General features: G+C 70.8%; 42 protein-coding genes and 2 tRNA genes (1 of these 44 running past the window's edge). 31 read left to right on the top strand and 13 right to left on the bottom strand.

Features of this window, described 5'->3' with window-relative positions; translation table 11 throughout:
* The 4 genes in view from ABZ484_RS11960 to ABZ484_RS11945 are tightly spaced (at most 5 nt apart) and all read right to left on the bottom strand, a layout consistent with a single transcriptional unit that may run on beyond the window.
* Positions 1-649, bottom strand: the 5' end (the start) of a protein-coding gene (locus ABZ484_RS11960; RefSeq protein ID WP_358865762.1) for an LLM class flavin-dependent oxidoreductase. The gene continues 704 nt to the left of window position 1, outside the view; only the first 649 of its 1,353 coding nucleotides appear in the window; the start codon lies at positions 647-649; the stop codon falls past the left edge of the window.
* Complete coding sequence (locus tag ABZ484_RS11955; RefSeq protein WP_358865761.1) at positions 646-1,380, bottom strand: ABC transporter ATP-binding protein; 735 nt, start codon at positions 1,378-1,380, stop codon at positions 646-648. Before ABZ484_RS11955 ends, ABZ484_RS11960 begins: the two co-directional genes overlap by 4 nt.
* The gene (locus ABZ484_RS11950; RefSeq protein WP_358865760.1) at positions 1,356-2,261 is read right to left on the bottom strand and encodes an ABC transporter permease; all 906 of its coding nucleotides are present in this window, start codon (positions 2,259-2,261) and stop codon (positions 1,356-1,358) included. The genes ABZ484_RS11955 and ABZ484_RS11950 overlap by 25 nt, the downstream gene beginning before the upstream one ends.
* Before the next feature lie 5 nt (positions 2,262-2,266).
* A complete protein-coding gene (locus tag ABZ484_RS11945) occupies positions 2,267-3,337 on the bottom strand; it encodes an ABC transporter substrate-binding protein (RefSeq protein WP_358865759.1) in 1,071 nt (356 codons plus the stop codon).
* Positions 3,338-3,837: 500 nt separating this feature from the next.
* Here ABZ484_RS11945 and ABZ484_RS11940 point away from each other — a divergent pair, with 500 nt between their 5' ends.
* Positions 3,838-4,419 carry a biotin transporter BioY gene (locus tag ABZ484_RS11940; RefSeq protein ID WP_358865758.1) on the top strand — a complete coding sequence of 194 codons (582 nt, stop codon included), beginning with the start codon at positions 3,838-3,840 and terminating at the stop codon, positions 4,417-4,419.
* A 106-nt stretch (positions 4,420-4,525) separates the two neighbouring features.
* Here the strand turns inward: ABZ484_RS11940 and ABZ484_RS11935 are convergent, their stop codons facing one another.
* A complete protein-coding gene (locus tag ABZ484_RS11935; protein ID WP_358865757.1) occupies positions 4,526-5,947 on the bottom strand; it encodes an amino acid permease in 1,422 nt (473 codons plus the stop codon).
* Positions 5,948-6,172: 225 nt separating this feature from the next.
* Between ABZ484_RS11935 and ABZ484_RS11930 the strand changes: the two genes are divergently transcribed.
* Complete coding sequence (locus ABZ484_RS11930; RefSeq protein ID WP_358865756.1) at positions 6,173-6,658, top strand: ribose-5-phosphate isomerase; 486 nt, start codon at positions 6,173-6,175, stop codon at positions 6,656-6,658.
* A gap of 400 nt (positions 6,659-7,058) precedes the next feature.
* Entirely contained in the window at positions 7,059-7,868 is an 810-nt protein-coding gene (locus ABZ484_RS11925) for a DNA-formamidopyrimidine glycosylase family protein (protein WP_358865755.1), read from the top strand.
* Between the two features lie 75 nt (positions 7,869-7,943).
* On the opposite strand, the gene ABZ484_RS11920 is transcribed toward ABZ484_RS11925, so the two are convergent.
* The gene (locus tag ABZ484_RS11920) at positions 7,944-9,185 is read right to left on the bottom strand and encodes a GNAT family N-acetyltransferase (protein ID WP_358865754.1); all 1,242 of its coding nucleotides are present in this window, start codon (positions 9,183-9,185) and stop codon (positions 7,944-7,946) included.
* Between the two features lie 162 nt (positions 9,186-9,347).
* Between ABZ484_RS11920 and ABZ484_RS11915 the strand changes: the two genes are divergently transcribed.
* Both ABZ484_RS11915 and ABZ484_RS11910 read left to right on the top strand, forming a co-directional pair.
* Positions 9,348-10,526 (top strand): PP2C family protein-serine/threonine phosphatase, encoded by a 1,179-nt coding sequence (locus ABZ484_RS11915; RefSeq protein ID WP_358865753.1) that lies wholly within the window; start codon positions 9,348-9,350, stop codon positions 10,524-10,526.
* Positions 10,527-10,548: 22 nt separating this feature from the next.
* Positions 10,549-11,070, top strand: coding sequence for an HD domain-containing protein (locus tag ABZ484_RS11910; RefSeq protein WP_358865752.1), 522 nt, complete (start codon positions 10,549-10,551; stop codon positions 11,068-11,070).
* Positions 11,071-11,088: 18 nt separating this feature from the next.
* On the opposite strand, the gene ABZ484_RS11905 is transcribed toward ABZ484_RS11910, so the two are convergent.
* Positions 11,089-12,321, bottom strand: a complete 1,233-nt coding sequence (locus tag ABZ484_RS11905) for an acyltransferase family protein (protein WP_358865751.1) — start codon at positions 12,319-12,321, stop codon at positions 11,089-11,091.
* A gap of 490 nt (positions 12,322-12,811) precedes the next feature.
* Between ABZ484_RS11905 and ABZ484_RS11900 the strand changes: the two genes are divergently transcribed.
* Positions 12,812-13,006 (top strand): hypothetical protein, encoded by a 195-nt coding sequence (locus tag ABZ484_RS11900; protein ID WP_030171279.1) that lies wholly within the window; start codon positions 12,812-12,814, stop codon positions 13,004-13,006.
* A gap of 145 nt (positions 13,007-13,151) precedes the next feature.
* Here the strand turns inward: ABZ484_RS11900 and ABZ484_RS11895 are convergent.
* A tRNA-Gly gene (locus tag ABZ484_RS11895) sits at positions 13,152-13,222 on the bottom strand.
* Between the two features lie 342 nt (positions 13,223-13,564).
* Here ABZ484_RS11895 and ABZ484_RS11890 point away from each other — a divergent pair.
* The 5 genes from ABZ484_RS11890 (at position 13,565) to clpX (ending at position 18,539) form a co-directional block, all read left to right on the top strand.
* A tRNA-Pro gene (locus ABZ484_RS11890) sits at positions 13,565-13,641 on the top strand.
* A gap of 293 nt (positions 13,642-13,934) precedes the next feature.
* Complete coding sequence (gene tig / locus ABZ484_RS11885; RefSeq protein ID WP_358865750.1) at positions 13,935-15,326, top strand: trigger factor; 1,392 nt, start codon at positions 13,935-13,937, stop codon at positions 15,324-15,326.
* A gap of 297 nt (positions 15,327-15,623) precedes the next feature.
* Positions 15,624-16,229: an ATP-dependent Clp protease proteolytic subunit gene (locus ABZ484_RS11880; protein ID WP_030171301.1), complete on the top strand. Its 606-nt coding sequence runs from the start codon at positions 15,624-15,626 to the stop codon at positions 16,227-16,229.
* Positions 16,230-16,371: 142 nt separating this feature from the next.
* A complete protein-coding gene (locus tag ABZ484_RS11875; protein WP_358865749.1) occupies positions 16,372-17,082 on the top strand; it encodes an ATP-dependent Clp protease proteolytic subunit in 711 nt (236 codons plus the stop codon).
* Positions 17,083-17,252: 170 nt separating this feature from the next.
* Positions 17,253-18,539 carry an ATP-dependent Clp protease ATP-binding subunit ClpX gene (gene clpX / locus ABZ484_RS11870; protein WP_086724555.1) on the top strand — a complete coding sequence of 429 codons (1,287 nt, stop codon included), beginning with the start codon at positions 17,253-17,255 and terminating at the stop codon, positions 18,537-18,539.
* 84 nt (positions 18,540-18,623) lie between these two features.
* On the opposite strand, the gene ABZ484_RS11865 is transcribed toward clpX, so the two are convergent.
* Positions 18,624-19,583: a hypothetical protein gene (locus tag ABZ484_RS11865; protein ID WP_358865748.1), complete on the bottom strand. Its 960-nt coding sequence runs from the start codon at positions 19,581-19,583 to the stop codon at positions 18,624-18,626.
* Between the two features lie 136 nt (positions 19,584-19,719).
* Between ABZ484_RS11865 and ABZ484_RS11860 the strand changes: the two genes are divergently transcribed.
* The 11 genes from ABZ484_RS11860 (at position 19,720) to ABZ484_RS11810 (ending at position 35,424) form a co-directional block, all read left to right on the top strand.
* Positions 19,720-22,344: a valine--tRNA ligase gene (locus ABZ484_RS11860; RefSeq protein WP_358865747.1), complete on the top strand. Its 2,625-nt coding sequence runs from the start codon at positions 19,720-19,722 to the stop codon at positions 22,342-22,344.
* Between the two features lie 208 nt (positions 22,345-22,552).
* On the top strand, positions 22,553-24,094 hold the full coding sequence (locus ABZ484_RS11855) for a folylpolyglutamate synthase/dihydrofolate synthase family protein (RefSeq protein ID WP_358865746.1): 1,542 nt from the start codon (positions 22,553-22,555) through the stop codon (positions 24,092-24,094).
* A 6-nt stretch (positions 24,095-24,100) separates the two neighbouring features.
* The gene (locus ABZ484_RS11850; RefSeq protein WP_358865745.1) at positions 24,101-24,472 is read left to right on the top strand and encodes a DUF4233 domain-containing protein; all 372 of its coding nucleotides are present in this window, start codon (positions 24,101-24,103) and stop codon (positions 24,470-24,472) included.
* 54 nt (positions 24,473-24,526) lie between these two features.
* Entirely contained in the window at positions 24,527-24,940 is a 414-nt protein-coding gene (gene ndk, locus ABZ484_RS11845; protein WP_030171330.1) for a nucleoside-diphosphate kinase, read from the top strand.
* 293 nt (positions 24,941-25,233) lie between these two features.
* Positions 25,234-26,253, top strand: a complete 1,020-nt coding sequence (locus ABZ484_RS11840) for a rod shape-determining protein (RefSeq protein ID WP_030381728.1) — start codon at positions 25,234-25,236, stop codon at positions 26,251-26,253.
* 163 nt (positions 26,254-26,416) lie between these two features.
* Complete coding sequence (gene mreC / locus ABZ484_RS11835; protein ID WP_358865744.1) at positions 26,417-27,400, top strand: rod shape-determining protein MreC; 984 nt, start codon at positions 26,417-26,419, stop codon at positions 27,398-27,400.
* A 15-nt stretch (positions 27,401-27,415) separates the two neighbouring features.
* Entirely contained in the window at positions 27,416-28,093 is a 678-nt protein-coding gene (mreD, locus tag ABZ484_RS11830) for a rod shape-determining protein MreD (RefSeq protein WP_358865743.1), read from the top strand.
* 152 nt (positions 28,094-28,245) lie between these two features.
* On the top strand, positions 28,246-30,510 hold the full coding sequence (gene mrdA / locus ABZ484_RS11825; protein WP_358865742.1) for a penicillin-binding protein 2: 2,265 nt from the start codon (positions 28,246-28,248) through the stop codon (positions 30,508-30,510).
* A complete protein-coding gene (gene rodA / locus ABZ484_RS11820) occupies positions 30,507-31,706 on the top strand; it encodes a rod shape-determining protein RodA (RefSeq protein WP_358865741.1) in 1,200 nt (399 codons plus the stop codon). The genes mrdA and rodA overlap by 4 nt, the downstream gene beginning before the upstream one ends.
* An 80-nt stretch (positions 31,707-31,786) precedes the next feature.
* Positions 31,787-33,427 (top strand): CYTH and CHAD domain-containing protein, encoded by a 1,641-nt coding sequence (locus ABZ484_RS11815; protein ID WP_358865740.1) that lies wholly within the window; start codon positions 31,787-31,789, stop codon positions 33,425-33,427.
* 71 nt (positions 33,428-33,498) lie between these two features.
* Positions 33,499-35,424: a TIGR03960 family B12-binding radical SAM protein gene (locus ABZ484_RS11810; protein ID WP_358865739.1), complete on the top strand. Its 1,926-nt coding sequence runs from the start codon at positions 33,499-33,501 to the stop codon at positions 35,422-35,424.
* A gap of 72 nt (positions 35,425-35,496) precedes the next feature.
* Here ABZ484_RS11810 and ABZ484_RS11805 read toward each other — a convergent pair whose 3' ends face one another.
* Both ABZ484_RS11805 and ABZ484_RS11800 read right to left on the bottom strand, forming a co-directional pair.
* A complete protein-coding gene (locus tag ABZ484_RS11805) occupies positions 35,497-36,102 on the bottom strand; it encodes a CE1759 family FMN reductase (RefSeq protein WP_358865738.1) in 606 nt (201 codons plus the stop codon).
* Complete coding sequence (locus ABZ484_RS11800) at positions 36,099-37,226, bottom strand: LLM class flavin-dependent oxidoreductase (protein WP_358865788.1); 1,128 nt, start codon at positions 37,224-37,226, stop codon at positions 36,099-36,101. Before ABZ484_RS11800 ends, ABZ484_RS11805 begins: the two co-directional genes overlap by 4 nt.
* Before the next feature lie 401 nt (positions 37,227-37,627).
* Between ABZ484_RS11800 and ABZ484_RS11795 the strand changes: the two genes are divergently transcribed.
* The 8 genes from ABZ484_RS11795 to ABZ484_RS11760 all read left to right on the top strand — a co-directional run bounded on the left by ABZ484_RS11795 (position 37,628) and on the right by ABZ484_RS11760 (position 50,418).
* Positions 37,628-38,584 carry a DUF5996 family protein gene (locus ABZ484_RS11795; RefSeq protein WP_358865737.1) on the top strand — a complete coding sequence of 319 codons (957 nt, stop codon included), beginning with the start codon at positions 37,628-37,630 and terminating at the stop codon, positions 38,582-38,584.
* A 224-nt stretch (positions 38,585-38,808) separates the two neighbouring features.
* The gene (locus tag ABZ484_RS11790; protein WP_358865736.1) at positions 38,809-39,840 is read left to right on the top strand and encodes a hypothetical protein; all 1,032 of its coding nucleotides are present in this window, start codon (positions 38,809-38,811) and stop codon (positions 39,838-39,840) included.
* A 233-nt stretch (positions 39,841-40,073) separates the two neighbouring features.
* A complete protein-coding gene (locus ABZ484_RS11785) occupies positions 40,074-40,859 on the top strand; it encodes a TIGR03936 family radical SAM-associated protein (RefSeq protein ID WP_358865735.1) in 786 nt (261 codons plus the stop codon).
* A gap of 275 nt (positions 40,860-41,134) precedes the next feature.
* Positions 41,135-45,715, top strand: a complete 4,581-nt coding sequence (locus ABZ484_RS11780; RefSeq protein ID WP_358865734.1) for an Rne/Rng family ribonuclease — start codon at positions 41,135-41,137, stop codon at positions 45,713-45,715.
* A gap of 267 nt (positions 45,716-45,982) precedes the next feature.
* On the top strand, positions 45,983-46,303 hold the full coding sequence (gene rplU, locus ABZ484_RS11775) for a 50S ribosomal protein L21 (protein ID WP_009188585.1): 321 nt from the start codon (positions 45,983-45,985) through the stop codon (positions 46,301-46,303).
* A 14-nt stretch (positions 46,304-46,317) separates the two neighbouring features.
* Positions 46,318-46,572, top strand: a complete 255-nt coding sequence (gene rpmA / locus ABZ484_RS11770; protein ID WP_030605064.1) for a 50S ribosomal protein L27 — start codon at positions 46,318-46,320, stop codon at positions 46,570-46,572.
* A gap of 104 nt (positions 46,573-46,676) precedes the next feature.
* Positions 46,677-48,122, top strand: coding sequence for a GTPase ObgE (gene obgE / locus ABZ484_RS11765; RefSeq protein WP_358865733.1), 1,446 nt, complete (start codon positions 46,677-46,679; stop codon positions 48,120-48,122).
* Between the two features lie 265 nt (positions 48,123-48,387).
* On the top strand, positions 48,388-50,418 hold the full coding sequence (locus tag ABZ484_RS11760; RefSeq protein WP_358865732.1) for a glycosyltransferase family 4 protein: 2,031 nt from the start codon (positions 48,388-48,390) through the stop codon (positions 50,416-50,418).
* Between the two features lie 147 nt (positions 50,419-50,565).
* On the opposite strand, the gene ABZ484_RS11755 is transcribed toward ABZ484_RS11760, so the two are convergent.
* Together ABZ484_RS11755 and ABZ484_RS11750 are read right to left on the bottom strand one after the other, a co-directional pair.
* Positions 50,566-54,129, bottom strand: coding sequence for a CDP-glycerol glycerophosphotransferase family protein (locus ABZ484_RS11755; protein WP_358865731.1), 3,564 nt, complete (start codon positions 54,127-54,129; stop codon positions 50,566-50,568).
* Positions 54,130-54,155: 26 nt separating this feature from the next.
* Positions 54,156-56,387: a CDP-glycerol glycerophosphotransferase family protein gene (locus ABZ484_RS11750; RefSeq protein ID WP_358865730.1), complete on the bottom strand. Its 2,232-nt coding sequence runs from the start codon at positions 56,385-56,387 to the stop codon at positions 54,156-54,158.
* Between the two features lie 339 nt (positions 56,388-56,726).
* Here ABZ484_RS11750 and galE point away from each other — a divergent pair.
* A partial coding sequence (gene galE, locus ABZ484_RS11745) for a UDP-glucose 4-epimerase GalE (RefSeq protein WP_358865729.1) occupies positions 56,727-57,671 on the top strand: 945 nt, incomplete at its 3' end.

Below are 57,671 nucleotides of genomic sequence, written 5' to 3'. Positions count from 1 at the left end.
AGCCCGCCTGCACCAGCAGCGGATATCCCTGGGGCGAGCGGGGCACGTTGAGCGCCCCCGCCACGCTGAAGTACGTCCCCTGGTGCCGCGCGGGGTGGATCTTGGCGTCGTCGCCCCACACGCCGGCCGCCTTGTCGGCGACGATCGCGTCGTCCTCCCAGCTGTCCCAGAGCTTCAGCGCCACGTCCAGGAACTCGGCGGCGCGGGCGTACCGCTCGGCGTGCGCGGGCTCGGCGTCCAGGCCGAAGTTGCGGGCCGCCTCCGCGCCGGCCGTGGTGACGATGTTCCAGCCCGCCCGGCCGCCGCTGATGATGTCCAGCGAGGCGAACTTGCGGGCCAGGTTGTAGGGGGAGTTGTAGGAGGTGGAGGCGGTGGCGATCAGGCCTATGTGCTCGGTGGCGGTCGCCAGCGCGGTGAGCAGGGTGAGCGGCTCCAGCGCGCCGGCGGGCCGCTGGGCGAGGTTGCTCCACAGCTGGGGGCCGTCGGCAAGGAACAGGGAGTCGAAGGTGCCGCGTTCCGCGATCCGCGCGAGGTTCACGTAGTGCGCGAGGTCGACGTGCGCGTACGGGTCGCTCTCCGGCAGCCGCCACGACGCCTCGTGGTGGCCGGTGTTCATCAGGAACGCGTTGAGGTGCAGCGTGCGGGTCATGCGAGGTCCTCCGTGACGCCCAGCGCGGCGAGCAGCCGCTCCCGGTACTCGCCGAGCAGCGGGTCCCGGTGGGAGCGCGGGTGCGGGCGGTCGATGGTCAGGTCGAGGCCGATACGGCCGTTGTCGAGGACGAGGACCCGGTCGGCGAGCACGATCGCCTCGTCCACGTCGTGGGTGACGAGCAGCACGGACGGGCGGTGGTGCTGCCACAGCCGGCGCAGCAGGCCGTGCATCCTGATGCGGGTGAGCGCGTCCAGGGCCCCGAACGGCTCGTCGGCCAGCAGCAGTTCGGGCTCGCCGACGAGGGAGCGGGCGAGCGCGGCGCGCTGGGCCTCACCCCCGGACAGCTCGCTCGGCCAGGCCCGCTCGCGGCCCTTCAGACCGACCTCGGCGAGCGCGGCGCGGCCACGATCCGCGGCGTCCTTGCCGTCCGTGCCGAGGAGCACGTTGTCCAGCACCCGGCGCCAGGGCAGCAGCCGGGAGTCCTGGAAGACCACCGACACCCGCTGCGGGGCGCTCAGCTCGCCGCTGCCCGCCACCTTGTGATCCAGGCCCGCGACGGCCCGCAGCAGGGTGCTCTTGCCGGAGCCGCTGTGCCCGAGCAGGGCCGTGAACTGGCCGGCCGGCAGTTCGAGGTCGATGCCGTCGAGGACCGTACGGCCCTCGAACGACCGGGTCAGGCCGCGCAGGGTTACCGCGGGCCGGGTCAGCTGCTCAGTGTGCGGCGCCATGACAGCACCCTCCGTTCGACGAGACGGACCACGCTGTCGGAGACCAGGCCGAAGACGCCGTAGATCAGCAGGCCGACGAGGATGACGTCCGTCTGGCCGTAGTTCTGCGCCTGGAACATCATGTAGCCGAGGCCGCTGGTGGCGTTGATCTGCTCCAGCACCACCAGGCCCAGCCAGGACCCGGTCACGCCGAGCCGGAGGCCGACGAAGAAGCCGGGCAGCGCGCCGGGGACGACGATCTGCCGGATGAACGCCCACCGGGACAGGCCCTGGACCTCGGCCAGTTCGACGAACCGGCTGTCGATGCCGGACAGCGCGGCATGCGTGTTCAGATAGATGGGGATGTAGACGACGATCGCGATGATCGCGATCTTGAAGGTCTCGCCGATGCCCAGCCAGAGGATGAACAGCGGGATCAGACCGAGGGTCGGGATCGCCCGGTTGAGGTTCACGGTCCCGTCGATCAGCGCCTCGCCGGTCCGGCTGAGCCCGGCGGCAAGCGCCAGCAGCACACCGCCGGCCAGCCCCAGGGAGAAGCCGTACGCGGCCCGGCGCAGCGAGGTCGCCACATCGGTGGGCAGGGTGCCGTCGGTCCACAGGTGACCGGCGGTGCGCAGCACCGTCCAGGGGGCCGGGATCGCGCCGGGGTCGAGCTGCCCGGCGGCGGAGGCGGCGGCCCACAGGGCGAGCAGGAGGACGGGACCGGTCAGGCGGGCGGCGGGCAGGCGCCTGCCCGGGGTCAGCGCGCGACGCGGCCGGCGGGCGCGCGGGGCGGCCTCGGCGGCCACCGTGGCAGCGGCGGACGCGGTGGTGGCCGGGGTGTCGGCCGGGGCGGTTGGCGTGGTGTCGGCCGGGGCGGTTGTCGTGGTGTTCGTCGTCATGGTGCTCACCTCCGGTACTGGGCCGGTACGGACTTGGCCGCGATGGACTCGAAGCGCCGGTCGAACAGCGAGCGGACGTCGAACTTCTTCACGAAGCCGCCCTCGGCGAGCAGATCCGCGGTCTCCTGCTCCCACCGGATCGCCTCGTCCCAGCTCGGCGGGAACAGCGGCTTGTTGGCGAGCTCCGTGATGGACTCGGCCTGGGCGAGGGTCAGGTTCTGCGTCTTGACGTAGAACTCCCGGTTCCAGACGTCGGGGTGCTCCCACTGCCACACCTGGCCCTTGGCCCACTGCGGGATGTACGCGGCGATGGCGGCGGCCTTGGCCCGGTCGGCCAGCACGGAGGCCGGCGCCCACAGCAGGTTGAGCAGGTCGACGACATCGGTGGGAATGGTGTGGGCGCCCTTGGACCCGTACTGCTTCAGATACGCCGGCGCCTGGCTGTTTCCGAGCGGGGCCACGTCCACCTGACCCGACTGGAGGGCGGTGAGGAACTGGTTGCTGGTCAGCGGGACGAGTCGCACGTCGTCGTACGCCAGGCCCGCCTCCTTGAGCGCCCGCAGCAGCACGACACCCTGCGCCTGCCCCTGCGAGAAGGCGAGTTTCCTCCCTTTGAAGTCCTCCGTCGTACGGATGTCGCTGCCCGGCTTGGTGGCGAAGAGGTAATTGGGTTTCCGGGTCAGGCCGATGGCGACGATCCTCGCGTCGAAACCCTGGTAGTGCGCCTGGATCGGCGGAATGCCCGCGTTGGTGGAGACGTCCAGGGACTTGGCCCGGAAGGCGTTGATGACATCGGGACCCGCGCCTATGTTGAGCCAACTCGACACGGTGAACGGCAACTCGGGAAGTCCTGCCAGCCTGAACTGCAACTGCTGGACGTCCTGGTAGGAGGCGATCTTCAGGCTGGTGCCCGCGGGCACCTTGTCGGCGAGCGGGGCGGACAGGTCGGCGGGCGACTTGGAGGCGGCCGCGCTCGAACCGGCGCAGCCGCTCAGCCCCGCGGCCGCGGCGGCGGCACCGAGCAGGGAGGAGAGGAAAAGGCGCCGGTCTACACCGGACGCTGGTGCGGAAGGCATGGGCGAACTCCGTGGGTTCACAGGGCAGAAGAAGGCAGGCATGCGGAATTCCGGGCAGCGGATTCGGGGGAGGATGCTTCCGCGAAACAAGTGCGGTGACGGGAATTCACACAGGGAGAGAACAACCGGAGAAGGGCGCTCCGGGGCGCTTCAACGGGTCAGCTACAAAGAGTGCGACAGCTCGTGAGCGGGTTCATGGGAAAGATGCTCCCGGTTGCCCGCAACCCCTGTCAACGTTCGAAGTTTTTCAAATTCATGAAGTCCGGACACGGGAGCGCTCTTTGGCGGGTCCCTACAGAAGCGGCCGACGCGCTTCCCGTCGCCCACACCACTCCACCTCAGTGACCGGCATCACGCGACCCCCGGTGTGACCGGCATGCTTTGTACGGAGCCCACCAAGCGCACGATCAAGCCTTTGTCGAGCGCTGACGGTGATCGGCACGAGGGCGCCGGTATAGCGTCACGGTGTTCCCACCTGCCCACACACCCGCGGAGTCCCCATGAGCACCGCCACCGCCACCGCTCGCCCCGGCGCAGTCCTCGCCGATCTGCTGCCCGCCACGCGCGTCCGAGACGCCGCCCTCGTGGTCGGCGGTGCCGCGCTCACCGGCCTCGCGGCCCAGCTGTCGGTCCCGATCCCCCACTCCCCGGTGCCGGTGACCGGCCAGACCTTCGCCGCCCTGCTCGTCGGCACCGCGCTCGGCGCCCGTCGCGGCTTCCTCTCCCTCGCCCTGTACGCGCTCGCCGGTGTGGCCGGCGTGCCGTGGTTCGCGGACGGCGCCTCCGGCTCGGGCGCCGTCTCCTTCGGCTACGTCCTCGGCATGCTGCTCGCCTCGGCGGTCGTGGGCGCCCTGGCCCGCCGGGGCGCCGACCGCTCCCCGCTGCGCATGGCGGGCACCATGATCCTCGGCGAGGCGGTCATCTACGCCGTCGGCGTGCCCTACCTGGCCCTGGCGGCCCACCTCTCCGCGTCCCAGGCGATCGCGGCCGGCCTCACCCCGTTCCTGATCGGCGACGCCCTGAAGGCCGCCCTGGCGATGGGCGCGGTGCCGGCCGCCTGGAAGCTCGCGGACAAGCGCTGACGCCGTAGCCGTCCACCGGCGACGCACATACAAAGAAGAGGACGCACATACAAAGAAGAGGAGGGAGCCCTCGGGGCTCCCTCCTCTTCTTTGCGTACGGACTGCGTCAGCCGACGGAGACCTTCTCGGTCTCGCCCTGCTCCGTGACCGCCGTCCGGTGGCCGCCGCCGAGCTTCTGCTTGATGACGGCGATGGCCAGCACGACCGCCGCGACCAGCAGCGACAGCAGCACGGTCTCGCGCCCGTCGTGCTCGGTGTCGGTGAGCATGTAGCCGAGGACGAAGACGATCAGTCCGGCCGCCGCCCAGGTCAGGTACGGGTACAGCCACATCTTCACGACGAGCTTCTCCGGCGCCTCCCGCTGGATGATCTTGCGCATCCGCAGCTGCGAGAAGCAGATCACCAGCCAGACGAACAGGGCGACCGCGCCGGAGGAGTTGACGAGGAAGAGGAAGACGGTGTCCGGGAACTTGTAGTTGAAGAACACGGCCAGGAAGCCGAAGAGGACGGAGACGGTGATCGCCGTCCGCGGCACGCCCCGGCTCGTGGTCCGGGCGAAGGCCTTCGGCGCGTCCCCGCGCTGGCCGAGCGAGAAGGCCATGCGGGAGGCGGTGTAGAGGCCGGAGTTCAGGCAGGACAGCACCGAGGTCAGCACGATGAAGTTCATGATCTCACCGGCGTGCGCGATGCCCAGGGAGTCCAGGGCGGCGACGTAGGAGCCCTTCTCGGCGATCGACTTGTCGTCCCAGGGGATCAGGGAGACGACGACGAGGATCGAGCCGAGGTAGAAGACGGCGATACGCCAGATGATGCTGTTGGTCGCCTTGGTGACGGCGCGCTGCGGGTCCTCGGACTCGCCCGCGGCCAGGGTGGCGATCTCGCTGCCCATGAAGGAGAAGACGACGAGCAGCACACCGGTGAGGATGGAGCCGGGGCCGTGCGGCAGGAAGCCGCCGTGTCCGGTGAGGTTGCCGAAGGAGGCCTGGTCGGCGTGGACGCCGGGCAGGACGCCGAAGACGGCCAGCAGACCGACGACGATGAACGCGGCGATCGCGACGACCTTGATCCCGGCGAACCAGAACTCGAACTCGCCGTAGGAGCCGACGGAGACCAGGTTGGTGGCCGTCAGCACCACCATGACGATCAGGGCCCAGCCCCACTGGGGCACGGCGGGAATCCAGCCGGACAGGATCGCGGCACCGGCCGTGGACTCCACGGCCAGCACGACGACCCAGAAGAACCAGTAGAGCCAGCCGATGGAGAACCCGGCCCAGCTGCCGAGCGCCCGGTCGGCGTGCGCGGAGAACGAACCGGAGGTCGGGTTGGCGGCGGACATCTCGCCGAGCATGCGCATCACGAGGACGACGAGCGTGCCGACGAGGGCGTAAGAGAGGAGGATGCCGGGTCCGGCGGTGGCGATGCCGGAGCTGGAGCCCACGAAGAGGCCGGCGCCGATGACGCCGCCGATCGCGATCATCGTGAGATGACGGTTTTTGAGTCCAGCCTGAAGTCCGGAACCAGGGGTCATGGGACGGAATTCCTTTGCGCCGGTTGAGCGGTGTGCCGTACGAGGGGGATGCCGTTGTGAGGCCGGTGTACGAGCCGGTCCAGTGAATCCGAGGTGTCGGAATTCGGGAACCTTTGAATCCGGATTGTTACTTGAGGTTCCTCTGAGGTTCTATGGCGCGCCTCACATTTCCCGTCCCGAACACCCGGGGCTGCTGCCCGGGATGCGCCGTGTCACACTCGTCCTATGCGCGTGTATCTCGGCTCGGACCATGCGGGCTTCGAACTCAAGAACCACCTCGTCGAGTGGCTCAAGGCGGCGGGACACGAGCCCGTCGACTGCGGGCCGCACATCTACGACGCCCAGGACGACTACCCGCCCTTCTGCCTGCGCGCCGCCGAGCGCACGGCCGGCGACCCGGACTCCCTCGGCATCGTGATCGGCGGCTCCGGCAACGGTGAGCAGATCGCCGCGAACAAGGTCAAGGGCGTCCGCGCGGCCCTCGCCTGGAGCGAGGAGACCGCCTCCCTCGGCCGCCAGCACAACAACGCGAACGTCGTCGCGGTGGGTGCGCGCATGCACTCGGTGGAGGAGGCGACCAAGTTCGTCGAGACCTTCCTCAACACCCCCTTCTCCGGTGACGAACGCCACATCCGCCGCATCGACATGCTCACGGACTACGAAACGACGGGCGACCTCCCGCCGATCCCGGCGCACCACCCGCAGCAGTAGCAGTAGCGGCTGCGGTTCTGGCAGGGGCAGGGGTTCCGCCCCTGCCCCTGCCAGAACCCGGTGCGGAGCCCGGGGAGAGGAGCCCCTTGTTCCGCCGAGATTCCGACCACCCAGTCGCCCGGAGTCCCGGGCGGAGCCCGGCGGGGTCCGGCGGGGTCCGGGGCGGAGCCCCGGGAGGGTGCCTTCTCAACCACCGAGACGGGTGGGCGGGTGGGAAACGGGATCCGGGGCGGAGCCCCGGCGGGCCTGGGGCAGAGCCCCGGGACGGCACCTCCGCAGCGTACGGAGGACGAAGGCCCCCGGGGTCTGGGGCAGAGCCCCAGAACGGCGACTTCACAGCGCACCGTGGGACAGGGTCCCGGGGCGAAGCCCCGGGCGCGGCAGGAAAGGACACCGCACCGTGCCAGAGGGGCACACGATCCACCGCCTCGCACAGGACTACGCCGCGCGCCTGACCGGCACGCCCACCCGCGTCACCAGCCCCCAGGGCAAGTTCTCCGACGCCGCCGCACTCCTCGACGGCGCCGAACTCACCCGTACCGAGGCCCACGGCAAGCACCTCTTCCTCGGCTTCCGCGACAGCGACTGGGTCCACATCCACCTCGGCCTCTTCGGCAAGGTCACCTTCGGCGACGCCCCCGCCCCGCCCCCCACGGAGACCGTCCGCCTCCGCCTGGCGAACCCCACCGCGTACGTCGATCTGCGCGGCCCCACGACCTGTGCCCTGATCACCGACGCCGAGAAGGCGGCGATACACGACCGCCTCGGCCCCGACCCGCTCCGCCCCGACGCCGACCCGGCCACCGCCTACGCCCGCGTCCGCCGCAGCCGTACGACGATCGCCGCGCTGCTGATGGACCAGAAGGTCATCGCCGGCGTCGGCAACGTCTACCGTGCCGAGGTCCTCTTCCGGCACCGCATCGACCCGTACCGCCCGGGCAGGGACATCACCCCCGCCGAGTGGGAGACGATCTGGACCGACCTGGTCGGCCTGATGCGCGAGGGCGTCCGCAACAACCGCATCGACACCGTCCGCCCCGAGCACACGCCCGAGGCGATGGGCCGCCCACCACGCGTGGACGACCACGGAGGCGAGGTCTACGTCTACCGCCGGGCGACCCTGCCCTGCCACATCTGCGGCACCGAGGTCCGCACCGCCGGCCTGGCCGCCCGCAACCTCTTCTGGTGCCCCACCTGCCAGCAGAACTGACGAAACCGGTGCAAATGCCGCGCGAAAAACCGGCAGCACCCCGGAGCGCGGCCCTCATAGGGGGTGTCGCGCCCCCTAGAACCCATGCGGCAGCCAAGGCGCCACCGTCGCCCCGAACGCCACCGCCGCCTCCGCCAGCGCCCCCGTGCGCAGCTCACGGACCCGCCCGGCGGCCGCCAGCGCCGTCAAGGACACGCCACCGAGGTACGCCGCCCCCAGCTCCCGTACCGAAAGCTCCAGGTCGGCCGCGTCCGAGGTCCGCTCGCAGGACGCCCCCTTCGGGTCCCCGCTGAGCCGCCACCGCCCGGTGTTCCAGGGACAGAACGCGTCCTCGACCTCGAACACCACGTCCACCGGAACCTGGTACGTCCGCGCGGCCAGCGCCGCCCCGACGTCGACCGGCCGCAGGTACAGCGCGTCCCGCCGCCGCGGCCGGCACCGCCGGATGTCCGACACCAGGTACTGCCAGGCGTCGTCCACCGGACGCCCCCGCACGGTCAGCGTCGTGGTCAGGTCGATGCCGAACAGGAAGCGCCACAGCGCCGCGTCGGTGGCCGGGTCGAGCGCGGCCAGGTCCTCCAGCCGCACCGTGCCGTCGTGGCCGCCGACACCCCAGCCCAGCTTGGTGCGGAACCGGGCGTACCCCGTGACCTCGCCCTCCCGCTCGGCCACCACGCACTGCAACGGCGACGCCCCGTCCCGCTCGCTCTCCGGGTCGAGCAGACCCGCCCGCTCCCAGCCGGGCCGCCGGGCCAGCATCCCGGGCCGGGAGGGCACCAGCCGCGCGTACACCGCCTCGCACGCGTCGAGAACGTCGGCGGGCGCCGCGTACCGCAGCCGTACGTCGTCCGTGCCGGCCGGGACCGACAGCCCGGCCCGGCTCGTGTCGATCTCGGCGTCGAGCTGGAAGGTCGCCGCGGCGTACCCGAACCGGCCGTAGATCGCGGGCTCGGAGGCGGTCAGCACCGCCAGCGGCTCCCCCCAGGAGCGCACGTCGTCCAGCTGCCGCCGCATCATCGACGTCAGCACCCCGCGCCGCCGGTGCGTCGCGGCCACGCTGACCATCGTGATCCCGGCCGCGGGCACCAGGGCCCCGCCGGGCACCGTCATCCGGAAGCTGAACGCCCCCGCCGTCCCCACGCAGGTCCGGCCGTCCCAGACCCCCAGCGAGCGGTCGAACTCGGTGAGCGAGCGGTCCAGCTCCCGCTCCTCCGGCGTGCTGGGCCCGCCGCCGAAGGCACGGACGAGGTTGTCGTACCACGCGTCCCACTCGTCCCGCCGCAGCACCCTCAGCCCGGTCGCAAGGTCAGTCGCCATGCGCCATGCCTACCAGGGCGATGCGGGACGGGCGAGGGTATTTCCCGCCGGTGGCGGGCGGTCCGTCCGGCGTGAAGTTCCGTGTGGTCCCGCGCCTCGGACGGGGGATAAGTCGGACCTCCCGTGCCAAGCGGCGGGTCCGGTGGATAGGGTCCCGGACTAATGGCAGCACGACGAGAGCGGCGCGCGGAAGCCGAGACGTACACGGCCCGGTTGAAAATGCAGTGGCACCGGGTCCGTGTCGGCGTGCGCAGAGCCGCCGTCGACTACTTCCGCGGGGACGGCTCGGACTGGATCGCGCTCGGCGGTCTGCTGCTGACCATCCCGCTGATCGCCGCGCTCACGCTCGTCGACTCGGTGTGGTTCTCGCCGGTCGCACTGGTGCTGCCCATCGTCGCCGGCGGGCTGCTGCTGCGCCCGGCGAGCCTGCTCGGCCTGTACGCGGCCGCCGCCACCGCGCTGATCGTGGAGTCGGTGCGACTCGGCCCGTACACCGAGGGACCCTCCCGGGTGACCCCGGGCGTGGTGCTGGTGGTCGCCGCCTGCGGTTTCTTCGGGCTGCTGATCGCGCAGTTCCGCAGCCGGGTCGGCGTGCCCTGGCGGCGCGGCGGCACCATGCTGTTCGACCTGCGCGAACGCATCCGGGTGCAGAGCAAGTTGCCGCAGCTGCCCGACGGCTGGCACCGCGAGATGGCGCTGCGTCCGGCCGGTGGCCAGTCCTTCTCCGGCGACTTCGTGGTCGCGGCCCGCACCAACGGCGGCCGCACCCTGGAGGTCGTCCTCACCGACGTGTCCGGCAAGGGCATGGACGCCGGCTCGCGGGCGCTGCTGCTGTCCGGTGCCTTCGGCGGCCTGCTGGGCAGCCTGCCCCCGCACGCCTTCCTGCCCGCGGCCAACGGCTATCTGCTGCGCCAGGACTGGGACGAGGGCTTCGCGACCTCCATCCACCTGGTGCTGGACCTGGACTCCGGCGACTACGAGCTGTACTCCGCGGGCCACCCGCCCGGCCTTCAGCTCAGCGCGGGCAGCGGCCGCTGGGAGGAGAAGGCGGCCGAGGGCCCGCTCCTCGGGGTGTACGACGGCGCCCAGTTCGACTCGGTCAAGGGCTCCCTGCGCCCCGGCGACGTGCTGATGCTGTTCACCGACGGGCTCGTGGAGACCGCCGACCGGGACATCACCGAGGGAATCGACCGCCTCACCGGCGAGGCCGACCGCTATGTCGCCGGCGGCTTCCACGGCGCCGCCTGGCACCTGATCGAGGCGGTGGCCAAGGACGTCAACGACGACCGCGCGCTGCTGCTGATCTGCCGCGAGGGCCCCACGGCCCAGGCGCTCCGCTGAACCGGCCGGTCACACTGGAGGGGTGACCCACACCCACCGCGAGGCAGAGCCGCCGCTCACCCCTGCCGAGGTCGAGGCGCTCGCCCGCACCGCCCACGCCGGCCAGACCGACAAGGCGGGCCGTCCCTACGCCGAACATCTGCACGCCGTGGCCGAGGGCGTGCGGGCCCGCGGCGGTGACGCCGAGCAGATCGCGGCGGCCTGGCTGCACGACTCCGTCGAGGACGACGCGCTTCCGGAGCGGTGGCTGCGCGAGGCCGCGCTCAGCCGTCGTACGAAGGACATCGTGCTCGCGCTCACCAAACGGGCGGGGGAGGAGCCGGAGGCGTACGCCCGGCGCATTCTCGCCACGCCCGGCGCGCTGCTGGTGAAGGAGGCGGACCTGGCGCACAACGCCGATCCGGCCCGCCTCGCGGTCCTCGACGAGGCCACCCGCACGCGGCTGACCGAGAAGTACGCGCGGATGCGCGCACTCCTCGGCCTCACGGACGCAAAGAGCGGCGAAGGAGCGGGTCGAAGAGACCTCGGGAGCGCTCGGAACTAGGCACCGATCCGCTCGGAACTAGGCACCGATCCGCTCGGGCCGGGCCCCGGGACGCACGGACCCCGAGTGGCCATGAGCCGTCCCGGTCCCTCCCGACCCCGTCCCCGTTCCTGTTCCCGCTCCTGAGCTGGTGCCCGCCGGCTGCCGGAAGGCCCACTCCATCCTCGGCTCCACGGCGAACCGGAAGACGCGCCGCACGGGCTCGGTGCACAGCAGGGTGACCACGCCCGCGGCGACGACGGTGACCACGACCGAGCCGAGCGGGCCGTGCAGCGCGGCCATGTCGAACCCGCCCGCGTACAGCACGCCCTTGACCACGAAGCCGTGCAGCAGATAGCCGTACAGCGTGCCCGTGCCGAGCGCGGTGAACCAGGTCCGCCGGCCCGGCACCCAGGAGAAGAAGCACGCGGTCAGCAGCACCGCGCCGCCGAACATCACCAGCACCATGACGGGACCGGCCCACCAGGGGGCGCCCAGGTCCTGGGCGGCGCTCTGCCGGTAGACCCACGAGGCGTTGACGCGCGGCACGGTCCACCAGGCCCCCGCCAGTGCCACGGCGAACACCGGCACCGACAGGACGCGTACGGCGCGGCGGCGCACCATGTGGAAGTGCTCGGGCTTCATGCACAGCCCCAGCACGAAGCACGGCAGGAACTGCATGACGCGCTGGAGTTCCAGATCCTGACCGATGCCCGGGGTGAGCGACGCCAGCATGGCGATGCCGAGAGCGAGGGGCAGGGGCCGGCGCACGAGATTCCAGACCGGGGCGGTCAGACGCCACACGAACAGGGCGCAGAGGAACCAGGTCAGATACCAGGGGGAGAGAAGGCTGATCTGCCGGTCGTCCGAGTGACCGACGAAGATCCGGAAGAGTGAATAGGCGGTCTCGAAGATGACATACGGCACGACGACGCCGGTGATCAGCCGCTTCAGCCGGTCCGGACGCAGGTCGAAATTACGGGAGAAGAAGCCGGAGATGATGATGAACGCCGGCATGTGGAAGGTGTAGACGACGTTGTACGCGGCTTCGAGCGTCCGGCTGTCGCTCTTGACCGCCGACCAGGTGTGCCCGACGGCCACCAGGACGATCGCCAGGTATTTGGCGTTGTCGAAGAAGGGATCGCGCTGCTTGCCGGGTCTTCCGCCGGGATCACCGGACCGGCCGGGACCCGGCGCGCCTGCGGCTGCCGGCGACTGGGCCGGGGGGAGCGGTGTTCTGTTCTGTCCGGGAGACGAGGCGGAGTGGAACATCTGAGGCACCCTAGCGCTCTGCGTGGGATTACGGGGAACACCCCGACTGGAAATGCTGACTATTCACCGCGCTACCCAGGATTTGACGAAGTTTGTGTGACCGCGAGGGTGACGGCAGACACATCGCATGAGCTGTTCGCGCACATCGCACCCGCCTTCAATGTCCGGATTCGTCATGACGAGTTGTGCCATGAAGGTCGCCTCCTCCGGCGATATTCGAATCACTTGCGAACACGATGTGTGGACATGGAAACGAAGTCACTGAATTCCGGACGGAGGTACGGCGGCGGGGAGCGTCGAATTGCCGTACGGCGCGCGGCGGGTGAAGGGCGCCGGCCGTGGGGTCCCTGAGATCCGTGGCACGGACCTGGCCGATGATGCGTCAGGCGTCGCATACGTGAGCCGTGTTGGTGGCACGATGGTTCCAGCGGGGGCGCGGGGATGGCGCCTCCGGGCCGGGAGAGCGGACCGACCTAGGGTGTGATCAGTTGTGGCCATTTCACTGTCAGTGGTGCTGCTGTTGGCGATCATCCTGGTGGTGTTGCTCAGAGGCGGGTCGATCAAGGCCGGGCCGGCCATCGTCGCCGTGCTCTTCGGCTTCTTCCTCGCGTCCACCGGTATGGCCCCGTCGATCAACCGCTTCCTGAACTCGATAGCGGACACGATCAACTCGATCAACTTCTGACGGAGGCGTCCCCCGGCCCGCGCCGGACCCGAACCCGGCGGAGCGCCCCGGACACGACCAAGGACCCGGGACGCGACCAAGGGCCCGGGCACGACAAAGGGCCAGGCGGAGAATCCATCCTCCGGCCTGGCCCTCGGCCACGCAGAGCGGGCGACGGGAATCGAACCCGCGTAGCCAGTTTGGAAGACTGGGGCTCTACCATTGAGCTACGCCCGCACACACTGTGCGCCGCAGGTCGACCGACCGCGGCACATCAGGCATCGTAGCGGGTCGCCCCCCACCCACGCACACCCCTTCCCCTCCCGCCCCCCGCGGAGCCCGGTCGCGCCCTCGCGCACCCCCGCCGAGCCCGGCCGGCACCTCGCGCCGCTTCTTCCCCTCCTGCCCCCCCGGGCACTGGAGGTTCCCTCGTCACGCGCGCGTACGGGTTTCGGCCGAAGGGGTGGGGTCGGCGTGTCGGGGCGCGGGAGGGGGCGGGGTGAGGGCGGGCCGGCGGGACAGGCGGTAAATGCGGCGGTCGTACTGGCTGCGGGCATGTACCCTACGTGTCGCACCAGACGGGGTGTGGCGCAGCTTGGTAGCGCGTCCGCTTTGGGAGCGGAAGGCCGTGGGTTCAAATCCCGCCACCCCGACCACCCGCCGACCGGGATCGCCGACAGGGATCACCGCCGACCGGGATCACCACAGGTCGGCGCCCACCTCCCGCGGCCGTGCGATCCACGGGATCCACTCGTGGCCCCCACCGTGATCCCCCGCGCGATCGCCCCGTGATCGCCTTTTGGGAGGCCGAGCCGCTGCGGTTACTATGCAGACTGCGCGCCCGTGTGTCCGGCCTCTGGGCCTACGAACTCCTCCGGGCGGCGAATCCGCCGGACCGCCCTGACGGCCCCGGCGAAACCCGAGAAGTCAGCCACAAGGAGACCGAACCGTGAAGAGCGCCGTGGAGACCCTGAACCCGACCCGGGTTCGGCTCACTGTCGAGGTGCCCTTCGAGGAGCTCAAGGACAGCCTCGACGCGGCGTACAAGAAGATCAACCAGCAGGTCACGGTGAAGGGCTTCCGCAAGGGCAAGATCCCGGCCCGGGTCATCGACCAGCGGTTCGGCCGCGGTGCGGTCCTCGAGGAGGCCGTCAACGACGCGCTTCCGCGGTTCTACACCGACGCGGTCAACGAGGCCGAGCTGAACCCCCTGGGCCAGCCCGAGGTCGACATCACCGAGCTGAAGGACGGCGAGACGCTGAACTTCACCGCCGAGGTCGACATCCGCCCGGCCATCGAGATCCCGGACTACTCCGGCATCGAGGTCGAGGTCGACGCCGTCGAGGTGACCGACGAGGACGTGGAGAAGGCCGTCGAGCAGCTGCGCGAGCGCTTCGCCTCCACCTCCCCGGTCGAGCGCGCCGCCGAGGACGGCGACGTCGTCACCATCGACCTGGAGGCCAAGGTCGACGGCGAGGTCCTGGAGGACGGCGTCGCCGACGGCGTCTCCTACACGATCGGCTCCGGCGAGCTGCTGGACGGCATCGACGACGCCGTGAAGGGCCTGGAGGCCGGTGGCGAGGCCACCTTCACCTCCGAGCTCAAGGGCGGCTCCGCCGCCGGCCGCGAGGCCGAGGTCACCGTCAAGGTCACCCAGGTCGCCGCCCGCGAACTGCCCGAGCTGGACGACGACTTCGCTCAGCTCGCCTCCGAGTTCGACACCCTCGAGGAGCTGAAGGCCGACAGCCGCAAGCGCCTGGAGAACATGAAGCAGTACGACCAGGCCACGCAGGCCCAGGAGCGCGTCCTGGACAAGCTGCTGGAGCTGGTCGAGGTGCCCGTCCCCGAGAAGCTGCTCGAGGACGAGATCAACACCCGTAAGCACAACCTCGAGCACCACCAGCTCGCGCAGATGGGCCTCACCCTCGACAAGTACCTGGAGCTCCAGGGCAAGACCGCCGAGGAGTTCGACGAGGAGACCCGCGAGGCCGCGGTCAAGGGCATCAAGACCCAGTTCGTGCTCGACGAGCTGGTCAACAAGGAGAAGCTCAACGTCAACCAGGAGGAGCTCACCGAGCACCTCATGCGGCGTGCCGCCTCCTCCGGCATGTCCCCCGACCAGTTCGCGCAGGCCGTCGTGCAGCAGAACCAGGTTCCGCTGCTGGTCGGCGAGGTCGCCCGCGGCAAGGCCCTGGCCGTCGTCGTCGAGGCCGCGACCGTGAAGGACACCAACGGCGAGATCGTCGACCTGGACGACGAGGACGAGGACGAGGCCACCGAGGCGGAGACCGCCGCCGAGGCCGAGGCCGAGGGCGACGGCGAGGACAAGGCCGAGGCCTGATCCACCGCCTGATCCGCGCGCGTCGTCCACGACGCCGTACGTACGATGGGCCCTGGGGAACAGCTCCCCAGGGCCCGTTGTCATGACCGGCCACCCGCGAACCGAAGGCCCGGCGCGCTACGCCCCCGGCGAACACTCCCCTCAGCGGGATTCCCCGAAGGGAGCCGCGCGTTAGGGTCCATGAATACGAGGGCAGGGGAGTCCCCGAACACGGCCGGACGGCCCCACGCCCCGGCAGAACACGTGAGACGGCCCGGCGCCGTCGTAAGACGAGCAGGTGGATACGTGACGAATCTGATGCCCTCCGCCGCCGGCGAGCCTTCCATCGGTGGGGGCCTCGGCGACCAGGTCTACAACCGGCTGCTCAACGAGCGGATCATCTTCCTCGGCCAGCCGGTCGACGACGACATCGCGAACAAGATCACCGCACAGCTGCTGCTCCTTGCCGCCGATCCGGACAAGGACATCTACCTGTACATCAACAGCCCCGGCGGCTCGATCACGGCCGGCATGGCGATCTACGACACCATGCAGTACATCAAGAACGACGTGGTGACCATCGCCATGGGCCTGGCGGCCTCGATGGGTCAGTTCCTGCTCAGCGCCGGCACCCCGGGCAAGCGCTTCGCGCTGCCGAACGCCGAGATCCTGATCCACCAGCCCTCCGCCGGCCTGGCCGGTTCGGCCTCCGACATCAAGATCCACGCCGAGCGGCTGCTGCACACCAAGAAGCGCATGGCCGAGCTCACCTCCCAGCACACCGGCCAGTCGGTCGAGCAGATCACCCGGGACTCGGACCGCGACCGCTGGTTCGACGCCCACGAGGCCAAGGAGTACGGCCTCATCGACGACGTCATCACACACGCCGCCGGCATGCCGGGCGGCGGCGGCACCGGGGCCTGAGCCGCTCCCTCGGAGGCGCCGCTCCCCCCGTGACAGGCCCTGAGGGCCGTCACGGCGCCGGACCGGCCCCGGCCCCCCGGACACCTCCGCGCAGCCCAGCCAGCCCCTCAGCCGACCGCCCAGCCCCTTTCCAGGAGACATCGTGAACGACTTCCCCGGCAGCGGCCTCTACGACCTCCCCCGCAGCCTCAACGGCGTGGGAGGTGCCCCCAGGGCCGAGTACACCGGCCCCACGGCCGAGTCCCGCTACGTCATCCCGCGCTTCGTGGAGCGCACCTCCCAGGGCATCCGCGAGTACGACCCGTACGCGAAGCTCTTCGAGGAGCGCGTGATCTTCCTCGGCGTCCAGATCGACGACGCCTCCGCCAACGACGTGATGGCGCAGCTGCTGTGCCTGGAGTCGATGGACCCCGACCGGGACATCTCGGTCTACATCAACAGCCCCGGCGGCTCCTTCACGGCGCTGACGGCCATCTACGACACGATGCAGTTCGTCAAGCCCGACATCCAGACGGTGTGCATGGGCCAGGCGGCCTCCGCCGCCGCGGTGCTGCTGGCCGCCGGCACGCCGGGCAAGCGTATGGCCCTGCCGAACGCGCGCGTGCTGATCCACCAGCCGTACAGTGAGACCGGCCGCGGTCAGGTCTCCGACCTGGAGATCGCCGCCAACGAGATCCTGCGGATGCGCTCGCAGCTGGAGGAGATGCTGGCCAAGCACTCCAGCCAGTCGATCGAGAAGATCCGCGAGGACATCGAGCGCGACAAGATCCTCACGGCCGAGGAGGCGCTGTCGTACGGGCTGATCGACCAGATCATTTCCACCCGGAAGATGAACAACTTGGCCGTCCGCTGACGCGGACACCACACCCGCCCGTCGCTCCTTGGCACGGTCACGTCGAAGTGAACCGTGCCAAGGGGGGCCCGAACGGGGGGCCCGGCAAGGTACCGTCGACATAAGGCAGCACCAGGAGCCGCTGGACCGCAAGGTGTCCAGGCGTCTCCCAGGCGAAGGGGAAGCACACCGTGGCACGCATCGGTGACGGCGGCGATCTGCTCAAGTGCTCGTTCTGCGGCAAGAGCCAGAAGCAGGTCAAGAAGCTCATCGCAGGGCCCGGTGTGTACATCTGCGACGAGTGCATCGATCTCTGCAACGAGATCATCGAGGAGGAGCTCGCGGAGACCAGCGAGGTGCGCTGGGAGGAACTGCCCAAGCCCCGCGAGATCTACGAGTTCCTGGACGGCTACGTCGTCGGCCAGGAGGCCGCGAAGAAGGCCCTGTCCGTCGCGGTGTACAACCACTACAAGCGCGTCCAGGCCGGGGAGAACGGCGGCGGCCAGGGCCGCGAGGACGCCATCGAGCTCGCCAAGTCCAACATCCTGCTGCTCGGCCCCACCGGCTCCGGCAAGACCCTGCTGGCCCAGACCCTGGCCCGGATGCTGAACGTCCCGTTCGCCATCGCCGACGCCACGGCGCTGACCGAGGCCGGCTACGTCGGCGAGGACGTCGAGAACATCCTGCTCAAACTGATCCAGGCGGCCGACTACGACGTCAAGAAGGCCGAGACCGGGATCATCTACATCGACGAGATCGACAAGGTCGCCCGTAAGAGCGAAAACCCGTCGATCACCCGCGATGTCTCCGGCGAGGGCGTCCAGCAGGCCCTGCTGAAGATCCTGGAAGGGACCACGGCCTCGGTTCCGCCCCAGGGCGGCCGCAAGCACCCGCACCAGGAGTTCATCCAGATCGACACGACGAACGTCCTGTTCATCGTGGGCGGCGCGTTCGCGGGCCTGGAGAAGATCATCGAGGGCCGGGCGGGTGCCAAGGGCATCGGCTTCGGCGCGACGATCCGCTCCAAGCGGGAGCTGGAGGCCAAGGACCAGTTCGAGGACGTCATGCCCGAGGACCTGGTCAAGTTCGGCATGATCCCCGAGTTCATCGGCCGCCTCCCCGTGATCACCAGCGTCCACAACCTCGACCGCGAGGCCCTGCTGAAGATCCTGGTCGAGCCGCGCAACGCCCTGGTGAAGCAGTACCAGCGCCTGTTCGAACTCGACGGCGTGGAACTCGACTTCGAGCGCGAGGCCCTGGAGGCCATCGCCGACCAGGCCATCCTCCGCCAGACCGGTGCCCGCGGCCTGCGCGCCATCATGGAGGAGGTCCTCATGTCGGTGATGTACGAGGTGCCGTCCCGCAAGGACGTGGCACGGGTCGTCATCACCGCCGACGTCGTCCACTCCAACGTCAACCCGACCCTGATCCCGAGGGACGCCCGCGGGCGCGGCACGGGCGAGCAGAAGACGGCGTAACCCCCCGAGCAACCGCCCGAACGACACGACGAAGGGGCCCCGGTCGCATGACCGGGGCCCCTTCGTCGCGGTACGCGCCCGGCGTCAGGCCTTCACGCGGACTTCCTTGCGGAACTTGGCGGTGGTGTCGGCGGCGCCCGCCGGGTCGGTGGACTTGCCCGCCAGCATGTCGGCCATGTCCATCGGGATGATCATGCCGAGCGTGCTGTGGTCGCCCCAGATGCAGACCGTCATGTTCATCGACTTCGGCTCCCCGGTGCCGCCGTCGGAGTTGTCGATCTTGGCCTGCTGGCACTTGAGGACCGCGCCGTCGAGGTCGGACGGCGAGTACGCCTTCGGGTCGCCGACCAGGCTGACGTCATCGTCGTCGCCGCCCTTCTTGGTCTCGTCCTTCATGTGGGCGAACATCGCGTCGACCGTCTTCTCGGGGTCGTCGATGGTGCCGTAGACGCCGTTGAACTGGAGCTGCTTCATGGCCAGCGGGTTGCTCTTGTCCCCGGCCTGGTACTGCGCGCTGACGTCCTTGGGGTTGTGCACGCCCCACTTCTCGGCGTCCTTCATGTCGTCGTCCGACATGGTGTCGCTGTCGCTCTTGGCCTTCTTGTACTCGGTCAGCACCGTCGCCGGAGTCGTCAGCTTGTGCGGGCCGTCGTCGGCCACCGAGCCGCTGCCGCCACCGCCGCCGATCAGGAAGTACGCGCCCACCGCGATCGCGGCCACGACCGCCACCGCGCCGATGATCAGACCGGTCTTCTTCTTGCCGCCACCGGGGGCCGGGGGCTGCGGGACGGCGCCGTAGGGCGGCTGCTGGCCGTACGGGGGCTGGGGCTGCTGACCGTAGGGGTTCGGCTGCGGCGGGACGCCCTGCGCGGGCTGCTGGGGGTAGCCGTAGCCCGGCTGCGGAGCCGACGGCTGCTGGGGGTAGCCGTAGCCGGGCTGCGCGGGCGGCGCCTGCGGCGGCTGCTGGCCGTAGGGGCCCGGCTGGCCGTACGGTCCGGGCTGCTGGGGCTGCCCGCCGTACGGGCCCGGCTGGTTGTAGCTCATTACGGGGTTCCCCTCCAGGTGCTTATGTGTTCCTGACATCCTGGCGCAGGCGCGCGGGAGGCAGGGCACCGGGGTGGGGACCGTTACAGAACAAATGCGGTTCGGGACCGCGTCGTGACACCTCTAAACTGGCCCCGTGACCGAGAACGCTCAGCAGCAGCCACCAGCGCCCGACACCGAACTGCCGACCCAGTACGCGCCGGCCGATGTAGAGGGGCCGCTGTACGAGCGCTGGGTAGAGCGCGGTTACTTCGAGGCGGACGAGAAGAGCGACAAGCCGCCGTACACGATCGTCATCCCGCCGCCGAACGTCACCGGCAGCCTGCACCTCGGGCACGCCTTCGAACACACGCTCATCGACGCCCTGACGCGCCGCAAGCGCATGCAGGGGTTCGAGACGCTGTGGCAGCCCGGCATGGACCACGCCGGCATCGCCACGCAGAACGTCGTCGAGCGGGAGCTCGCCAAGGAGGGCAAGTCCCGGCACGACCTCGGCCGTGAGGCCTTCGTCGAGCGCGTCTGGCAGTGGAAGAGCGAGTCCGGCGGGCAGATCTCCGGGCAGATGCGCCGCCTCGGCGACGGCGTCGCCTGGTCCCGCGAGCGCTTCACCATGGACGAGGGGCTCTCGCAGGCCGTCCAGACCATCTTCAAGCGCCTCTACGACGACGAGCTGATCTACCGCGCCGAGCGCATCATCAACTGGTGCCCGCGCTGTCTGACGGCCATCTCGGACATCGAGGTCGAGTACCAGGACGACGACGGCGAGCTCGTCTCCCTGAAGTACGGCGACGGTGACGACAGCGTCGTCGTCGCCACCACCCGCGCCGAGACCATGCTCGGTGACACCGCCGTCGCCGTCCACCCCGACGACGAGCGCTACAAGCACCTGGTCGGCAAGCTCATCAAGCTGCCGCTGACCGACCGCTCCATCCCCGTCGTCGCGGACGAGCACGTTGACCCCGAGTTCGGCACGGGCGCCGTCAAGGTCACCCCGGCCCACGACCCGAACGACTTCGAGATCGGCCAGCGCCACGGCCTGCCGGCCATCGCCGTGATGGACGAGCACGCCGTCATCACCGCGCACGGCCCCTTCCAGGGCCTGGACCGCCTGGAGGCCCGCTCCGCCATCGTCGCCGCGCTGCGCGCCGAGGGCCGGATCGTCGCCGAGAAGCGGCCCTACGTCCACTCCGTCGGCCACTGCTCGCGCTGCAAGACCACCATCGAGCCGCGCCTGTCCATGCAGTGGTGGGTCAAGGTCGGCCCGCTGGCGAAGGCCGCCGGCGACGCGGTCCGCGAGGGCAAGGTCAAGATCCATCCGCAGGAGATGGAGAAGCGCTACTTCGACTGGGTCGACAACCTCCACGACTGGTGCATCTCGCGGCAGTTGTGGTGGGGCCACCGGATTCCGGTCTGGTACGGGCCGAACGGCGAGGTCGTCTGCGTCGGCCCCGACGACGAGGCGCCCACCGGTGAGGGCTGGCACCAGGACACCGACGTCCTCGACACCTGGTTCTCCTCCGGTCTGTGGCCCTTCTCCACGCTGGGCTGGCCGGAACAGACGGACTCGCTCGCGAAGTTCTACCCGAACTCCGTCCTGGTCACCGGCTACGACATCCTCTTCTTCTGGGTCGCCCGGATGATGATGTTCGGCCTGTACGCGATGGACGGCACCCCGCCGTTCCACACCATCGCCCTGCACGGCATGGTCCGCGACCAGTTCGGCAAGAAGATGTCGAAGTCCTTCGGCAACGCGGTCAACCCGCTGGACTGGATGGACAAGTACGGCTCCGACGCCCTGCGGTTCACCCTCGCCCGCGGCGCCAACCCGGGCGTGGACGTCCCGATCGGCGAGGACTGGGTCCAGGGCTCGCGCAACTTCGCCAACAAGATCTGGAACGCCACCCGCTTCGCGCTGATGAACGGCGCGACGGTGGACGGGCCGCTGCCGGACCCGGCGAAGATGTCGTCGACCGACCGCTGGATCCTGTCCCGGCTGAACTCCGTCGTCGCCGAAGTCGACGCCTACTACGACGACTTCCAGTTCGCCAAGCTGTCCGACGCCCTGTTCCACTTCGCGTGGGACGAGGTCTTCGACTGGTACGTCGAGCTGTCCAAGACGACGTTCCAGGCGGGCGGCGAGGCCGCGAAGGTCTCCCAGCGGGTCCTGGGCGAGGTCCTGGACGTCACGCTCAAGCTGCTCCACCCGGTCGTCCCGTTCGTCACCGAGACCCTGTGGACCACGCTCACCGGCGGCGAGTCGGTCGTCATCGCCGAGTGGCCGAAGGACAGTGGTTTCCGCGACGCGGACGCCGAACGGGAGATCGAGACGCTCCAGTCGCTCGTCACCGAGGTCCGCCGCTTCCGGGCCGACCAGGGGTTGCAGCCGGGGCAGCGGGTCCCGGCGCGGCTGGCCCTGGACGGCACGGCGCTCGCGCCGCACGAGGCGGCCATCCGCCAGCTGCTGCGGCTCCAGCCGGAGGGTGAGGGCTTCACCGCCACGGCGACGCTGCCGGTCGCCGGTGTCGAGGTCGCGCTGGACCTGTCCGGGGCGATCGACGTGGCGGCGGAGCGGAAGCGGCTGGCGAAGGACCTGGCCGCCGCGGAGAAGGAGAAGGCGCAGGCCACGGGCAAGCTGGGGAACGAGGCGTTCCTCGCGAAGGCGCCCGACCACGTGGTCGACAAGATCCGTACGCGGCTGGCGAAGGCCGAGGAGGACATCACGCGGATCGCCGCGCAGCTGGAGCGGTTGCCGCAGGCGTAGCGCAGCGTTCGTACGCTGCTGAAGGCCCCGGAGCTGTTGTCGGCTCCGGGGCCTTCGGCTGCGGTGGGGGTGGGGGCGCTTGCCCGCGCGTGCGGGGTGCCGCTGCGCCCACCCGTGCCGCCCTGCGGCACGACTGCCCGCAGCTACAGGGAGGCGGCGCGACTGCCCGCAGCTACGGAGGTATGCGGCCGGTACGTAGACTGGCCCCGTGAGTGAGCTCCCCCCAGACAGCACTGGTCCGTCTGATCCCTTCGAGTCCTTCGACGAGATCATCGCGGCGACGCAGACATCAGCCGCTTCCGCGGCGGGCGACCGGGACCCCGATCTCGCGGTGATCGAGGCAGGCAGCCGCACCCTGCGTACTCAGGGCGGTGCGCCGAGCGTCGAGGTACCCGCCCGTCCCGAGGACCCCGAGGTCGACAAAGCGCTGCGCGAGGTCGAGGCGGATCTGGCGACCCGCTGGGGCGAGACCAAGCTGGAGCCCTCGGTCACCAGGATCGCGGCGCTGATGGACGTGCTGGGCGAGCCGCAGCGGTCGTACCCGTCGATCCACATCACGGGCACCAACGGCAAGACCTCCACCGCCCGCATGATCGAGGCCCTGCTCGGCGCCTTCGAGCTGCGCACCGGCCGGTACACCTCGCCGCACGTGCAGTCGATCACCGAGCGCATCAGCCTGGACGGCGCCCCGATCTCCGCCGAGCGGTTCATCGAGACGTACCACGACATCAAGCCGTACGTGGAGATGGTCGACGCCTCCCAGGAGTACCGGCTGTCCTTCTTCGAGGTGCTGACCGGCATGGCCTACGCGGCCTTCGCGGACGCACCGGTGGACGTCGCGGTCGTCGAGGTGGGGATGGGCGGCACCTGGGACGCCACCAATGTGATCGACGCGGATGTCGCCGTGGTCACCCCCATCGCGCTCGACCACACCGACCGGCTGGGCGGCACTCCGGGCGAGATCGCCGGGGAGAAGTCCGGCGTCATCAAGCAGGACGCCACGGTGATCATGGCGCAGCAGCCGGTGGACGCCGCGCAGGTGCTGCTGAAGAAGGCCGTGGAGGTGGACGCGACCGTGGCCCGGGAGGGCCTGGAGTTCGGTGTCGTCGACCGGCAGGTGGCCGTGGGCGGGCAGATGCTGACCCTGCGTGGTCTGGGCGGCGAGTACACGGAGGTGTATCTGCCGCTGCACGGCGCGCACCAGGCGCACAACGCGGCCGTGGCGCTCGCCGCCGTGGAGGCCTTCTTCGGGGTGGGCGCGCAGCGCGCGGAGCCGCTGGACGTCGAGACGGTCCGCAGGGCGTTCGCGTCCGTCACCTCGCCGGGCCGGCTCGAGGTGGTGCGGCGCTCGCCGACCGTCGTGCTGGACGCCGCGCACAATCCGGCGGGCGCCCAGGTCACCGCGGAGGCGGTCCGGGAGGCGTTCGACTTCAGCCGGCTGATCGGTGTGGTCGGGGCCAGCGGCGACAAGAACGTGCGCGGGCTGCTGGAGGCCTTCGAGCCGATCTTCGCGGAGGTCGTGGTCACCCAGAACTCCAGCCACCGCGCGATGGACGCCGACGAGCTGGCCGGGATCGCCGTCGAGGTGTTCGGTGAGGAGCGGGTCCAGGTGGAACCGCGGCTGCCGGACGCCCTGGAGGCGGCGATCACGCTCGCCGAGGAGGAGGGCGAGTTCGCCGGCGGCGGTGTGCTGGTCACCGGTTCCGTGATCACGGTCGGTGAGGCCCGGCTGCTTCTGGGGAAGGGCTGACATCTCGTGCGTACGCTGTGTTCCTCGACGCTGATCGGTGAGTTCTTCGTCATCGGGTTCGCCGCGCTGGTCGCGATGAAGGACCCGGGTCTTTCGATGGCGAGCGTGTGGACGGTCAGCGGCATCGCGATGGCGCTGTGTGTGCTGCTGTGCGGTGTGGTGACCCGGCCCGCCGGGGTGGCGCTGGGCTGGGCGCTGCAGATCGCGCTGGTCGTGTCCGGTGTCGTGGTGCCGACGATGTACTTCCTGGGCGCGGTGTTCGCCGGGCTGTGGTGGGCGTCCGTGCATTTCGGGCGGAAGATCGACGTGGCGAAGGCGAGATTCGCGGAGCGGTCCGCCCAGGCGAGCCCCGGCCCCTCCTCCCCTGACGCTGCGTGACCGCCGCCCTGTACTCTTCGTTCACCGCACATCTGTAGGAGAAGGAGTCCCCCCGTGACCCAGCGCACCCTCGTCCTCCTCAAGCCCGACGCCGTCCGTCGTGGCCTGACCGGCGAGATCATCAGCCGTATCGAGCGCAAGGCCGGCTGGCAGATCACCGCGCTGGAGCTGCGCACCCTGGACACCGACACGCTGGAGCAGCACTACGGTGAGCACAAGGGCAAGCCCTTCTACGAGCCGCTGGTGGCGTTCATGTCCTCCGGTCCGGTCGTGGCCATGATCGTCGAGGGCGAGCGGGTGATCGAGGGCGTGCGCGCCCTGGCCGGTCCGACCGACCCGATCGCCGCGGCTCCCGGCTCCATCCGCGGGGACTACGGCGTGATCGTCCGGGAGAACCTCATCCACGCCTCCGACTCCGAGGAGTCCGCCGAGCGCGAGGTGAAGATCTTCTTTCCCGGCCGGGGCTGACGTCCGTATCTTCTGACGTACCGTCAGGCTTTACCCGGGCCTGACCTGGGCGGCCGTGAAAAGCGGCCGCCCCGCGGCATATGCGATGCCGATCGGGGGAACGCGTGCCTCCGATGGGCCGTCTCCACAAGCGAGGCGGTACGCCATCTGCTGACAATGGCGAAGACCCTCGCGCAGTGTTCGTGCAGGCGCGTTTACGATGGAAGCCTTCACGTCACAGCACCCACCTCGCCGTACCTGAAATGCCCTCAAAGCACCCAGGGAAGGCCAGACGAATCCTGATGGGGAACTCAATGTCGTTCATCGGCCGTGACATGGCTGTCGACCTCGGGACCGCCAACACGCTGGTGTACGTCAGGGGTCGCGGGATCGTACTCAACGAGCCGTCCGTCGTCGCGATCAACACGAACACCGGTGGCATCCTCGCGGTCGGCGCCGAGGCGAAGAAGATGATCGGGCGCACGCCCGGGAACATCGTGGCCGTGCGCCCTCTCAAGGACGGCGTCATCGCCGACTTCGAGATCACCGAGCGGATGCTGCGCTACTTCATCCTGAAGATCCACAAGCGCCGCTATCTGGCGCGTCCGCGCGTCGTGGTCTGCGTGCCCTCCGGCATCACCGGCGTCGAGCGCCGCGCCGTCATCGAGGCCTCCTCCCAGGCCGGCGCCCGCCAGGTGCACATCATCGAGGAGCCCATGGCCGCGGCCATCGGTTCCGGCCTGCCGGTCCACGAGGCCACGGGCAACATGGTGGTGGACATCGGCGGCGGCACCACGGAGGTCGCGGTCATCTCGCTCGGCGGCATCGTCACGGCCCAGTCCATCCGCGTCGCGGGCGACGAACTGGACAACGCGATCATCCAGCACGTCAAGAAGGAGTACAGCCTTCTGCTGGGTGAGCGCACGGCCGAGCAGATCAAGATCACGATCGGTTCGGCGTACGACCTGGACTCCGACGAGCACACCGAGATCCGCGGCCGGGACCTGGTCTCCGGGCTGCCCAAGACCGTCGTCATCTCGGCCGCCGAGGTCCGCAAGGCGATCGAGGAACCGGTCAACGCGATCGTCGACGCGGTCAAGACGACCCTCGACAAGTGTCCGCCGGAGCTGTCCGGCGACATCATGGACCGGGGCATCGTGCTGACCGGCGGCGGGGCGCTGCTGCGCGGCCTGGACGAGCGGCTGCGCCGCGAGACCGGCATGCCGATCCACATCGCCGAGGACCCGCTGGACAGCGTGGCGCTCGGCTCCGGCAAATGCGTCGAGGAGTTCGAGGCGCTCCAGCAGGTCCTGGACGCCCAGCCGCGCAGATGACACAACTCTTCGATTCCGCCGTACGAGCAGTTCTCCTCTCGTGCGGCGGATCGTTGATATAGAGGCATAAGCTCCCACAAATGGGCCCCTTGGGACCGCGCTCAGGGTCAGCGCTTCTCGGGGGCCACCCAATTTCCGACGAGGAAGGGCACGGCCGCCGCACGTGAGGGACACGAAAGAGAGCCGGCTGCTCCTGGTGCTGCTGATCGCCGTCGCGTTCGCGCTGATCACGGTGGACATCCGCGGTGGGGAGAACTCCCCGGTGGACGGCGCCCGGCAGGCCGCCGCCGCCGTCTTCGGCCCGATCGAGAACGGCGTGTCGGGCGCGGTGAACCCGGTCGGCGACGCCGTCTCCGCGGTCCGTGACTCCGGCGAGCGCCACGACCGGCTCGCCGCCCTGGAGAAGGAGAACGCCGCTCTCAAGGCCAAGCTCGGCAGCGACGACCGCAACCGCAGCCGTCTGGACCAGCTGAACCGCATGCTGAAGCTGGCCGGCCAGGGCCAGTACGGCATCAAGGGCGCCCAGGTCATCGCCATAGGAGCCGCGCAGGGCTTCTCCTGGACCATCACCATCGACGCGGGCGCGCGCGACGGCATCAAGCGCGACATGACCGTCCTGAACGCCGACGGCCTGGTCGGCCGGGTCACCACCGTCGGCCCGGACTCCTCCACCGTGCTGCTCGCCAACGACCCCGACTTCACCGTCGGCACCCGGATGGAGGGCAGCGACGAACTCGGCTTCGCCTCCGGCCAGGGCGACCGCCCGCTGCGCGTGCAGCTCCTCAACGGCAAGGCGGAGGTGAAGAAGGGCGACCGTCTCGTCACCTTCGGCTCCCAGGGCGACAAGCCCTTCGTGCCGGGCGTCCCGGTCGGCGTCGTCTCCCGCGTCGACCCCTCGGGCGGCGACCTGACCCGCACCATCTACGTCACGCCCTACGTCGGCTTCACCAAGCTCGACGTCGTCGGTGTCGTCGTCCAGGGCCCGAAGAAGGACCCGCGTGACGAGGTGCTGCCGCCCAAGCCCAAGCCGACCCCGACGCCCACCGTGACGGTGACGGTCACCCCGTCCGCCGACGCGAACGCCACCGACGGGCCCGACGCGCAGTCCACCGGCGACGCGCAGCCCACCGACGACCAGCTGCCGTAGGAGCGAGAAGTCCCCATGCGCCTCAACCGGATTCTGCTCTCCACCGCGCTGGTCGTCGTGGCCCTGGTGATCCAGGTGAGCGTCCTGTCCCGGCTGCACCTGCCGGGCGCCGTCCCCGACCTGCTGCTGCTCACCGTCCTCGGCCTGGCCATGGTCTACGGGCACGTCGGCGGCGCCCTCGTCGGCTTCGGCGCCGGACTGCTCGCCGACCTCGCCCCGCCCGCCGACCACGCCGCCGGCCGCTACGCCCTGGTGCTGTGCGTCATCGGCTATCTCGCCGGGCTCATCAAACCCGAGACCGGACAGGTCAAGTCGGCCTCCGGCCCGATGGCCGTGGTGGTCGCCGCCGCCCTCGGCTCGACGCTGCTGTACGCCGGTGTCGGCGCTCTCGTCGGCGACACCGCCGCCCGCCATGTCGGCCTGCCCGGCCTGCTGATCAGCGCCGCCGTCTACGACCTGCTGCTCGCCCCGTTCGTCGTCCCCGGCATCATGGCGCTGGCCCGGCGCTCGGAGCACGACCCGCTCTCCGAGACCTCGGCCGCCAAGCAGGCGACCGACATCTCCTCCGGCTGGCTCTCCTCCGGCACCGGGCTGCGCATCGGCGGCCAGCGCGGCGCGCTCGGCGGCCTCAAGACCAGAGCCCGCGCCCGCAGCACCCGGGTCGGCCGCATCAAGGGGGTCAAGCGACTGTGACGGCACGGCAGTTGACCGCCCCCGGCGTTCACAGCTTCATGGGATACGACTCGTACCGGCCGTACCGGCGCGACACGGACCAGTACAACTCCCGTCACAACCACGCATACCGGCACGGCTCGTTCGCGCGCTGAGAGGGGGAGGCAGCACCAGTGACCAACATTCCCGAGACCGGCAGGACCCCACGGGTCCAGACCCGGCTCGTCGTCATCCAGATCCTCGTCCTCTCCCTGCTCGGCACCCTCGGCGGCCGGCTGTGGTACCTGCAGATCCGTGAGGGCGCCCAGTACCAGAAGGAGGCGTCCGGCAACCACGTCCAGCAGGTCGTCCAGCCCGCCGTGCGCGGCTCCATCCTGGACGCGCGCGGTGTGCCGCTCGCCGACAACGAGACCCGCCTGGTGGTCTCCGCCTCCCGTACCGACCTGCTCAAGCAGAAGGACGACGGCAAGGCGGTCCTCACCAAGCTCGCCGGCGTCCTCGGCATGAGCCCGCAGGAGGTCATGCAGAAGGTCCGGCTGTGCGACGCCAAGACCCCGCAGCCCTGCTGGAACGGTTCGCCCTACCAGCCCATCCCGATCACCGACGAGGCCACCCCCAAGCAGGCCCTCCAGATCCGGGAACGCTCCGAGGACTTCCCCGGCATCACCGCCGAACCCGAGGCCGTGCGCAGCTACCCCGGCCCCGGCAAGTCCAACACCGCGCAGGTGCTCGGCTACCTCTCGCCGGTCACCGACGACGAGGTCCAGAAGGCCAAGGACACCGCCTCGCCCTATCTGCGCTCCGACATGGTCGGCCGCTCCGGCCTGGAGCGCCAGTACGACCAGGCGCTGCGCGGCAAGGCCGGCGTGACCCGCTACGAGGTCGACAACCTCGGCCGGGTCATCGGCAAGGCCAAGTCGGACGCGGCCGAGCCCGGTTCGAACCTGGTCACCAGCATCGACGCCCGGGTCCAGCGGGTCGCCGAGTACGAGCTGGACAAGGCGATGAAGGCCGCCCGCCAGCAGTACGACAAGATCACCGGCACCAACTACAAGGCGGACTCCGGCGCCGTCGTCGTGATGGAGGCCAAGACCGGCCGGATCGTGGCCATGGCGTCCGCGCCGACGTACGACCCGAACGTCTGGGTCGGCGGCATCTCCGCCAAGGACTACAAGGCGCTCACCGGCAAGAACTCCGACTACCCGCTGCTCAACCGCGCCACCCAGGGCCAGTCCGCGCCCGGTTCGACCTTCAAGGTCGTCTCCACCGCCGCCGCGGTCCAGGCCGGCTACGACTTCAACGGCAACTACCCCTGCACCAGCTCCTACTCCGTCGGCGGCCAGGTCTTCAAGAACTTCGAGGGCGAGAACTTCGGCCCCATCTCCCTCGGCAAGGCCCTCGAGGTCTCCTGCGACACCGTCTTCTACGGCCTCGCCGACAGCGAGTGGAAGAGGGACGGCGGCATCAACCCCAAGAAGGGCCAGCCCAAGGACTGGTTCTTCAAGACCGCCCACCAGTTCGGCCTCGGCAAGAAGACCGGCATCGACCTGCCCAACGAGGTCACCGGCCGCGTCCCCGACCGCCAGTGGAAGCAGGACTACTGGAAGGCCAACAAGGACACCTGGTGCAAGTCCGGCAAGAAGAACGGCACCTACGTCGAGAAGATCTTTTACGAGAACTGCCTCGAGGGCAACAAGATGCGCGAGGGTGACGAGATCAACTACTCCATCGGGCAGGGCGACACCCTCCTCACCCCGATCCAGGAGGCCGTCATCTACGGCGCCATCTCCAACGGCGGCACCATGTACACCCCGACCATCGGCAAGGCGATCGTCAGCGCCGACGGCAAGCACGTCACCGACATCAAGCCCCGGTCGCACGGCAAGCTGCCGATCACCAAGGCGACCCGCGACATGATGGACGAGGCCCTCGCCGCCGTCACCACCCGCGGTACCGCCGCCTGGAAGTTCAACGGCTGGCCGCAGAACAAGATCCCGCTGCACGCCAAGACCGGTACGGCCGAGGTCTACGGCAAGCAGACCACGTCCTGGCTGGCCACCTACAGCAAGGACTACTCGGTCATCATGACCATCTCCCAGGCCGGTACCGGCTCGGGCGCCTCCGGTGAGGCGGTGCGCAACATCTACAGCGCCATGTACGGCGTCCAGGCCGACGGCTCCATCGACAACAAGAAGGCACTGCTGCCCACCCCGGAGAAGAGCCTGCCGAAGATCCAGCCGGACGGCACCATCGCCGCCCCGAAGATCCCCGGCGACCCGGCCAAGGACCAGGAGAAGATCGCCAAGGAGGTCGCCCAGCAGGGCGGCACCACCGGTCCCGACGACCAGCAGACGCCCGCGACCTCACCGTCCCCGACGGACAACCGCGACACCCGCAGGCGCCCGCGCGGCCGGAGAGGCCGGAGGAGGACCGCATGACCGGCGCCAACAACTTCTCCGTCTCCGGATACGGACCGCAGCGAGCCGGCTGGACGCGCCTGTTCGCGCGCGACTCGGTGGCCCGCCGGCTCGACTGGCCGATGCTGCTGGCCGCGCTCGCGCTGTCCACGATCGGCACCGCACTGGTCTTCTCCGCGACCCGCAACCGCACCGAGATCAACCAGGGCGACCCGCACTACTTCCTGGTCCGGCAGCTGATGAACATCGGCATCGGGCTCGCCCTGATGGTCGGCACCATCTGGCTCGGCCACCGCGCCCTGCGCAACGCCGTGCCGATCCTCTACGGCGCCTCGGTCTTCGGCATCCTGCTGGTGCTCACCCCGCTCGGCGCCACCATCAACGGCAGCCGCAACTGGATCGTCCTCGGCGGCGGCTTCTCCCTCCAGCCCTCGGAGTTCGTGAAGATCACGATCATCCTGGGGATGGCCATGATGCTCGCGGCCCGGGTCGACGCCGGCGACCGGGCGTACCCCGACCACCGCACGGTGCTCCAGTCCCTGGGCCTGGCCGCCGTACCCATCCTGATCGTGCTGCTCATGCCCGACCTCGGCACGGTCCTGGTCCTGGTCACCATCATCCTCGGTGTGCTGCTCGCCTCCGGTGCCTCCAACCGGTGGGTCTTCGGCCTGCTCATCGCGGGCACCGTCGGCTGCATCGCCATCTGGCAGCTGCACATCCTGGACGAGTACCAGATCAACCGGTTCGCGGCCTTCGCCAACCCCAGCCTCGACCCGGCCGGTGTCGGCTACAACACCAACCAGGCCCGGATCGCCATCGGCTCCGGCGGCCTGACCGGCGCGGGCCTCTTCCACGGCTCCCAGACCACCGGGCAGTTCGTCCCGGAACAGCAGACCGACTTCGTCTTCACGGTCGCGGGCGAGGAACTGGGCTTCGCCGGGGCGGGCCTGATCATCCTGCTCCTGGGGGTCGTGCTGTGGCGGGCCTGCCGCATCGCCCGCGAGACCACCGAGCTGTACGGCACCGTCGTCGCCGCCGGGATCGTCGCCTGGTTCGCCTTCCAGGCCTTCGAGAACATCGGCATGACCCTGGGCATCATGCCGGTCACCGGCCTGCCCCTGCCGTTCGTCTCCTACGGCGGCTCGTCGATGTTCGCGGTCTGGGTGGCGGTCGGCCTGTTGCAGTCGATCCAGGTGCAGCGGCCGATGTCGGCCTGAGGTCTTCGAAGGGGAGTCCTTCGAAGACCGAGCCGGATCGGGGGGGCGCCCCGGGGCCCCGGGGCGCCTACATTCGGTTCATGGCGGCCACCAAGCGCGAGATCGAGCGGAAGTACGAGCCGGTGCGGCCGGGCGAGCCGGGTGGGTCCAGAGGGCCGGGAGGGCCTGAAGGGCCTGGAGGTGCTGGCGGTGCTGGCGGTGCGGAAGGCCCGGGCGGTGCTGGAGGTCCCGGCGGTGCTGGACGTCCAGAGGCGGCCGGCCTGCCCGACCTGACCGGCCTCGGCCCGGTCGCGGCCGTCGTCGACAGGGGCGTCGCCGTACTGGACGCCGTCTACTACGACACCTCCGACGAACGCCTCTCCACCGCCGGACTCACCCTGCGCCGGCGCACCGGCGGCACCGACGCGGGCTGGCACCTCAAGCTCCCGGTCGCCCCCGGCGTACGCGACGAGATCCAGGCCCCGCTCTCCGACACCGTGCCGCCCGACCTCGCCGGGCTCGTCCGCTCCCGCGTCCGCGACAGCGAGCTGCGGCCCCTGGTCCGCCTCCGCTCCGAGCGCGCCGTCAGACACCTCGTCGACGACGGCGGCACGCTGCTCGCCGAGGTGAGCGTCGACGCCGTGCACGCCGAGCGGCTGACCGGCGACGGCGGCACCGCCCGCTGGACCGAGATCGAGGTCGAACTGGCCGACGGAGGCGAGCCGGCACTCCTGGACAAGGTGGACAAACGGTTCTGTATGGCCGGTCTGCGGCCCTCTGCGGCCCCCTCGAAACTGGCCCGCGCCCTCGCCGAGACCGCCCCGCCGGACCACCCCCGGCCGACCGCCGAACCCGCTCCCGTCACGGCCGGCGACCACGTCCTGGCCCATCTGCGCGCCCAGCGGGACGCCCTCGTCGCCCTCGACCCGGCCGTCCGCCGGGACGTCGAGGACTCCGTGCACCGCATGCGCGTCACCACCCGCAGGCTGCGCGGCGCCCTGCGCAGCTACGGCCGGGTCCTGGACCGCGCCGCCACCGACCCGCTCGGTGCGGAACTGAAGTGGCTCGGCGGCGAACTCGGTCTCGACCGCGACCAGGAGGTCCTCACCGAACGCCTCACCGCCGCCCTGGACGCCCTGCCCGCCGAACTGGTCACCGGCCCCGTCCGCGCCCGGCTGCGCTCCTGGTCCGAGGAGCGCCGCGGCGGCTCCCGCCGCCGGCTCCTCGACGTCCTCGACGGCGACCGCCACCTGCGGCTGCTCGACGCGCTGGACGCTCTCCTGGCCGGCCCGCCGCTGCGAGCGCCCGCCTCGGCAGAGGCGGCTGAGGTGCTCGCCCGGGCCGTGCGCAAGGACTTCGCGAAGCTGGCCACCCGGCTCGAACACGCCCTCGCCCTGCCGTCCGGCACCGACCGGGACGTCGCCCTGCACCAGGCCCGCAAGCAGGCCAAACGGACCCGGTACGCCGCCGAGGCCGCCGTGCCCGCCCTCGGCGAGGCGGCGACCGGGGTGGCGCGGGCCGCGAAGACCCTCCAGGGCCTGCTCGGCGACCACCAGGACAGCGTCATGACCCGCGAGGCCCTGCGCGACCTCGCCGCACGGGCTCAGCAGGCGGGGGAGAGCTCGTTCACCTACGGGGTGCTGTACGGGCGGGAGGAGCGGCACGCGGCCGGGCTGGAGACGGAGCTGCCCGGGGTGTGGGCCGGCCTGCGGCCGTACGGGTCAGCGCTGCGACCGGGTTAGGCTTGATGGTCACACTCCCCCAGCCGTCGGCCGGGGGGACCCCCAGTCAGCTCACGAAGGTAATCCCCGCGATGTCTGTCGAGTCGGTCTTCCCACAGCTCGAGGCCCTGCTGCCGCATGTGCAGAAGCCGATCCAGTACGTGGGCGGCGAGCTCAACTCCACCGTCAAGTCCTGGGACGGCTGTGACGTCCGCTGGGCGCTCATGTACCCGGACGCGTACGAGGTCGGCCTGCCCAACCAGGGCGTGCAGATCCTCTACGAGGTGCTCAACGAACAGGACGGCGTCCTCGCCGAGCGCACCTACAGCGTGTGGCCCGACCTGGAGGCCCTGATGCGGGAGCACGGCGTCCCGCAGTTCACGGTGGACTCCCACCGCCCGGTGAAGGCCTTCGACGTGTTCGGCCTGTCCTTCTCCACCGAGCTGGGCTACACCAACATGCTCACCGCGCTGGACCTCGCGGGCATTCCCCTCCAGGCCAAGGACCGCTCGCTCGACGACCCGATCGTGGTGGCCGGCGGCCACGCGGCCTTCAACCCGGAGCCGATCGCCGACTTCATCGACTGCGCGGTCATCGGCGACGGCGAGCAGGCGGTGCTCGAGGTCACCGGGATCGTCCGCGCCTGGAAGGCCGAGGGCCGCCCCGGCGGCCGGGAGGAGATCCTCTTCCGTCTGGCGAAGACGGGCGGGGTGTACGTCCCCGGCTTCTACGACGTCGAGTACCTGCCCGACGGCCGTATCGCCCGCGTCGTCCCCAACAAGTCCGGCGTGCCCTGGCGCGTGTCCAAGCACACGGTGATGGACCTGGACGAGTGGCCGTACCCCAAGCAGCCGCTCGTGCCGCTCGCCGAGACGGTGCACGAGCGCATGTCGGTGGAGATCTTCCGCGGCTGCACCCGCGGCTGCCGCTTCTGCCAGGCCGGCATGATCACCCGCCCGGTGCGCGAGCGCTCCATCACGGGCATCGGCGAGATGGTCGACAAGGGTCTGAAGGCGACGGGCTTCGAGGAGGTCGGCCTCCTCTCCCTGTCCTCGGCGGACCACTCGGAGATCGGCGACATCGCGAAGGGCCTGGCGGACAGGTACGAGGACGACAAGATCGGCCTCTCCCTCCCGTCCACCCGCGTGGACGCCTTCAACATCGACCTGGCCAACGAGCTGACCCGCAACGGCCGCCGCTCGGGCCTGACCTTCGCCCCGGAGGGCGGCTCGGAGCGCATCCGCAAGGTCATCAACAAGATGGTCTCGGAGGACGACCTGATCCGCACCGTCGCCACGGCGTACGGCAACGGCTGGCGCCAGGTGAAGCTGTACTTCATGTGCGGCCTGCCGACGGAGACGGACGACGACGTGCTCCAGATCGCCGACATGGCGACGCACGTCATCCAGAAGGGCCGCGAGGTCTCGGGCTCGAACGACATCCGCTGCACGGTCTCCATCGGCGGCTTCGTCCCCAAGCCCCACACGCCGTTCCAGTGGGCGCCCCAGCTCTCCGCCGAGGAGACGGACACCCGCCTGGCCAAGCTCCGCGACAAGATCCGCGGCGACAAGAAGTACGGCCGCTCGATCGGCTTCCGCTACCACGACGGCAAGCCGGGCATCGTCGAGGGCCTGCTCTCGCGCGGCGACCGCCGCATCGGCGCGGTCATCCGCGCGGTCTACGAGGACGGCGGCCGCTTCGACGGCTGGCGCGAGCACTTCTCCTACGACCGCTGGATGGCGTGCGCCGACAAGGCCCTGGCCCCCTACGGCGTCGACGTCGACTGGTACACCACCCGCGAGCGCTCCTACGAGGAGGTCCTGCCCTGGGACCACCTGGACTCCGGCCTGGACAAGGACTGGCTCTGGGAGGACTGGCAGGACGCCCTCGACGAGACCGAGGTCGAGGACTGCCGCTGGACGCCCTGCTTCGACTGCGGGGTGTGCCCGGCCATGGACACGTCCATCCAGATCGGCCCCACCGGCAAGAAGCTCCTGCCGCTGACGGTCAAGAAGTAGGCCCCGGCCGGCCGGGACGGGGGAGCGTCTGGAGGGCCGGTGCGGTGTGCCGCCCGGCGGGCGGCACAGCGGTCAGGTGCCGCCCAGCAGGCGTTGCATGGCGGCGAGGTCCTCGTCGACGATCTCGCGGCGGGCGCGCGGTCCGCACGCGCGCAGCAGGCGGGCGAAGTCGGCCGCGGCCGCCATGATCCGCTCACCCAGGGCCGATCCCGTCTGGGTGCCGAAGTCGCTGGTGGCGGCGTAGACGGGCCGGGGGGAGACGATCGCGTGCAGGTACGAGAACATCGGCCGCAGCGCGTGTTCCAGCACCAGGGAGTGCCGCTCGGTGCCGCCGGTCGCGCCGATCAGGACGGGCATGTCCGACAGGGTCTGTTCCGGCATCACGTCGAAGAAGGACTTGAACAGCCCGCTGAAGGAGGCGTTGAAGGCGGGCGTGACGGCGATGACCCCGTCCGCCTCGGCGACCTTCGCGAACGCCGACTCCAGCGCCTCCCCGGTGAACCCGGTCAGCATCGTGTCCATGATCGGGTGCGCGAGGGGACGCAGCTCCACGAAGGCCGATTCCACCGGTTCGCCGAGTTCCTCGAGTTCCCGGGTCACGGCGGCCGCGAGCCGGTCCGCGAGGAGCCGCGTCGAGGACGGCTCGCGGAGCCCGCCGGTGATGATCGTGATCTTCATGGAGTCTCCGGTTTCTCGTCGCTGTCACCGGTGGACCGTTCCGCCTCGGCACGGTCGCGCTCGCGCAGCAGCGATCGGTGCGTCGGGGCGGCCGGGACGTCGGCCGGTCTGCCGACGGCGAACTCCTTGCGCAGCACCGGCACCACCTCTTCGCCGAGCAGGTCGAGTTGCTCCAGCACCGTCTTCAGCGGCAGGCCCGCGTGGTCCATGAGGAACAACTGGCGCTGGTAGTCGCCGGCGTACTCGCGGAAGCCGAGCGTCTTCTCGATGACCTGCGCCGGTGAGCCGACCGTCAGCGGGGTCAGCTCCGTGAACTCCTCCAGCGAGGGGCCGTGTCCGTAGACGGGCGCGTTGTCGAAGTAGGGGCGGAACTCGTCGACGGCGTCCTGGCTGTTGGGGCGCATGAACACCTGGCCGCCGAGACCGACGATCGCCTGCCGCGGGGTGCCGTGGCCGTAGTGGGCGAAACGCCGGCGGTACAGGCTCACCAGCTGCCGCGTGTGGGAGGCGGGCCAGAAGATGTGGTTGGCGAAGAACCCGTCCCCGTAGTAGGCGGCCAGCTCCGCCACCTCGGGCGTGCGGATGGAGGCGTGCCACACGAAGGGCGGCACGTCGTCCAGGGGGCGCGGCGCGAGCGTGAAGCCCTGCAACGCGCTGCGCAGCTTGCCCTCCCAGTCGACGACCTCCTCGCGCCACAGCCGGCGCAGCAGTCCGTAGTGCTCGACGGTCAGCGGCAGGGCGTCGCGGATGTCCTGCCCGAACCAGGGGTAGACCGGGCCGGTGTTGCCGCGTCCGAGCATGATGTCCGTACGCCCGCCGGACAGGTGCTGGAGCACGCTGAAGTCCTCGGCGATCTTGACCGGGTCGTTGGTGGTGATCAGCGTGGTCGAGGTGGACAGGATGATCCGCCGGGTCTGGGCGGCGATGTAGGCGAGCAGGGTGGTCGGCGAGGACGGCACGAAGGGCGGGTTGTGGTGCTCGCCGGTGGCGAAGACGTCCAGGCCGGCCTCCTCGGCCTTGCGCGCGATGGCGACGGTGGCCTGGATGCGTTCCGCCTCGGTGGGCGTACGGCCCGTCGTGGGGTCGGTGGTGACGTCACCGACGGTGAAGATGCCGAACTGCATCCCGCTCGCTTCGGACGGCCGCCCACTGGTCGTGTCGTACGGCTCCGTGCCGGTCGTGTCGTACGGCTCCGTGCCGGTCGCTTCGGACGACGCCATGCTGGGTTCCTCCTGGCCTCCCTCGCCGGGGCGGTCCCATCGACCTGGTGCGGTCGGTGCCGCGCGACGGGCCGTCGTCGCCTCGCTCACCGGGGAGTTCGTGCCGGCGGGTCCCGGTGCGGTCGTCGCCGCACCGCTTGGGCGGGGTAGGCCCGGCCACTGGGCAGAGTCTCGGACCGAGGGCATGCCCCGGTCCACCTCGTCATCGTGTCACGCCGGGGGCGATCCGGCAGAACGTGCCGCCGCCGGCCGGCGTGGGAAAATGGGGCGGGATCGCACTCCCCTCGACACGCTGGGAGGCTCCCGTGAGCGAACGTCTCGACGCCTGGCCGGAGCTCGACCACGCGGAACTGGCGCCCATGGTCGACTACGTGAACCGCATCGTGCAGGTCGCGGGCAAGTACACCCTGGACGATCCCTTCGAAACGGGCTGGGGCAACATCGTTCTCGACGTCACGCCCCGGGGGCTGGGCACACCGACGTTCCGGCACCAGGACGTGACCTTCACCGTCCACTACCGGCTGCTCGACGGTGACGTCGTCATCGAGACGGACCGGGACGAGCGCAGGGTGCCGTTGTCCGGCGAGTCGGTCGCCTCGTTCTACCGGACGTTCTGCGAGGCCGCCGCCGAACTGGGCATCCACCGGCCCCGCACGTCGCTGATCTGCGAGATCCCGGGCGCCCCGGCGACCTTCGAGGACGATCACGCCGAACGCTCGTGGGACCCGCACGCCGCCCGGCTGATGTGGCGGGCCGAGAACCTCGCCGCCGGGGGACTGGAGTCCTGGCAGGCGCCCTTCCTGGGCCACCGTCCCCGGGTCGGTGTGATGTGGGGCGGGTTCGACCTGTCCGCCACACGGCACCGGGCACAGCCCACCACTCCGCCGCGCAACGCGCCGACGTTCATGCAGAACGCCCAGCTCAACGCGTATGTCTCGGTGGGCTTCTCGTTCAAGAACCTTCCCGACAGGCCGAGCATCGGCATGTACGCCTACATCTGGCCGCAGCCGGACGGTCTGGAGGGCCGGTCCTGGGGCGTGGAGGGCGCGACCTGGAACGCGGACGCCGGTCTGGTGCTGCTGCCGTGGGAGGTGCTGCGGCGGACCAAGGACCCCCATGAGGCGATCGTGGCCTTCGGGGACGCCGTCTACCAGGCGGCGGTCGAGACGGCGGGCTGGCCCGCCGACCTCGTCGGCCCGCGCGTCGACGGCTGGTACGCGAGCCGCACACCGGCCTCGGCCCTCCAGCGGCTGCACGGCTGAACGACCGGCCTGCCGGGGTCCGTCGGGGGACGGTCCGGCGTGCCTCGGCCGTCTCCCGGAACCCGGCAGGGGCCCAACGGATGAATCTGTCGAACACGTTCTGTTTCCCTGCGCGATGTTCATGATCGTCGTGATGGCATCCGCGTGACGTCATCCGCCCTCCGCGCCCGCTGGGCCTGCGGTGCGGATCCGGCGTGCCGACTCACGGAAACAGGAACGACACCATGCTTATTCGCAGACTGGCGTGCTCCCTGGGCAGCTTCACGGTGGCCCTCGGAATCGCCGTCGCCCTGCCCGCGACCGCCGAGGCGGCCTCTGCCGCTCGCCAGGAACCGGCACTGACCATCACCAAGAACACGACCACGCCGAGCCCCTTGGAGCCCGGCCAGACCGTGACGTACACCCTCACGGTCGAGAACCAGGGCTCCGCGAGCACCACGACGACGGTGGCCGTCGCAGACGATCCCGACAACGGACTGACCGTCACCGACATGCAGGGCACCGGCTGGACCTGCTCGGCGGCCAACTGCTCCCGTACGGACTCCCTGCCGCCGGGTGGCGTGTACCCGGACATCACCGTCACCGCGGTCGTGCCCACGATCCCGGTGAGTGAGGTGTGCAACCACGCCAGGGTGCAATGGGGGCCCGGCAACGCGATCTCGGGCGCCACCCTCTGCCTCCCGGTCTCCCAGCCGCCCGCCCAGCTGTCCATCAGCAAGACCCACTCGGGCACCTTCACCCAGGGCAGCACCGGTACCTACGCCCTCACCGTCTCCAACGCCTCGGCCGCCGGGACGACCAACGGCACGGTGACCGTGACGGACAGCCTGCCGACGGGTGTCACCTACGACAGCGCCTCCTCCGGCGGCTCCGGCTGGACGTGCGGCGAGTCCGCGGGAACCGTCACCTGCACCCGCAGTGACCCGCTGGCGCCGGGCGACAGCTACCCGCCGATCACCCTCACCGTCAACCTCACCTCCACCGCCCCCTGCGGTTTCATCAACACCGCGACCGTCTCCGGTGGAGGCAGTGAATCGGCCGGCGACAACGACTCGACGACTGTCACCGGTGGCACCTGTGGCGGGGGTGGCGGCGGAGGCGGCGGTGGCAACGGGAACGGGGGCGGCGGTTCCATCCTGCCCATCGACATCAGCGGTCTCCTGCCCGCCTACAACAACATCAGCATCAACAACCCGATCAACAGCCCGGGCGCGACCAGCAGCACGAACCAGAACTTCACTCTGAACGGCTCCTGAAGCGCGACACCACCCAATCCTGGGGGCCGGGAAGGATTCCTTCCCGGCCCCCAGGGCTGTGCGCTCGGCAGGGCGGACGGGAACCGGCGGGCCGGGGAGCACGTACTCTAGAGAAAGGACCAGGCGCCACAGGTCCCCGCCGACGCGGGGCGGCGCCCTGGGACGTCCGCCGTACACAAGGAGAAGTTCCACTGGGCAAGCGACAGCCCGAAGGCCCGCCGCCCGCACCCGCGGTGCAGCGCATCCGACTGCGCTACACCAAGCGCGGCCGCCTCCGGTTCACCAGCCACCGTGACTTCCAGCGCGCCTTCGAGCGTGCGCTGCGCCGTGCCGAGGTGCCGATGGCGTACTCGGCGGGGTTCACGCCGCACCCGAAGGTCTCCTACGCCAATGCCGCACCCACCGGCACGGGCAGTGAGGCGGAGTACCTGGAGATCGCGCTCACCGCGTCCCGCGACCCCGAGCGGCTGCGTGCCCTCCTCGACGAGTCGATGCCCGCCGGGCTGGACATCGTCGAGGCGGTCGAGGCCCGTACGCCGGGACTCGCCGACCGGCTGGAGGCTTCCGTGTGGGAGCTGCGGCTGAACGGCGTGGACCCGGCCGAGGCCGAGCACGCGGTCGCGGCCTTCAACGGCGCCGCGGCGGTCGAGGTACAGCGCCTGACCAAGAACGGCATGCGCACCTTCGACGCCCGCCCGGCGGTCGTGAGCCTCCGGAGCGCGCAAACGCACCGTTCGGCGGCTGATAGGCCGACCGACCAGCCCTGTGCGATACTGCGGCTGGTTGTTCGGCACGTGACGCCTGCCGTACGACCCGACGACGTCCTGTCCGGTCTCCGCGCCGTGGCCGACCTGGCGCCGCCGGTCCCCGCAGCGGTGACCAGGCTGGCGCAGGGGCTGCTCGATGAAGAGACCGGCACGGTGACCGACCCGCTCGCGCCCGACCGCGAGGCAGACCCGGCCGCCCCGGCCGTTTCAGTAGGGGGCGCCGACGCTGCCGCCGCGAAGGCGTCGGCTTAGGGAAGGTTCCGTAGGGACGGACGTCGAAGCGCCGCCCTCGTACTCGGGAGCCACCTGGGTCGGGCAGCGCACCGACCAGAAGACTTTCGCCAGGCCGTACGCGACAAGGCGTACGGAACCGGCGAGACAGGACACAGAGAGCTCCCGTGCGGCGCCCGCGCCCCGGACGGCGGCCATCGCGCAACCGCGTGGCCGCGGACGTCAACGGCGTTCGATCGATCTGATCGGCGCCGGACCAGCGCGGCGCCCGGGAGCCTGACGGGAGATACGCCCGCATGCTCGGACCGAACGAGCCCGCCCAGGGCTCCGAAGAACTGAACACCCCCAGCGACACCCTGCCGCCGCGTCGTCGGCGCCGTGCCGCCTCCCGGCCGGCGGGTCCGCCCGCCGGCACCGCCGCCGCCCCCGAGGCGTCGGCCGAGATCACCACGCCGGCCATACCGCCTGCCGAGACCGCTGAGGCGGTCGTGGCCGAAGAGGCCGCTGAAACCGTCGCGGCCGTCGAGGCCGTCGCTGAGCCCGCGCCCGCGCGTCGCACGCGCCGCCGGGCCTCCGCGCCGTCCGGGGCGCCCAAGGCCGCCGCGGCGGACGCCGCCGCCGAGACCGTCGTGCCGGTGACCGCTGCCGCCGCGACGCCGGAGGCCGAGGCCGCCGAGACGTCCGCCGGAACCGTGGAGACCGGCGAGGCCGCCGCGCCTCGGCGTACCCGCCGCCGCGCCACGCGCAGCGTCTCCGCGCCCACCGGGGCCGAGGTGTCCACCGGGGCCGCCGAGACCGTCGTGCCCGCCGAGACCGCTGTGGTGGCGGAGCCGGCCGCTGTGGAGGCGCCCGCTGCTCAGACGGCCGCCGAGGCGCCCGCGCCCGCCCGTCGTACCCGTCGCCGCGCTGCCGCGCCCGCCGGTGCGCCGCAGGCTGCCGCACCCGCTGAGACGACTGAGGCTGCCGAGGCGGCTGTTCAGGCTGAGCCCGCGGCTGCCGAAGCGCCCGCCGAGGCCGCCGCGCCTGCCCGTCGCACGCGTCGCCGCGCTTCCGCGCCGGCCGGTGCGCCGCAGCCCACCGAGGTCGCCGAGGCCGCCGCACCGGTGGAGACCGCCGCCGAGACGCCCACCGCCGCCGAGACGCCCGCCGCCGAGACGGCCGAGGTCGTCGAGGAGGAGGCGGCTCCGCGCAGGGCGCGCCGTCGTGCCACGCGCCGTGTGTCCGTGCCCGAGGGCGCCGAGACGGCCGAGGCCGTGGCCGAGGCCCCGAAGGCCTCCGCCGCCGAGACCGCCGAGCAAGAGCCCGCCGCTGCCGCGCCTGCCGCTCCGGCCGCCGAAGAGGCGGAGGAAGCCGCGCCGCGGCGTACCCGCCGTCGTGCCACGCGCCGTGTGTCGGCGCCCGCCGGTGCCCCCGAGGGCGAGGTGAGCGAGCCGGCGGAGCCGGCCGCCGCCCCCGCCGCCGCTGCTGAGGCTCCCGAGGTCGCTGGGACCGCGCCCGCCGCGGCGCCGCAGGCCCCCGTCGCCGAGGCCCCCGCCGAGGAGCCCGCGCCGCGGCGCGGACGGCGCCGGTCCGTGCGGCGTGCCGCGACCGGGTTCTCCGAGCCCGCCCAGCAGCCCGCCGCCGTGGAGGCCCCGGCCGCCGAGGCCGAGGCCGAGACACCGCGCCGCCCGGCGCGGCCGGCCGTCGCCGTCTTCCAGCCGCCCGTCTTCACCGAGCCGAAGTTCCAGACCCCGCAGCGGGCCGCCGCCGAAGCGGCCGCCGAGGCCGCCGAGGCGGAGGAGAGCGAGGAGACGGAGGAGTTCCCGGAGGAGCGGGCCGAGCAGGCGGAGCAGGCCGAGCAGGCGGAGCAGGCCGGGACGCGCCGCCGCCGCCGTCGCCGGGGCGCCGGCTACGGCGAGGAGCCCGAGGCCGAGGCCGCCGCCCCCGCCGAGGAGGAGGCCGAGGAGGCGGAGCCCGAGCCGGCCGACGAGGGAGCCGAGGAAGAGGGCGAGGAGACCGGTTCCCGGCGCCGCCGTCGCCGCGGAGGCCGTCGCCGCCGCCGGGGCGAGGCCGCGGAGACCGGGGGCGAGGAGGAGCCGGAGGAGAGCGCCGAGCTCGCCGCCGCCCAGGCCGCGCAGGACGCCGAGGACACCGCCGAGCAGCTCGAGGAGGATCTCGAGGAGCCTGCGGAGGCGGCCGAGGAGGGCGCCGAGGACGAGGAGCCCTCGGGCGCCGCCACCGGCGCCAGCGCCAGCAGCCGTCGGCGTCGCCGCCGCCGTCGCCGGGCCGGTGACACCGGCGTGGACACCGAGCCGTCCGCCGACGACCCCGAGCGCACCGTCGTCAAGGTCCGCGAGCCGCGCAAGAAGGAGAAGGACGAGCACCCCTCCGACGAGGTGCAGTCCATCAAGGGCTCGACCCGGCTGGAGGCCAAGAAGCAGCGCCGCCGCGAGGGCCGCGAGCAGGGCCGCCGCCGCGTGCCGATCATCACCGAGGCCGAGTTCCTGGCCCGGCGCGAGGCCGTCGAGCGCGTGATGGTCGTCCGGCAGAACGGAGACCGTACGCAGATCGGCGTCCTGGAGGACGGCGTGCTCGTCGAGCACTACGTCAACAAGGAGCAGTCGAGCTCGTACGTCGGCAACGTCTACCTCGGCAAGGTGCAGAACGTGCTGCCGTCGATGGAGGCCGCCTTCATCGACATCGGCAAGGGCCGCAACGCCGTCCTGTACGCCGGTGAGGTCAACTTCGAGGCGCTCGGCATGGCCAACGGGCCGCGCCGGATCGAGTCCGCCCTGAAGTCCGGCCAGTCGGTCCTGGTGCAGGTCACCAAGGACCCGATCGGCCACAAGGGCGCCCGCCTGACCAGCCAGGTCTCCCTCCCGGGCCGCTACCTCGTGTACGTCCCCGAGGGCTCGATGACCGGCATCAGCCGCAAGCTGCCCGACACCGAGCGGGCCCGGCTGAAGACCATCCTCAAGAAGATCGTCCCCGAGGACGCGGGTGTCATCGTGCGCACCGCCGCCGAGGGCGCGAGCGAGGACGAGCTGCGCCGGGACGTGGAGCGGCTCCAGGCGCAGTGGGAGGACATCCAGAAGAAGGCCAAGAACGGCTCCAGCGCCCCCTCGCTGCTGTACGGCGAGCCGGACATGACCGTCCGGGTCGTGCGCGACATCTTCAACGAGGACTTCTCCAAGGTCATCGTCAGCGGTGACGAGGCCTGGAACACCGTCCACGGCTATGTCTCGCACGTCGCGCCGGACCTCGCCCCGCGTCTGTCGCGCTGGACCAGCGAGGTCGACGTCTTCGCCACGTACCGGATCGACGAGCAGCTCGCCAAGGCGCTGGACCGCAAGGTCTGGCTGCCCAGCGGCGGTTCGCTGGTGATCGACCGGACCGAGGCGATGGTCGTCATCGACGTCAACACCGGCAAGTTCACCGGCCAGGGCGGCAACCTGGAGGAGACGGTCACCAGGAACAACCTGGAGGCGGCCGAGGAGATCGTGCGCCAGCTGCGGCTGCGCGACCTCGGCGGCATCATCGTGATCGACTTCATCGACATGGTCCTGGAGTCCAACCGCGATCTGGTGCTGCGCCGTCTGCTGGAGTGCCTGGGCCGCGACCGTACGAAGCACCAGGTGGCCGAGGTGACCTCGCTGGGCCTGGTGCAGATGACCCGCAAGCGGGTCGGCCAGGGTCTGCTGGAGTCCTTCTCCGAGACCTGTGTCCACTGCAACGGCCGCGGTGTCATCGTCCACCTGGACCAGGCCGCCGCCGCGGGCGCAGGGGCCGGCAAGCGCCGCAAGCGTGCCCGCGCCGGCGCCGAGCAGCCGCACGAGCACGAGGCCGTGGCCGCCGCCACGGAGGTCGCCGTCCCGACCGCCGAGGAGGAGGCGGAGGCCGAGGCCGAGGTCGCCGCCGAGGTCGCCGAGCCGGTGGCGCTGCCCGCGCCGGAGATCGCCCCGGACGAGGAGCTGTACAGCAGCGTCGCCGAGGCGGAGGCCGCGGCGGGCCGCGGCCGTGGCCGGCGCCGGGCGAGCCGCCGGGCGTCCGCTCCCGCGGGCGCGCCGAAGGCGATGGCCGACGGTGGCCGCTCGGCTGCCCCGGCGCCCACGGCCCAGGACGTCACCGCCGCTCAGGAGGCCGAGCGCCCGGTGCGCCCGGAGTCGGCCGCCGAGGCGAAGGCCGAGCCCGTGGCCGTCGAGGACCCGGTCGTCCGGGCCGCCGCGGAGACCGGGGCGCCCGCCACCGAGGAAGCCGCGCCCAAGGGCCGTACGCGCCGTCGCGCGACCCGCAAGGTGTCGGCGCCTGCCGGTTCCCCCGCGGGTGCCGAGGCGGCCGTGGTGACGGTGCCGGAGGCCGCGCCGGCGGCTCCCGAGGCGCAGCCCGCCGCCCCGGCGGAGGCGGCCCCTGAGGCCGAGGCTCCGGCGGCGCCGGCCCCGCGGGTGGAGCAGGCCGAGGCCGTCGCCGAGCCCGCCGCCCCGGCCCGTCCGCGCCGGCGCGCCGTGCGCAAGGCCACCGCGCCGACCGCGTCCGAGGAGACGGCCGTCGTGGTCGTCCCGTCGGCCCCGGCCCAGGAGGAGGCCGCCGAGGCGCCCGCTGTCGAAGCAGCCGAACCGGCGGCCGAGGTCGCGGAGCCGGCCGAGGAGGCCGCCGCGGCCAAGAAGACGGCCCGCAAGGCCGCCAAGAAGGCCACGGCGAAGAAGGCCGCCACCAAGAAGACGGCGGCCACCAAGACCGCCGCCAAGAAGGCGACGGCGAAGAAGGCCGCCACCAAGAAGACGGCGGCCACGAAGAAGACGGCGGCCACGAAGACCGCCGCGAAGAAGTCGGCGTCGAAGAAGACCGCGGCGGCTCAGCAGTCGCTGCCGTCCGTCTCGGCCTCGACCGACGAGGGCTGATCCGGGCCGACCGGTCACCGGCGCGATGTGGCCCTGCCCCCTGCGGGCAGGGCCACGCCGTCCGGGACGGCCCGGCCGGTTTGACCCCTGCCGGGCAGGCCCCGTAACCTTGACCGTCGGCGTGTCGAGTGGCACGCCACATCCCCGTAAACCTCTTCCTCCCGGACACCCCGGACACGGGCCGTGACCTGGAGAGGCCGTTCGCGCATGTGCGCAGGGCGGCTGGACTGCGGGGGTGCCGTTTCCGAGCGAGAGAGTGAGATCCGCGTGTACGCCATCGTGCGCAGCGGTGGTCGCCAGCACAAGGTTGCTGTCGGCGACATCGTTGAGGTTGACAAGATTTCCACCGCCAAGGTTGGCGACACGGTCGAGCTCTCGACCCTGCTCGTTGTCGACGGCGACGCTGTGACCAGCGACCCGTGGGTGCTGGCCGGCATCAAGGTCCAGGCCGAGGTCGTGGACCACCACAAGGGCCAGAAGATCGACATTCTGCGCTACAAGAACAAGACCGGCTACCGCCGTCGGCAGGGCCACCGCCAGCAGTACACGGCGATCAAGGTCACGTCGATCCCCACGGCTGCGAAGTAAGGGACTGAAGAGACATGGCACACAAGAAGGGCGCATCGTCCACCCGGAACGGTCGCGACTCCAACGCCCAGCGGCTCGGCGTGAAGCGCTTCGGCGGTCAGGTCGTGAGCGCGGGTGAGATCCTGGTCCGCCAGCGGGGCACCCACTTCCACCCCGGTGCGGGCGTCGGCCGTGGCGGCGACGACACGCTGTTCGCGCTCCAGGCCGGTGCGGTGGAGTTCGGTACCCACCGTGGCCGCAAGGTCGTGAACATCGTTCCGGTCGCCTGACCGGAGACCTTCGCGAGGCGGACCTCACTTCCCGGTCGGGAAGGCGGGTCCGCCTTTCGCGTGTTACGTAAGAGACATTCCCGTAATTCTGGAGGCACCCCACCATGACCACCTTCGTGGACCGCGTCGAACTGCATGTCGCCGCGGGTAACGGAGGCCACGGCTGTGCCTCCGTACACCGCGAGAAGTTCAAGCCGCTGGGCGGCCCGGACGGCGGCAACGGCGGCCGCGGCGGCGATGTGATCCTGACCGTCGACCAGTCGGTCACCACGCTGCTCGACTACCACCACTCGCCGCACCGCAAGGCCACCAACGGCAAGCCCGGCGAGGGCGGCAACCGCTCCGGCAAGGACGGTGACGACCTGGTGCTCCAGGTCCCGGACGGCACGGTCGTGCTGGACAAGGCGGGCAACGTGCTCGCCGACCTGGTCGGCCACGGCACCTCCTACGTCGCCGCGCAGGGCGGCCGGGGCGGCCTCGGCAACGCGGCGCTGGCCTCGGCGCGGCGCAAGGCGCCCGGCTTCGCGCTGCTCGGCGAGCCCGGCGACCTCGGGGACATCGTCCTGGAGCTCAAGACCGTCGCCGACGTGGCGCTGGTCGGCTACCCCAGCGCCGGCAAGTCCTCGCTGATCTCCGTGCTGAGCGCGGCCAAGCCGAAGATCGCCGACTATCCGTTCACGACGCTCGTCCCGAACCTGGGCGTGGTGACGGCCGGCTCGACCGTCTACACCATCGCCGACGTGCCCGGCCTGATCCCGGGTGCCAGCCGGGGCAAGGGGCTGGGCCTGGAGTTCCTGCGGCACGTGGAGCGGTGCAGTGTCCTCGTGCACGTGCTCGACACGGCGACCCTGGAGTCCGACCGGGACCCGGTCTCCGACCTCGACGTCATCGAGGAGGAGCTCAGGCAGTACGGCGGCCTGGACAACCGTCCGCGCATCGTCGTCCTGAACAAGATCGACGTACCCGACGGCAAGGACCTCGCCGAGATGGTCCGGCCCGACCTCGAGGCCCGCGGCTACCGCGTCTTCGAGGTGTCCGCGGTCGCGCACACCGGGCTGAAGGAGCTGTCGTACGCGCTCGCCGACCTGGTCGCGAAGGCGCGTGCCGCCCGGCCGAAGGAGGAGGCGACGCGGATCGTCATCCGCCCGAAGGCCGTCGACGACGCCGGCTTCACCGTCACCCGCGAGGAGGTCGGCGGCGAGCCGCTGTTCCGGGTGCGTGGCGAGAAGCCCGAACGCTGGGTGCGCCAGACCGACTTCAACAACGACGAGGCCGTCGGCTACCTCGCCGACCGGCTGAACCGCCTCGGTGTCGAGGAGGAGCTGATGAAGGCGGGCGCCCGGGCCGGTGACGGCGTCGCCATCGGCCCCGAGGACAACGCGGTCGTCTTCGACTGGGAGCCCTCGGTGACGGCGGGCGCGGAGATGCTCGGCCGGCGCGGCGAGGACCACCGCTTCGAGGGCGTACGCCCGGCCGCGCAGCGCCGCCGCGATCGCCAGGCCGAACACGACGAGTCCGAGCGGGAGTACGACGACTTCGAGCCGTTCTAGGGCGGCTCGGCCGCCCGGTTCGGCCGGTTGCTGAGTTCCGGCCGGTTGTCCGGTAGGTCCGGTGCGGCTGTCCGGGTCAGCGGCCGGTGGGTCCGGTGCGGCTGTCCGGGTCCGCGGCTCGGTTCGTGCCGAGCCGCGGCACGCGCTGTACGTGGCCCGATTGTGACCATCCGGTGAACAACTTTTCGTTCCGCTGCCATGTCTAACGGGCCGGATCACCGCCAAGGACGGCTCGGCGCGCGGCGCCTGGATGGGGAAACACACAGTGAAGATCGCATTCCTGGTTCGCGACCTGTGCCACATGGGGGGCGTGGTGAGCGCGACGCAGAACCTCGCGGGAGCACTCGCCGAGAAGCACCAGGTGGAGATCGTCGCCTTGCGCAAGGTGCGTGACGAGTCGTACTTCCCCCTCGACCCCCGCGTGTCCGTGCGGGTGCTGAGCGATCTGCGCCCGCACTCGCCGGTCAGCGATCTCGACGACCCGCTGGTGGAGAAGTTCCCGCTCGTCTACCACCCGAACGCCGGCGCGAAGAAGCCGGTGGTCAGCCGCCTCGCCGAGCTGCGCCTGCTGGAGTACCTGGCCACCACCGACGCCGACGTCGTGGTCAGCTCCAGCCCCCGCAACACCATCATGCTGGCGCACGCCCAGGGCTCCTATCTCAAGGTCGCCCAGGAGCACTCGATGCCGTCCATCTACGCGCACGACATCAAGCCCCGGCTGTTCAAGGCCTACCTGTCGCTGGACGCGCTGACGGCGCTCACGCCGGAGGAGGTCGTGAGCATCGGACGGCAGGTGCCCGCGGTCAGGGACCGGCTGGCGGCCATGCCCAACTGCGTGCCCGCCGCGCCGGTCCGCTCCCGCGGCACCAACAAGGTCGTCATCTCCGCCGGCCACCTCAGCGACAACAAGAACCACGTCCTCCTCGTCGAGGCCTTCGCCAAGATCCACTCCCAGGCGCCGGACTGGACGCTGCGCATCTACGGCGACGGCGCCGAGAAGGGGAAGCTGAAGGCGCGCATCAACGAGCTCGGGCTGTCCAACAGCATCCTGCTGATGGGCCAGGTCGCCCCGGTCAGCCCCGAGTTCGGCAAGGCGTCGATCTTCGTCCTGCCCTCCAAGCGGGAGGCGTTCGGCAACGTCCTCGTGGAGGCGATGGCCGCCGGCCTGCCCGTCGTCAGCACCGACGCCGACCACGGCCCGCGCAACATCCTCACCGACGGCGAGGACGGCCTGATCGTCCCCCGCGGCGACGTCGACGCCATGGCACAGGCGATCCTGCGCCTGATCCGGGACGACGAGCTGCGGGCGAAGATGTCCGACAACGGTGTGCGCAACGCCGAGCGGTTCCATGAGACCGCCAGCCGCGAACGCTTCGAGGCGATACTGGAGCGGGCCTTCGCCCGCAAGGCACTGCCGCAGCACGCCACCGCCCGGGTCGACACCAGCGGCAGCGTGCACATCGGCGTCGGACCGCTGCCCGAGCAGGCCCGGGGCGCCGAGCTGGCGCTGCGCCGCGGCGGCAAGAACGCCGAGGAGCGCCGTTTCCCGCTGTCCGCGGACGGCGAGGCCCTCGTCCCGTGGGACGCCGCTCTGACGCACGGCACCTGGGAGACGTTCCTCGTCACCCCGTCCGGCGCCGAGGTGCCGCTGACCACCGACGGCTACGGCTGCGACACCCGTGACCTGCTCGCCGTGGAGCTGCCCCGGGCGGGCGCCCACCCGCTGGCGCTGCTGCTGCCGCACCGGCACGACGACGGCAGGCTGCGGGTGCGCAGCTCCCTGCGCGAGGCGCACGCCGAGGTCGGCCCCGTCCAGGTGGACAAGGAGGCCATCCGGATCAGCGCTCAGGTGTGGGGAGCCGCGCTGGGCGCGGGCGCGGCGGTGGAGGCCGTGCACCGGCGGGACAAGGAGCGCGTGCTGACCTTCCCGGCGCAGGCGGACGGCGACGGCACGGTCCGGGTGTCCATCGACTGCAAGGCCCTGGTGGACCAGCACACCGACGAGGAGGACAAGGAGGTCATCTGGGACCTCTGGCTCCGTCCGGCGGGCGGGGCGCCCCGGGTGGCCCTGGCCAAGCTGGCCACCGACGTGCTGAAGACGACCGATGTGTTCACCTTCCCGCGGCCCGTGATCACCGAGCCCGCGGCCGCGACGCCGTCCGTGGTCAGCCGTGCCGTGCGCAAGGCCCGGCGCACCCTGGGCGCCACGCCCCAGGCGCCCCGGCGGAAGAAGACGGAACTGCGGCCCTACTTCACGGTGCTGCACCAGTTCGCGGTGAAGACCGTACGGATGTGAGCCGCCGCCGCCCGGACCCGCGGCGGCGCCCCGGCGGCGACGAAGGGGCGGGACCGCGGCAGCGGCAAGGGGCGGGATCACGGCATCGACAAGGGGCGGGGCCCGGAGGATTTTCCTCCGGGCCCCGCCCCTTCGCCGTCGGCTCGCTCAGATCTCCTTGGCCTGCTCCAGCATCCGGTCCACGACCCGCGCGGAGGCGTGGCCGTCGTCCAGGTCGCAGAAGAGGTGGTGGAAGCGGTCGAAGCGGTCCTTGTACTCCACGGACACCTTGTCGATGTCCCGGATCGCGTCGACCAGCTCCTTGGAGGTGAACAGGAGCGGCCCGGGGGAGTCCTGCTCGAAGTCGAAGTAGAAGCCGCGCAGGGTGTCCCGGTAGTGCTCCAGGTCGTAGGTGAAGAACAGCATGGGCCGCTTCAGGTGGGCGTAGTCGAACATGACCGAGGAGTAGTCCGTGATCATGATGTCGGCCGCGACGTAGAGGTCCGCGATGTCCGGGTACTCCGACGCGTCCCACACGAAGCCGTTGCCCGCGCCGGGCACCGCGTCCACCACGTTGGAGTGGCGGCGGATGAGCAGGACGTGGTCGTCGCCCAGGCGCCGCTGCGCGTCCTCCAGGTCGATCCTGAGGTCGAACAGGTACTGGCCCTGGCTGTGCGACTGGTCGTCCCGCCAGGTCGGCGCGTACAGCACGATCTTCTTGCCCTCGGGCAGGCCGAGCCGCCTCTTGACCCGCTCGGCGATGGCGTCCTTGTCCGGCGAGTACAGGTAGTCGTTGCGGGGGTAGCCCGCCTCCAGGATCTCACCGTCGTAGGAGAAGGCCCGCTTGAGGATCGGCGTGCTGAAGCGGTTGGAGGAGACCACCATGCTCCACTGCTTGGACTCGAGCGCCAGCTTCTCCTGGTAGCGGCGGTCGAAGTGCAGGGTGTCGATGTCGTGGCCGATCTTCTTCAGCATCGTGCCGTGCCAGGTCTGCACGATGACCTGGCCAGGCCGCCGCTCGATCCAGTCCGGCAGGTGGCCGTTGGTGACGATGTAGCGGCTGGAGGCCAGCGCCTCGTACCACTCGTGACCCCACATCCGTACCCGCTCCACGCCCTCGGGCAGGAGGACCTGCCCGTCGCGCACGGCCCACAGGTGCTTCAGGTCCGAGCCCCGGCTCTTCAGCTCCTCGTACATCGCGCGCGGGCTGTCGGAGAACTGCTTGCCGTTGTAGCTGAGATAGAAGACCTGGTCCTTCAGCGGCTGCCGGCGCAGCGGCTGGTACAGCTCGTTGCGCAGCTGCTTCTGGCGGAACGGGCCGCGCTCCAGGTCGTCCAGCTCCGAGCGGCAGTTCAGCTGCGGGAAGTCCGCCCAGCGGTTCTCCAGCCAGTAGCGGCGCTCGTTCAGCTCCGCGCGCAGCGGGAACTGCGCGGCCGCGAGCCGGTCGGTGACGAAGGCGACGTCGGGCGCCTGGCCGCCGGCGGGACGCAGGAAGAGGTTCCAGCGGCCCGCGCGCAGCGGGACGTCGTTGTTGCCGCCGAGCCGGGAGGGGTCGAAGGCGACCTCGAAGCGGCCGTCCTCGAACCATCGTGCCTCGACGAAGCGCTCCTCGAACCGGGAGCGGGGCTTGAGCATGAACGTGGCCCCGGTCAGGCGAGGGTCGGTGCGTCCGGTGATGACGATGCTGCCGTCCCGCAGGTCCACCCGGTCGATCGTGGCGCGGCGGGTGCGGCCGGCGAACTTCATGTAGCCGTTGTGGCCGGCGACCACGGCCAGCTCGCACAGTTCGGCCTGCGTGCCCATCGACGCGGGCAGGTTGAAGCGCGCGTCCGCCAGACCTTCCTGAAGCACCGTGCTGAACTGCCGCTCGGCGCCCTGCGGGTCCCGGGCCACCAGGACGGTGGACCAGGTACGGCTTTCCGGCTGGGCCTTGGCATCGACGCCCTCGTGGAACACCAGGGCCACGTCCGCCACCGGGACCTCGACCGAGAAACGGCGCGTGCCGCCCTCCTCGGTCACGGTCACCGGGTACTCGTGCACCTCGGCGCCCTTCTGGTTCTTCACCCGCAGCACCACCTGCTCGCCCGCGGCGAGCGGCACCCGGATCTCACCGGTGACCTTCAGCCGGTCGCCCTCCAGCGTCCGCCCGGTGACCAGCGCCCGGACCTTCTCCACCCGCAGCTTGAGCGCGCCGCGCTCCACGGACGGCAGCAGCCTGAAGTCGGGGCTCAGCCAGTGGTAGGGCGGGAAGTTGCAGGCGGCGCCGCCGCTGGACATCACGGCCGCGCGGCGCACCAGGCCGGAGGCGTACAGGCCGAGCCCGACGTGCCACAGGCCCTCCTGCCACTCGCCGCCCTTGCGCAGCTTCGCCGGGTCGACGGTGACCTCCCAGCCCGCCCAGTCGTAGTTGTAGCGGTCCTGGCCGGAGTCGGTGGTGCACTCGGGGCGCTCCAGGTTCCGGGCGGGCAGCACGATACGGCGGCGGGACTTGTCCTTGCGTATCTGCAGGACCTTCACCGAGGAGCGCCTGGACGGCAGGTCGATCTTGTCGATCCAGGCGTTGCCGGACAGCACCAGCTTGCCCTGGGACCAGGTGATCTCCTTCAGCGGGGCGCGCATCGTCAGGTCCTTGTCGATGCGCAGCGCCTTGCGGGGGAAGTCCAGGTCGGCGTCGGCCAGCGACGGGAAGGACGCGTACTTGCGGACCAGGCCGCTGACCTCGATGGCCTCCTTGCGGCGCTGCCCGGCGAGCAGGGTGATCAGCTCGTCGAGCTGGTGCTTGCGCACCAGCAGCCACTGCACGCGCAGCTGGGCGGGCAGCGCCATGACGACCTTGGGGTCGATGTGGTCCAGGAAGCGGTTGGCCGAGCGCAGGAACTCCGCGCGGTACTCCTCGTCGCCGTCGGGCACCACGTTGAGGAACAGGCGCAGGTCGTCCTTGAGGACCCGGGTGTCGTACTCCTCCTTGAGCCGGGCGAACATCTCGCCGCTCTGCCGGCCCAGGAATTCGCTGATCTCCAGCACGGAGGTGACGCGGTCGCGCACACCGGCCGGGTCGGTGCGGCGCTGCGTGATGGAGGGGGCGGACTCGCCCTCGCGCAGCCGCCAGTAGTAGCAGGGCTCGGAGATGACGTCGACGGCCTCGGCGAGGTAGTGCGCCCGCATCGTGACGGGCGTGTCCTCGTACAGACGGCCCTCGGGGAAGGCGAAGCCGTGCTTCTCCCAGAACGTGCGGCGGAACACCTTGTTGCAGGCGATCCGGTCGGCGACGAGCTTGGCGTAGCGGGAGATGTGCGTGCGCTGGCGGGCCTCGCCGGCGAGCATCCGCATCAGCGGAACCTGCCAGGACTTCTCGCCCTTGAGGTGCCACACGTTGCCGGTGGCGAAGTCCGAGCCGGTCTCGTCCAGGCTGCCCACCATGAGGCGGTAGGCGTCCGGCGGGATCAGGTCGTCGCTGTCGACGAACGTGACGAACTCCGCTTCCGGGGACATATGGGCGATACCGGTGTTGCGGGCGGCCCCCAGGCCCCCGTTCTCCTTGCGTATCAGCCGGAACCGGGGGTCGCGCTGCGCGTAGCTCTCGGCTATGGCGGCCGAGCCGTCCGGTGAACCGTCGTCCACCATCAGGACCTCGAAGTCCTGGAACGTCTGGGCGGCCAGCGAGTCGAGACAGGCCGGCAGATAGCGCTCGACGTCGTACATGGGGACGATGACACTGAGCCGAGGGGCCATGGCTTCGTGGGTCTCCTTCTCGGGGGTCAGGCCCGCTCGACCAGTTCGAGCGCCTGGGCGGGGGTCGGTGCGTGGGGACGCTCGGCGAACGGAACGAAGGGCAGCGGGGTCTTCTCACCGAGGAAGACGCGGCGCACCACGCGTTCGGCCGCGCGTCCGTCGTCGAACTCGCAGAAGCGGCGCCGGAAGGCGGCACGGAGTTCGGCCGCGCGGTCACCGTCGTACTCGTCCGACCCGAGCAGCCGGATCAGCTCGGCCTGGGAGGTGGCCACCGCGCCCGGCGACTCCTCCAGCAGGTTGAAGTACGTGCCGCGGACGGCGGAGTAGATGTCCCAGTCCGGGGCGAAGACGATGATCGGACGGTCCAGGACGGCGTAGTCGAACATCGCGGAGGAGTAGTCCGTGATCAGCGCGTCCGCGGCGAGGTACAGCTCCTCCACCCGGGCGTGCCCCGACACGTCGACGATCCGGCCGCTGCGCCGCAGCTCGGCCACGTGCGGCGAGCTGCCGTAGAAGTAGTGGCCGCGCACCATCAGGGTGACGTCGGGGCCCAGTTCCTCGGCGAGGCGGGCGAGATCCAGGCTGGGGGTGAAGCCGGGCTGGTACTCGCGGTGGGTCGGCATGTACAGGAACGCCTTGGCGCCGTCGGAGAGGTCGAGCGCCTTGCGGGCCCGGCGCACGTCGTCGGACGTGGCGGTCACGAGGATGTCGTTGCGCGGGTAGCCGGTCTCCAGGGACTCGTAGGAGCAGGGGTAGACCCGCTCCCAGACCGCGGTGGAGAACCGGTTGGAGCTGATGCTGAAGTCCCAGCGGTCGCAGCGCTCCAGGAGCTTGTCGAAGTCCATGTCCGTGGAGGCGGGGTACTTGCGCTGGTCCAGGCCCATGGTCTTCAGCGGCGTCCCGTGGTGGGTCTGCAGGTGCACCTGGCCCTCGCGCTTGACCACGGCGTCGGCGAAGTTCACGTTGTTGACGAGGTACTTCGCGCGGGCGAGGGCCGCCCAGTAGTCCTTGGAGCCGACCCGGACGACCTCCACGCCCTTGGGCGCGCGGTCCGCGGCCTCCGGCCTGAGGGCCCACACACGGCGGATGTGCGGGGCGCGGCGGGCCAGTTCGGCGTCGATGGCCGCCGGGTTGCAGGAGACACTGCGGCTCCAGTACGCGGAGAACAGCGCGAGGTTCTCGTCCAGCGGCAGCCTCAGCTGGGACTGGTAGAAGACGCCCATCGCGCTGCGCTTGGACCGGTTGAGGGCCATCCGGGTGCGGGTGCGGACCGCTTGGCGGAGCCTGACCGCGGCCGTGGCACCGGCCATCGCGGTGTACGCGTCCCGCTCCAGCATCCCGAACTTGTGGCCGCGGCCGCCGCCCGGCCGCTGGAAGCCCTCGGGCAGGCGGGCCCGGTAGTCGGCGGCGGCCCGGTGGAAGAACTCCGCCCGCGCGTCCTGCGGCAGGCGGCCGGGGCGCTCCAGGACGGTCAGGTAGTGGTCGACCATCTTGCGGAACAGCGGCCCGCGCCAGGAGTCGAGGCCGGGGTGGGCGTCGACGTACTCGAAGACGCGGCGGTACTGGTCGAAGACGTCGAAGTGCTTGCGGCTGACGGTCTTGAGGATGTTGCCGCCCTCACGGCGCTGCCGGTACAGCACGCAGACCCGGTCGAGCACGGCGATGCGCTCGGCGCTGATGAGGGAGCAGAAGGTCCAGGGGGCGTCCTCGTAGTACCCCGGCGGGAACGTGAGGCCGTGGCGGGTGACGAAGTCCCGGCGGTAGGCCTTGTTCCAGACGATCTGCAGGAGGTCGAGCAGCTGCGGCCGCTCGGCGAGGGAGAACACGTCCGGACCGTCGTGTTTGAGCAGGTCGGCCAGCTGGTTGGGGCGGACCCGCCCGTCCCAGTAGGTGCGGGCGTAGTCGTAGACCAGTATTTCGGGATCCCCGGTGGCGTCCAGACGCTCGGATATCGCCCCGAGCGCGCCGTCGGCCAGTGTGTCGTCACTGTCGAGGAACAGAACGTAATCGCCTTGCGTCTTTTCCATCCCGGCGTTGCGGGCGCGTCCCAGTCCCACGTTTTCCGTGAGGTGAATCACATGAACGCGGGCGTCGCGCTGCGCGTACTGATCAAGAATGGCGCCCGAGCCATCCGGCGAGCAGTCGTCGACGGCGATGACCTCGAAGTCCGTGTAGTCCTGCCCGAGGACCGAGTCCAGGCACTCGGCGAGGTAGCCCTGAACCTTGTACACGGGGACGACGAGAGAGAGTCTGGGCATCCTTACAACCTGTTCCGAGACCGATCACGCGAGTGTGGATGGGTTGGTGCGCTTCGCTCGCCGATGGATCCGAAGTGCGCCGGCCGCATCAGCGTAAAGGATTCACCTGTAGTTAGTGTGAGCGCCGGTTGCGAGAAGGTCAGGAGGCCGTTCGGCCTCTTAAAGAACCCGCGCAGAAGCGGCAATTGAGCCTTTCCCGCCGACTGGAGAACTTCCTCACAGTTGCCCGCGTCCGACTTGTTCGCGTTTGCGGTCGTATGCCGGACTCGATTTTCCGCAGACCATGAACCAGGGTGCTTCCAGTGACACGAGCGTGACACGGACCGAGGAGGCACGAGGATGAGCTGGTTGGTCACGGGCGGCGCCGGATACATCGGCGCGCATGTGGTGCGCGCCATGACCGAGGGCGGCGAACGCGTGGTCGTGTACGACGACCTGTCGACCGGCAGCGCCGACCGGGTGCCCGAGGGTGTGCCCCTCGTCGTGGGCAGCGTGCTGGACGGCTCCCTCCTCGAGCGCGCCATCCGCGACCACGGTGTGGTGGGCGTCGTGCACATCGCGGCCAAGAAGCAGGTGGGGGAGTCGGTCGAACGGCCGCTCCACTACTACCGGGAGAACGTCACCGGCCTGCGGACCCTCCTGGAGGCGATGACCGCCACCGGGGTCGACCGGCTCGTCTTCTCCTCCTCCGCCGCCGTCTACGGCATGCCGGACGTGGACCTCGTCACCGAGGACACCCCCTGCGTCCCCATGAGCCCCTACGGCGAGACCAAGCTGATCGGCGAGTGGCTGATCGCCGCGGCCGCCCGGGCCCACGGACTGAAGGCCGCCGCCCTGCGCTACTTCAACGTCGCCGGAGCCGCCACACCCGAACTGTCCGACTCGGGCGTCTTCAACCTGGTCCCCATGGTGTTCGAACGGCTCGAGGCGGGCCGGCCGCCCCGTGTCTTCGGCGACGACTACGCCACGCCCGACGGCACCTGCGTGCGTGACTACATCCACGTCCAGGACATCGCCTCCGCGCACCTGGCGGCGGCACGGCGCCTGACCGATGCGCCGGAGGGCACCTCGCTCGTCCTCAACATCGGCCGCGGCGAGGGAAGTTCGGTGCGGCAGATGGTGGACCGCATCCTGAAGGTCACCGGCAACGAGGACGTCACGCCCGAGGTGACCGCCCGCCGGCCCGGCGACCCGGCCCGGGTCGTCGCCTCCGCCGACCGCATTCGCGCGGAACTCGGCTGGACGGCCCGCCACGGCCTGGACGAGATGATCGAGTCCGCCTGG

Origin of the sequence: Streptomyces sp. NPDC006393 (assembly GCF_040628575.1) — a bacterium.
In the GTDB taxonomy this organism is placed as follows: Bacteria; Actinomycetota; Actinomycetes; order Streptomycetales; family Streptomycetaceae; genus Streptomyces.
This window is presented reverse-complemented; position numbering and strand designations above follow the sequence as displayed.

Coding starts and splice junctions, on each gene's coding strand:
- ABZ484_RS11920 (WP_358865754.1), bottom strand. CDS start 9,185: ATGGCGACTGACCTTGCGACCGGGCTGAGGGTGCTGCGGCGGGACGAG.
- ABZ484_RS11815 (WP_358865740.1), top strand. CDS start 31,787: ATGGCGGCCACCAAGCGCGAGATCGAGCGGAAGTACGAGCCGGTGCGG.
- ABZ484_RS11955 (WP_358865761.1), bottom strand. CDS start 1,380: ATGGCGCCGCACACTGAGCAGCTGACCCGGCCCGCGGTAACCCTGCGC.
- rodA (WP_358865741.1), top strand. CDS start 30,507: ATGACCGGCGCCAACAACTTCTCCGTCTCCGGATACGGACCGCAGCGA.
- ABZ484_RS11800 (WP_358865788.1), bottom strand. CDS start 37,226: ATGCAGTTCGGCATCTTCACCGTCGGTGACGTCACCACCGACCCCACG.
- ABZ484_RS11780 (WP_358865734.1), top strand. CDS start 41,135: ATGCTCGGACCGAACGAGCCCGCCCAGGGCTCCGAAGAACTGAACACC.
- ABZ484_RS11865 (WP_358865748.1), bottom strand. CDS start 19,583: ATGAGCTACAACCAGCCGGGCCCGTACGGCGGGCAGCCCCAGCAGCCC.
- ABZ484_RS11790 (WP_358865736.1), top strand. CDS start 38,809: ATGCTTATTCGCAGACTGGCGTGCTCCCTGGGCAGCTTCACGGTGGCC.
- ABZ484_RS11945 (WP_358865759.1), bottom strand. CDS start 3,337: ATGCCTTCCGCACCAGCGTCCGGTGTAGACCGGCGCCTTTTCCTCTCC.
- ABZ484_RS11810 (WP_358865739.1), top strand. CDS start 33,499: ATGTCTGTCGAGTCGGTCTTCCCACAGCTCGAGGCCCTGCTGCCGCAT.
- ABZ484_RS11950 (WP_358865760.1), bottom strand. CDS start 2,261: ATGACGACGAACACCACGACAACCGCCCCGGCCGACACCACGCCAACC.
- ABZ484_RS11755 (WP_358865731.1), bottom strand. CDS start 54,129: ATGGCCCCTCGGCTCAGTGTCATCGTCCCCATGTACGACGTCGAGCGC.
- ABZ484_RS11840 (WP_030381728.1), top strand. CDS start 25,234: ATGTCGTTCATCGGCCGTGACATGGCTGTCGACCTCGGGACCGCCAAC.
- ABZ484_RS11935 (WP_358865757.1), bottom strand. CDS start 5,947: ATGACCCCTGGTTCCGGACTTCAGGCTGGACTCAAAAACCGTCATCTC.
- ABZ484_RS11880 (WP_030171301.1), top strand. CDS start 15,624: ATGCCCTCCGCCGCCGGCGAGCCTTCCATCGGTGGGGGCCTCGGCGAC.
- ABZ484_RS11930 (WP_358865756.1), top strand. CDS start 6,173: ATGCGCGTGTATCTCGGCTCGGACCATGCGGGCTTCGAACTCAAGAAC.
- mreD (WP_358865743.1), top strand. CDS start 27,416: ATGCGCCTCAACCGGATTCTGCTCTCCACCGCGCTGGTCGTCGTGGCC.
- ABZ484_RS11750 (WP_358865730.1), bottom strand. CDS start 56,387: ATGCCCAGACTCTCTCTCGTCGTCCCCGTGTACAAGGTTCAGGGCTAC.
- ABZ484_RS11805 (WP_358865738.1), bottom strand. CDS start 36,102: ATGAAGATCACGATCATCACCGGCGGGCTCCGCGAGCCGTCCTCGACG.
- ABZ484_RS11915 (WP_358865753.1), top strand. CDS start 9,348: ATGGCAGCACGACGAGAGCGGCGCGCGGAAGCCGAGACGTACACGGCC.
- ABZ484_RS11905 (WP_358865751.1), bottom strand. CDS start 12,321: ATGTTCCACTCCGCCTCGTCTCCCGGACAGAACAGAACACCGCTCCCC.
- ABZ484_RS11940 (WP_358865758.1), top strand. CDS start 3,838: ATGAGCACCGCCACCGCCACCGCTCGCCCCGGCGCAGTCCTCGCCGAT.
- obgE (WP_358865733.1), top strand. CDS start 46,677: ATGACCACCTTCGTGGACCGCGTCGAACTGCATGTCGCCGCGGGTAAC.
- rpmA (WP_030605064.1), top strand. CDS start 46,318: ATGGCACACAAGAAGGGCGCATCGTCCACCCGGAACGGTCGCGACTCC.